This window comes from Methylophilus sp. 3sh_L (assembly GCF_046766015.1).
GTDB lineage: Bacteria > Pseudomonadota > Gammaproteobacteria > Burkholderiales > Methylophilaceae > Methylophilus.
Map to the genome: position 1 here is coordinate 1 of NZ_JBKOUF010000005.1, position 57671 is coordinate 57671.

The 57671-nt window shown below is 51.7% G+C and carries 57 protein-coding genes, 1 tRNA gene and 1 pseudogene (1 of these 59 running past the window's edge); 12 read left to right on the top strand and 47 right to left on the bottom strand.

The features are described from left to right. Positions 1-123 precede the first annotated feature (123 nt). The 11 genes from ACIDF8_RS10450 to ACIDF8_RS10500 form a co-directional block, all read right to left on the bottom strand. Positions 124-200, bottom strand: a tRNA-Met gene (locus ACIDF8_RS10450). 75 nt (positions 201-275) lie between these two features. After that, complete coding sequence (msbA, locus tag ACIDF8_RS10455) at positions 276-2012, bottom strand: lipid A export permease/ATP-binding protein MsbA (RefSeq protein WP_412010558.1); 1737 nt, start codon at positions 2010-2012, stop codon at positions 276-278. 19 nt (positions 2013-2031) lie between these two features. Beyond that, positions 2032-3012 (bottom strand): glycosyltransferase family 9 protein, encoded by a 981-nt coding sequence (locus ACIDF8_RS10460; protein ID WP_412010559.1) that lies wholly within the window; start codon positions 3010-3012, stop codon positions 2032-2034. Positions 3013-3019: 7 nt separating this feature from the next. Further along, positions 3020-4084 (bottom strand): glycosyltransferase, encoded by a 1065-nt coding sequence (locus tag ACIDF8_RS10465; RefSeq protein ID WP_412010560.1) that lies wholly within the window; start codon positions 4082-4084, stop codon positions 3020-3022. Further along, positions 4077-5195 (bottom strand): glycosyltransferase family 9 protein, encoded by a 1119-nt coding sequence (locus ACIDF8_RS10470; RefSeq protein ID WP_412010561.1) that lies wholly within the window; start codon positions 5193-5195, stop codon positions 4077-4079. Before ACIDF8_RS10470 ends, ACIDF8_RS10465 begins: the two co-directional genes overlap by 8 nt. Then, positions 5179-6465, bottom strand: a complete 1287-nt coding sequence (locus ACIDF8_RS10475; protein WP_412010562.1) for an O-antigen ligase family protein — start codon at positions 6463-6465, stop codon at positions 5179-5181. The genes ACIDF8_RS10470 and ACIDF8_RS10475 overlap by 17 nt, the downstream gene beginning before the upstream one ends. Further along, positions 6462-7589, bottom strand: a complete 1128-nt coding sequence (locus ACIDF8_RS10480) for a glycosyltransferase (RefSeq protein ID WP_412010563.1) — start codon at positions 7587-7589, stop codon at positions 6462-6464. Before ACIDF8_RS10480 ends, ACIDF8_RS10475 begins: the two co-directional genes overlap by 4 nt. 16 nt (positions 7590-7605) lie before the next feature. Further along, the gene (locus tag ACIDF8_RS10485; protein ID WP_412010564.1) at positions 7606-8571 is read right to left on the bottom strand and encodes a mitochondrial fission ELM1 family protein; all 966 of its coding nucleotides are present in this window, start codon (positions 8569-8571) and stop codon (positions 7606-7608) included. Positions 8572-8688: 117 nt separating this feature from the next. Further along, complete coding sequence (locus ACIDF8_RS10490; protein ID WP_412010565.1) at positions 8689-9459, bottom strand: DUF4197 domain-containing protein; 771 nt, start codon at positions 9457-9459, stop codon at positions 8689-8691. Between the two features lie 98 nt (positions 9460-9557). Continuing rightward, complete coding sequence (locus ACIDF8_RS10495; protein WP_412010566.1) at positions 9558-12059, bottom strand: glycogen/starch/alpha-glucan phosphorylase; 2502 nt, start codon at positions 12057-12059, stop codon at positions 9558-9560. 156 nt (positions 12060-12215) lie between these two features. Next, a complete protein-coding gene (locus tag ACIDF8_RS10500; RefSeq protein WP_412010567.1) occupies positions 12216-13463 on the bottom strand; it encodes an OmpP1/FadL family transporter in 1248 nt (415 codons plus the stop codon). Between the two features lie 313 nt (positions 13464-13776). Here ACIDF8_RS10500 and ACIDF8_RS10505 point away from each other — a divergent pair, with 313 nt between their 5' ends. Beyond that, positions 13777-14136: a hypothetical protein gene (locus ACIDF8_RS10505; RefSeq protein WP_412010729.1), complete on the top strand. Its 360-nt coding sequence runs from the start codon at positions 13777-13779 to the stop codon at positions 14134-14136. A gap of 93 nt (positions 14137-14229) precedes the next feature. On the opposite strand, the pseudogene ACIDF8_RS10510 reads toward ACIDF8_RS10505, so the two are convergent. From ACIDF8_RS10510 to htpG, 3 genes and pseudogenes are all read right to left on the bottom strand, one after another. Then, positions 14230-14412: pseudogene (locus ACIDF8_RS10510) on the bottom strand (HNH endonuclease); the annotation flags it as partial. A 26-nt stretch (positions 14413-14438) separates the two neighbouring features. Beyond that, the gene (locus ACIDF8_RS10515; RefSeq protein ID WP_412010568.1) at positions 14439-14795 is read right to left on the bottom strand and encodes a hypothetical protein; all 357 of its coding nucleotides are present in this window, start codon (positions 14793-14795) and stop codon (positions 14439-14441) included. A gap of 314 nt (positions 14796-15109) precedes the next feature. Then, positions 15110-17005: a molecular chaperone HtpG gene (htpG, locus tag ACIDF8_RS10520; RefSeq protein WP_412010569.1), complete on the bottom strand. Its 1896-nt coding sequence runs from the start codon at positions 17003-17005 to the stop codon at positions 15110-15112. A gap of 268 nt (positions 17006-17273) precedes the next feature. Here htpG and ACIDF8_RS10525 point away from each other — a divergent pair, with 268 nt between their 5' ends. Then, a complete protein-coding gene (locus ACIDF8_RS10525) occupies positions 17274-17906 on the top strand; it encodes a diguanylate cyclase (RefSeq protein WP_412010570.1) in 633 nt (210 codons plus the stop codon). A 630-nt stretch (positions 17907-18536) separates the two neighbouring features. Here ACIDF8_RS10525 and ACIDF8_RS10530 read toward each other — a convergent pair. Further along, positions 18537-19232: a hypothetical protein gene (locus ACIDF8_RS10530; protein WP_412010571.1), complete on the bottom strand. Its 696-nt coding sequence runs from the start codon at positions 19230-19232 to the stop codon at positions 18537-18539. A 180-nt stretch (positions 19233-19412) separates the two neighbouring features. Between ACIDF8_RS10530 and ACIDF8_RS10535 the strand changes: the two genes are divergently transcribed. Together ACIDF8_RS10535 and ppx are read left to right on the top strand one after the other, a co-directional pair. Then, the gene (locus ACIDF8_RS10535; protein WP_412010572.1) at positions 19413-19685 is read left to right on the top strand and encodes a hypothetical protein; all 273 of its coding nucleotides are present in this window, start codon (positions 19413-19415) and stop codon (positions 19683-19685) included. A 28-nt stretch (positions 19686-19713) separates the two neighbouring features. Beyond that, the gene (gene ppx / locus ACIDF8_RS10540; protein ID WP_412010573.1) at positions 19714-21192 is read left to right on the top strand and encodes an exopolyphosphatase; all 1479 of its coding nucleotides are present in this window, start codon (positions 19714-19716) and stop codon (positions 21190-21192) included. 35 nt (positions 21193-21227) lie between these two features. On the opposite strand, the gene ACIDF8_RS10545 is transcribed toward ppx, so the two are convergent. Both ACIDF8_RS10545 and ACIDF8_RS10550 read right to left on the bottom strand, forming a co-directional pair. Then, positions 21228-21473, bottom strand: a complete 246-nt coding sequence (locus tag ACIDF8_RS10545) for a hypothetical protein (protein ID WP_412010574.1) — start codon at positions 21471-21473, stop codon at positions 21228-21230. Positions 21474-21521: 48 nt separating this feature from the next. Further along, positions 21522-22142 (bottom strand): AAA family ATPase, encoded by a 621-nt coding sequence (locus ACIDF8_RS10550; protein ID WP_412010575.1) that lies wholly within the window; start codon positions 22140-22142, stop codon positions 21522-21524. 144 nt (positions 22143-22286) lie between these two features. Here ACIDF8_RS10550 and ACIDF8_RS10555 point away from each other — a divergent pair, with 144 nt between their 5' ends. After that, positions 22287-22769 carry a hypothetical protein gene (locus ACIDF8_RS10555; protein WP_412010576.1) on the top strand — a complete coding sequence of 161 codons (483 nt, stop codon included), beginning with the start codon at positions 22287-22289 and terminating at the stop codon, positions 22767-22769. 83 nt (positions 22770-22852) lie between these two features. On the opposite strand, the gene ACIDF8_RS10560 is transcribed toward ACIDF8_RS10555, so the two are convergent. From ACIDF8_RS10560 to pdxJ, 10 genes are all read right to left on the bottom strand, one after another. Continuing rightward, complete coding sequence (locus ACIDF8_RS10560) at positions 22853-23317, bottom strand: SixA phosphatase family protein (protein WP_412010577.1); 465 nt, start codon at positions 23315-23317, stop codon at positions 22853-22855. A gap of 9 nt (positions 23318-23326) precedes the next feature. After that, positions 23327-25366, bottom strand: a complete 2040-nt coding sequence (gene ppk1 / locus ACIDF8_RS10565; protein WP_412010578.1) for a polyphosphate kinase 1 — start codon at positions 25364-25366, stop codon at positions 23327-23329. 80 nt (positions 25367-25446) lie between these two features. Further along, positions 25447-26991, bottom strand: coding sequence for a cryptochrome/photolyase family protein (locus ACIDF8_RS10570; protein ID WP_412010579.1), 1545 nt, complete (start codon positions 26989-26991; stop codon positions 25447-25449). Further along, positions 26988-27149, bottom strand: coding sequence for a DUF2256 domain-containing protein (locus tag ACIDF8_RS10575; RefSeq protein ID WP_412010580.1), 162 nt, complete (start codon positions 27147-27149; stop codon positions 26988-26990). Before ACIDF8_RS10575 ends, ACIDF8_RS10570 begins: the two co-directional genes overlap by 4 nt. Next, positions 27146-27976: a triose-phosphate isomerase gene (tpiA, locus tag ACIDF8_RS10580; protein ID WP_412010581.1), complete on the bottom strand. Its 831-nt coding sequence runs from the start codon at positions 27974-27976 to the stop codon at positions 27146-27148. The genes ACIDF8_RS10575 and tpiA (ACIDF8_RS10580) overlap by 4 nt, the downstream gene beginning before the upstream one ends. An 86-nt stretch (positions 27977-28062) precedes the next feature. Then, a complete protein-coding gene (fba, locus tag ACIDF8_RS10585) occupies positions 28063-29097 on the bottom strand; it encodes a class II fructose-bisphosphate aldolase (RefSeq protein WP_412010582.1) in 1035 nt (344 codons plus the stop codon). Positions 29098-29125: 28 nt separating this feature from the next. Next, positions 29126-30106 carry a class 1 fructose-bisphosphatase gene (locus ACIDF8_RS10590; protein WP_412010583.1) on the bottom strand — a complete coding sequence of 327 codons (981 nt, stop codon included), beginning with the start codon at positions 30104-30106 and terminating at the stop codon, positions 29126-29128. Positions 30107-30345: 239 nt separating this feature from the next. Then, entirely contained in the window at positions 30346-31134 is a 789-nt protein-coding gene (locus tag ACIDF8_RS10595; RefSeq protein WP_412010584.1) for a tRNA threonylcarbamoyladenosine dehydratase, read from the bottom strand. Between the two features lie 5 nt (positions 31135-31139). Beyond that, complete coding sequence (gene acpS, locus ACIDF8_RS10600; RefSeq protein WP_412010585.1) at positions 31140-31520, bottom strand: holo-ACP synthase; 381 nt, start codon at positions 31518-31520, stop codon at positions 31140-31142. 29 nt (positions 31521-31549) lie between these two features. Then, on the bottom strand, positions 31550-32278 hold the full coding sequence (gene pdxJ, locus ACIDF8_RS10605; RefSeq protein WP_412010586.1) for a pyridoxine 5'-phosphate synthase: 729 nt from the start codon (positions 32276-32278) through the stop codon (positions 31550-31552). A 270-nt stretch (positions 32279-32548) separates the two neighbouring features. Between pdxJ and ACIDF8_RS10610 the strand changes: the two genes are divergently transcribed. Next, positions 32549-34198, top strand: coding sequence for a hypothetical protein (locus tag ACIDF8_RS10610; protein WP_412010587.1), 1650 nt, complete (start codon positions 32549-32551; stop codon positions 34196-34198). 89 nt (positions 34199-34287) lie between these two features. After that, on the top strand, positions 34288-34776 hold the full coding sequence (locus tag ACIDF8_RS10615) for a PEP-CTERM sorting domain-containing protein (protein WP_412010588.1): 489 nt from the start codon (positions 34288-34290) through the stop codon (positions 34774-34776). Positions 34777-34948: 172 nt separating this feature from the next. Here ACIDF8_RS10615 and recO read toward each other — a convergent pair whose 3' ends face one another. The 10 genes from recO to rpoE all read right to left on the bottom strand — a co-directional run bounded on the left by recO (position 34949) and on the right by rpoE (position 44489). Then, entirely contained in the window at positions 34949-35701 is a 753-nt protein-coding gene (recO, locus tag ACIDF8_RS10620; protein ID WP_412010589.1) for a DNA repair protein RecO, read from the bottom strand. 27 nt (positions 35702-35728) lie between these two features. Continuing rightward, positions 35729-36631 carry a GTPase Era gene (gene era / locus ACIDF8_RS10625; protein ID WP_412010590.1) on the bottom strand — a complete coding sequence of 301 codons (903 nt, stop codon included), beginning with the start codon at positions 36629-36631 and terminating at the stop codon, positions 35729-35731. Next, complete coding sequence (gene rnc, locus ACIDF8_RS10630) at positions 36628-37299, bottom strand: ribonuclease III (protein ID WP_412010591.1); 672 nt, start codon at positions 37297-37299, stop codon at positions 36628-36630. The genes era and rnc overlap by 4 nt, the downstream gene beginning before the upstream one ends. Before the next feature lie 22 nt (positions 37300-37321). Then, entirely contained in the window at positions 37322-37675 is a 354-nt protein-coding gene (locus ACIDF8_RS10635) for a DUF4845 domain-containing protein (protein WP_412010592.1), read from the bottom strand. A 48-nt stretch (positions 37676-37723) separates the two neighbouring features. After that, entirely contained in the window at positions 37724-38539 is an 816-nt protein-coding gene (gene lepB, locus ACIDF8_RS10640; protein ID WP_412010593.1) for a signal peptidase I, read from the bottom strand. A 49-nt stretch (positions 38540-38588) separates the two neighbouring features. After that, positions 38589-40388, bottom strand: coding sequence for a translation elongation factor 4 (lepA, locus tag ACIDF8_RS10645; RefSeq protein ID WP_412010594.1), 1800 nt, complete (start codon positions 40386-40388; stop codon positions 38589-38591). Positions 40389-40650: 262 nt separating this feature from the next. After that, entirely contained in the window at positions 40651-42072 is a 1422-nt protein-coding gene (locus ACIDF8_RS10650) for a DegQ family serine endoprotease (RefSeq protein ID WP_412010595.1), read from the bottom strand. Positions 42073-42303: 231 nt separating this feature from the next. Next, positions 42304-43257 (bottom strand): MucB/RseB C-terminal domain-containing protein, encoded by a 954-nt coding sequence (locus tag ACIDF8_RS10655; RefSeq protein ID WP_412010725.1) that lies wholly within the window; start codon positions 43255-43257, stop codon positions 42304-42306. A 38-nt stretch (positions 43258-43295) separates the two neighbouring features. Next, the gene (locus ACIDF8_RS10660) at positions 43296-43760 is read right to left on the bottom strand and encodes a sigma-E factor negative regulatory protein (protein WP_412010596.1); all 465 of its coding nucleotides are present in this window, start codon (positions 43758-43760) and stop codon (positions 43296-43298) included. Positions 43761-43859: 99 nt separating this feature from the next. Further along, positions 43860-44489: an RNA polymerase sigma factor RpoE gene (gene rpoE, locus ACIDF8_RS10665; protein WP_412010597.1), complete on the bottom strand. Its 630-nt coding sequence runs from the start codon at positions 44487-44489 to the stop codon at positions 43860-43862. Positions 44490-44697: 208 nt separating this feature from the next. Between rpoE and nadB the strand changes: the two genes are divergently transcribed. The 3 genes from nadB to ACIDF8_RS10680 are packed head-to-tail and all read left to right on the top strand — an operon-like array spanning position 44698 to position 47331. Further along, positions 44698-46308, top strand: coding sequence for an L-aspartate oxidase (nadB, locus tag ACIDF8_RS10670; protein WP_412010598.1), 1611 nt, complete (start codon positions 44698-44700; stop codon positions 46306-46308). A 3-nt stretch (positions 46309-46311) separates the two neighbouring features. Next, positions 46312-46791 carry a thermonuclease family protein gene (locus tag ACIDF8_RS10675; protein WP_412010599.1) on the top strand — a complete coding sequence of 160 codons (480 nt, stop codon included), beginning with the start codon at positions 46312-46314 and terminating at the stop codon, positions 46789-46791. Positions 46792-46851: 60 nt separating this feature from the next. Beyond that, positions 46852-47331: an FKBP-type peptidyl-prolyl cis-trans isomerase gene (locus ACIDF8_RS10680; RefSeq protein WP_194749471.1), complete on the top strand. Its 480-nt coding sequence runs from the start codon at positions 46852-46854 to the stop codon at positions 47329-47331. A gap of 343 nt (positions 47332-47674) precedes the next feature. Here the strand turns inward: ACIDF8_RS10680 and scpB are convergent, their stop codons facing one another. The 3 genes from scpB to ybeY are packed head-to-tail and all read right to left on the bottom strand — an operon-like array spanning position 47675 to position 49494. After that, positions 47675-48223: an SMC-Scp complex subunit ScpB gene (scpB, locus tag ACIDF8_RS10685; RefSeq protein WP_412010600.1), complete on the bottom strand. Its 549-nt coding sequence runs from the start codon at positions 48221-48223 to the stop codon at positions 47675-47677. Between the two features lies 1 nt (position 48224). Next, positions 48225-49022 (bottom strand): segregation and condensation protein A, encoded by a 798-nt coding sequence (locus ACIDF8_RS10690; protein WP_412010601.1) that lies wholly within the window; start codon positions 49020-49022, stop codon positions 48225-48227. Positions 49023-49059: 37 nt separating this feature from the next. Further along, positions 49060-49494, bottom strand: a complete 435-nt coding sequence (gene ybeY, locus ACIDF8_RS10695) for an rRNA maturation RNase YbeY (protein ID WP_412010602.1) — start codon at positions 49492-49494, stop codon at positions 49060-49062. A 64-nt stretch (positions 49495-49558) separates the two neighbouring features. Between ybeY and tpiA (ACIDF8_RS10700) the strand changes: the two genes are divergently transcribed. Next, on the top strand, positions 49559-50341 hold the full coding sequence (gene tpiA, locus ACIDF8_RS10700; protein ID WP_412010603.1) for a triose-phosphate isomerase: 783 nt from the start codon (positions 49559-49561) through the stop codon (positions 50339-50341). 132 nt (positions 50342-50473) lie between these two features. On the opposite strand, the gene ACIDF8_RS10705 is transcribed toward tpiA (ACIDF8_RS10700), so the two are convergent. The 5 genes from ACIDF8_RS10705 to ACIDF8_RS10725 all read right to left on the bottom strand — a co-directional run bounded on the left by ACIDF8_RS10705 (position 50474) and on the right by ACIDF8_RS10725 (position 55303). After that, a complete protein-coding gene (locus tag ACIDF8_RS10705; RefSeq protein WP_412010604.1) occupies positions 50474-50692 on the bottom strand; it encodes a hypothetical protein in 219 nt (72 codons plus the stop codon). Positions 50693-50909: 217 nt separating this feature from the next. Further along, on the bottom strand, positions 50910-52064 hold the full coding sequence (locus tag ACIDF8_RS10710; RefSeq protein WP_412010605.1) for a JmjC domain-containing protein: 1155 nt from the start codon (positions 52062-52064) through the stop codon (positions 50910-50912). 8 nt (positions 52065-52072) lie between these two features. Beyond that, positions 52073-52816 (bottom strand): hypothetical protein, encoded by a 744-nt coding sequence (locus ACIDF8_RS10715; protein WP_412010606.1) that lies wholly within the window; start codon positions 52814-52816, stop codon positions 52073-52075. Continuing rightward, the gene (gene phoR, locus ACIDF8_RS10720) at positions 52813-54111 is read right to left on the bottom strand and encodes a phosphate regulon sensor histidine kinase PhoR (protein ID WP_412010607.1); all 1299 of its coding nucleotides are present in this window, start codon (positions 54109-54111) and stop codon (positions 52813-52815) included. Before phoR ends, ACIDF8_RS10715 begins: the two co-directional genes overlap by 4 nt. A 97-nt stretch (positions 54112-54208) precedes the next feature. Beyond that, a complete protein-coding gene (locus tag ACIDF8_RS10725) occupies positions 54209-55303 on the bottom strand; it encodes a TIGR03790 family protein (RefSeq protein ID WP_412010726.1) in 1095 nt (364 codons plus the stop codon). Positions 55304-55438: 135 nt separating this feature from the next. On the opposite strand from ACIDF8_RS10725, the gene ACIDF8_RS10730 reads away from it, so the two are divergent. Then, complete coding sequence (locus tag ACIDF8_RS10730) at positions 55439-56131, top strand: SDR family oxidoreductase (RefSeq protein ID WP_412010608.1); 693 nt, start codon at positions 55439-55441, stop codon at positions 56129-56131. 71 nt (positions 56132-56202) lie between these two features. Here the strand turns inward: ACIDF8_RS10730 and ACIDF8_RS10735 are convergent, their stop codons facing one another. Both ACIDF8_RS10735 and ACIDF8_RS10740 read right to left on the bottom strand, forming a co-directional pair. After that, positions 56203-57375, bottom strand: coding sequence for a GNAT family N-acetyltransferase (locus tag ACIDF8_RS10735; RefSeq protein ID WP_412010609.1), 1173 nt, complete (start codon positions 57373-57375; stop codon positions 56203-56205). 106 nt (positions 57376-57481) lie between these two features. Next, positions 57482-57671 carry the 3' end of a hypothetical protein gene (locus tag ACIDF8_RS10740; protein ID WP_412010610.1) on the bottom strand. It continues 440 nt past the right edge of the window, so the window shows 190 of its 630 coding nt (coding positions 441-630); its start codon lies off the right edge, out of view; it ends in the stop codon at positions 57482-57484.

Here is a 57671-nt window from a genome sequence, read left to right on the forward strand (position 1 = left end):
TTTTAAAGAACAGTGCCTCGAAGGCTTTTTAAACTTCGCTTCGTTTCAAGCGAAGCGCGCATTATACAGAGGTTTTTCGTTCGGTCAAGCATTAAATTCATTTATAAAACTTAATTGCTTAGTTGGTTGCGGGAACAGGATTTGAACCTGTGACCTTCGGGTTATGAGCCCGACGAGCTGCCAGACTGCTCCATCCCGCGTCCGAATCGACTTGTAAAACATGTGTTGCGTCGAGAGGTGAGACTATAGCAAACTTTCAAAAACCGTGTCAACAGTTATTTGCTTTTACCATACAGATTGTAGAGCGTTGCATATTTGCCACCCGCCTGCATCAATTGCTCATGCACCCCTTCTTCTACGATACGCCCTTCATCCATCACGATGATTCGGCTGGCATGCTGAATCGTGGAAAGGCGGTGCGCAATCATAATAGTGGTTCTACCTTGCATGAGCTGAGTCAGTGCTGCTTGCACGTTGTGTTCAGATTCATTATCCAAGGCGGAAGTTGCTTCATCCAAAATCAGGATCGGTGCATTCTTGAGCATGGCACGCGCGATCGACAGTCTCTGGCGCTGGCCACCTGATAGCCGCAAGCCTCTGTCTCCGATATGCGTATCCAATTGCTGAGGGAGTTTTTCGATAAACTCCCAGGCATGGGCCGCCTTGGCTGCTGCGATAACAGCTTCTCTGGAGGCGCCCCGCAAACTGCCGTAAGCAATGTTGTGGTAAATACTGTCATTAAACAAGACCGTTTCTTGACTGACAAACGCAAACTGCTGCCTTAGTTCAAGCAACGCCAGTTGCTGGATAGGTAAATCATTAATCAGCAGTCTTCCTTGCTGCACCTCATGAAAACGGGGTAACAAATGCGCGAGCGTAGACTTGCCGCCGCCGGACATCCCAACCAAGGCAACTGTTTCACCCGCATGAATGGTCAGGTTGAGCTCTTTTAACGCGGGACTGTTTGCGTGCGGATACTGAAAAGTGACCTGCTCAAAACGGATTTGACGGATAGGCTCAGCTAAAGCCAACTGACCTTGATTATTTTCGGCAGGGGTATCCAGCACGGCAAACACACTTTGGCAGGCAGCAACCGCAATTTGGACATCCTCATTCACAGAGGCAATCGCTTTCACCGGGCCAATCAACATCAGCAACGCGCCGATAAACGCCGCAAACTCCCCCGCGGTAAACTGGCCGGCGGAATAATAGATCACCATCGACAAGGCAATGGCCGCCAGCATCTCGACAAACATGCTGTTTAGGCCAGAGATGCGCCCCAGCCTGACTGTCATTTGCCTATTCGTGGCGACAATCTGGCTAAAGCGCTCATACTCATATTGCTCACCGCCAAACACCTTGACCACGCGCTGCCCACTCGCAGCCTCTTCGATCACCTGCGTCATGTCAGACATGCTGGCTTGCACTTGGCGACCGGAGTTACGCAACTTGGGCGTCATTTTTTTCAAATTTCTGGCAATCAGCGGCGACAAAAACAAAAATACCAATGTCAGCTTCCAGTCCAGATAGAGCATATAAGAAACAATACCAATGATGGTCAAACTATCGCGCACAGAGGAGATAACGACTTTAGTGACTGCGCTATATAACTGCTCACAGTCAAACGTCATTTTGGTGGTGATGTTGGCAATGGCGTGTTGATCAAAAAAACTGGCAGGGAGTTTAAGCATGTGTGCAAATACCTGATTGCGCACATCCTCGATGACTCTTCGCCCGACAATTCTGATCAGGTAGTTGGAGCCGAATCCCGCCAATGCACGTACCAGCAACAAGCCCCCCAACATCGCAGCCAACGTCAAGCGCGCATAGGTCTGGGTCTGCGTGGTGAATCCTTCATCCGTCACATGCTTGATCGTACTCAGGAACCCGGTGTTACTGGCCGACAAGATCACCAGGCAAACCAAAGCCAGACAAAATGTGGCCCAATAAGGTTTGAGGTAGGCCATAAGCCTGGTCAATTGCGCATAAGCGCTGGGAGTGTGATTAATCATGGTGAAAACGAATGTTTTTTTATGATCGCTGGGCGACCTTTAATGAAAGCGATTGGTGATCGGGTTCGACCTGGGCATTGACAGCGATCTCAGCTAACAAGCCCCGCAAGCGAGCAATCACAGTTTCTACATCAATCCCCAGAATATCCTGTTGTGCATCTTGAATAAAGTGTGCGCGCTGCGACCAAGGCAAGTAACGGACTGGCGAACCGGGGCCAAATAAGGTCAAAGTCGCCAAACCAGCCGCTGCAGCCATGTGCCCGAGCCCCGAATCATTGCCCAGATAGCCATCACACTTTTGCAGCAAGGCAAAAGATTGTGGCAAGGTTAATCGACCACACGCGACCAGCACCGGGAGTTGAGCCAAGGCACTAAAGCGTTGCGCAAGGGCAGTCTCAGCCTGCGACCCTAAAAGCACCACCCCCGAAATCTCCGCAGCCAGTGCATTGGCGACCGCCGCATAGCGTTCGACGGGCCAGACTTTACCTGCAAAGTTTGCCCCGGGCCCGATGGCCAGCCAGCGCCCGTGCCCCAACAGGGGAAAAAGGTCTGCAACCAAGGCATGGTCTTGTGCGCTGGCCCATAAGGTTGCTGGGGGCTGCAGGTTACCTACCAGCGCCTGCACCGCGGCCAGATGCTTTTCTGCCGAGTGCAGATGCATGGTGCTGGCATTGGAGTGTTTTTTAAACACTTGCTTTGCCCGCAGCAAATAAGGCAAAAAGTCCGTGCGCAGATCCACCAGGATGTCATAACGGGTCTTTCTCAACAAACGGATCAATTGCATATATCCTGCCCAGCCTGAGCGTTTGTCGCGCACAAAAATGCGGTCTATATAAGGACAGGACGTAAACAAGGCGGAAGAACGGACATCGCTCACGAGATCGATGCGTGCCTCAGGCATACGCGCATGCAGGGCCTCCATTACCGGCGTGGTCAGGATAGCATCGCCAATGTTGGAAAGCGTAATCATCAGAATACGGGGGTGTACGGGAGTCATCATACTTAACTTAAATACGCCCCAAAGGCAGCCCGAGCTTGATTAACGCCGCGTTTAATTGCTGCTCTAGTTGTGCTGGCGAAAAGTACTGGTTATACAAGGTCCGTGCTGCCAACTTTTTGTCATGCGGCTGATGGGCGCATTGCATGACCGCCTCTGCCAGCGCAGCCGGATTAGCCGCGTCAATTTGCCACAATCCGCTCAATGGCCCGTTGGGCAGCCCTGCAGGATAAGCCGTACTGTTGCGCGTAATGACAGGACGGGCGCAAGCCAAGCCTTGAAATACTTTGTTAGGAATCACCTGAGCCGCCTTTTGCGAGCCGCCAAACACCCCCAGCACGATATCCGCTTGGGCAATCCGGCCAGGCAAGTCCGTATAAGGCAGACTGTCTTCAAAATGCACATTGGCCAGAGCCGCCGCTTGCTGCCTTGCAGCGGGCTTGGTCGGCCCATCCCCCAACAACACCCAACGCAGATGCGACTGGCCTGCTGTCAGCTTGGCCGCTTCAATCACTGTCTCCACACCATGCAGCGCAATAAAGCTGCCATAAAACAAGACTTCTGTGATCATGGGGCGGGTCTTACCCAGAGAAACCGGCGAAAACAGTGGCTGCTCCGCGCCCACATAGACCACACTGGTTTTTTCTGCCGACAAGCCAAAACGCTCAATAAACATCTGCTGTTGCAGCGCCGTATCCAGCAACACCATATCCGCCGCCTGCAAACACGCAGTCTCGGTGTTGAGCAAACGTAGCGCTTGCGGGCTGTGCTCAGCAAATTTGTTCCGCTCATAAACCTGTTTTTGCCAGGCACTGATAAGCGGGTCAAACACTAATGGCACGCCCCGTTTGCGTGCCCAGCGGCTGGCGGCTGCGACATCACGATGCCTGAAACAGGGCACCCACACCAGATCGGGGGTAGGCACGCCGCTTAACTGTGCTTCGATATCCCCCCAGCCACTCCAGTGTGGCCTGAAGTCGATCAACTCGAAACCTAAAGCCTGCAGCAACTGCCGACAAATACGATTGCGGGAATAATTGAGGTCTGAACGCCCCCACCAAATCACTTTAGGCATGCGGGTGCTTCACTTCCGGCAAATACGGGAGCACTTTATCAGGCGTCAACTGACGCATGCAGGAGTGGTGACAGCATTGCTTGGCATAGCAGTTTTTACATGGCACATCGAGCTGCAAGGCGAAAATCTGTGCACCCACCGGTTTCACCCGTAGGGGGTTGGTCGGCCCACAAAGTACCACCATAGGCGTAGCGGTGGTGGCTGCCAAATGCGCAGTGCCGGTATCGTTAGCAACAATATATTGCGCCCGCGCACAAATCGCCGGCACCGCCAGCAAGGGGGTCTGTCCGCATAAATTCACCACCTGCGCAGGATGACGGCTGGCAATCTGCGCACACGCCTCGGCCTCATCTTTTCCACCCAATAACACCACGCGTTCCCCACGGGCAATACAATGCGTCACCAGCGCAGCATACTGTTCGCTGCCCCAGCGCTTGGTCACCATCCCTGCATGGCTACCACATAAAAATACCGCAAAAGGTTGGGACAACAGTCCATGCATCTCTAATAGCTGCTCGGCAGTTGCCTGCGCAGCAGCGCTCACAGCCAACTTCGGCCCTGTGGTCAAAGCTGGAATGCCTGCTGTGATTAAGGTCTGCTGCAAGATTTGAAAACTATGCGCTTGCGGCAATGCATGAATTTGACGGACCGTGTAGGGAAAGCGCGCATGATTGCCCAACAGCCACCTGGGCGCGCGACCACTCAATCGCAACAGGCTCAATAACAGCCGGCTTTTATCATTGGTTTGCAAATCAATGATTAAGTCATACTGCATGGCTGCTACTTCAGCCAGCCACTGCCGGTAAATACGCCAACGCCCTGATTTTTGCTGCAGGTTCATACCCCATACGCGCTCAAACCGGGGATCATCCGCAAACAAAGACTGCCAGGCAGGCAAGGTATTTAAATGCAAGACGGCCTGTGGAAACGCCTGTCGGATATCCTCAATGGCCGCCGTACTCATTACAATGTCACCCATGCCACCCCATTTAATGATGAGGATACGTTTGATCTCCTGACGGGCGGGCAAATCGCAGACTACGGTCTGATCAAGTGGTTCAGCCAGGCAGTCAGCATCAACATAACTTTTCAGGCTAACTTGCTTGTACATCCTGATCCTTTTGCAGACTGGCAATCATTAGACAAGCCAATAGCATGAGCACTGGAAACCACCAAGGCACTAGCATGGGTTGTGTGGTGTTGAGCGGAAAATAAATCACCAGGAGTGGCAAAGCATATGGCCAGGCTTGCTGCTGCAGCGGATTGGCCGCTTGTCTGAACCAGATCACACATAACCCCATGATCGCGACCAGGCCGATGCCACCCACCAAACCGGTTTCGGCCAGCCACTCAACATAAATATTATGGGTATGGGTAGGATGCGTCACAAAAGGGTCATCGCTACGCGTGGCATACTCGGCATAAACCCGTTTGAAGTGATTGCTGCCGACTCCGGTGAGCGGATGAGCCTGCCACATGTGCAGCCCGGTTTCCCACAAATTGAGGCGGTAGCTCAACGCGTGATTCAAACGGTCAAACGTCGACTGCTGTGTATCCGCAATCGCCTGCGTATGCTGCAGTTTATATTTGGCCAGTTGCGGGCTCAACGCACCAGCCAATGCCACAGCCAGCAATGGCACACAAAGTGCTGCTGCCCACACTTTCCAGTTGGGCCGTTGCTGCCACAAGGCCAGTAACAACATCAGCAAAAATATATATAAGTATCCCCTGGCCCCAGAGAGCGTCACCACCACGCCAACGCCAACTACCAGCCCCCATGCCAGCCAGGGGCGCTTGGGCAACCAGTGATAAAACACCAACGGCAACATGGGCAGCATCAGGATCCCCTGGTGCAAGTCATGAAACATGCCGGTAATGCGGCCTTCTGCTGTTTTGGTAATGCCGAGCAGATCAACCCCGCACACATATTGCACCGTGCTATCCAGCATCCACAACAACAGGATGCCCGTCACCCATTGTGCGAACAGCTGGCGATAGCGGGTCACCTGGAATGTCAGCAATAATGGCAACGCCGCAAAATACAGCAGGCTAAACCAGGCAATCGCCACTAAACTGGCTTGTGGGTGTTGTGCCTGCAGGCACGAGAGCCACATCGGCAACCACAACAACAAAAAGACCGCACTCCAGCGACGCACAACAGTCTGGCTGAATATCGCCCTCCCCGACCTAAAGCATAAAAACACGCCCACCATGGCCAGCACAGCGGTAGGCAAACGGGCCCCGCCAGAAAACGGACTCCAGGCGATCATCATCACCGCCAGCAAGGTGCAAGCCCAAGCCAAGCGCGGCGGCATCCGCACCTCAGTGCTGTCTGCCCATCCTGAAGGCCGGGCTTTAAACATTGCGCGTGCAAACATCATGAGTTCACATCCAAAGGATGAGCCATGACATGCTGGTATACCTCCAGCGTTTTCTGTTGCATGTCGGCTAAGGTAAACAGGGTATTTGGGCGAACCGCAGGCCGCTCTTCCAGCCAATTCAGGGTCAGAATCGCCGCTTCTGCAATATTGCCCACTTGCACCGCGCCCTCTGGTAATAGGGCCGCCATTTGCTCTGCCACGCCACCATGGTCATATGCAATCACGGGCACCCCCAGGCTCAATGCCTCCAGGGTGGTGCGTCCAAACGCCTCAGGGGCCAAAGAGAGTGAATAAACAATCTCGGCAATGGCCATGATCTGTTTCACATCTTTGCGGTAACCCGTCAATGTAATGCAATCGTTCAGGCCGGCCAGCGTAATCTGCCGTTGCAAAGTGTCGGCGAATGCCTGCTTGCTTTCATCGACCTCCCCCACCAGCAGGGCATGGATATCTTTATGCTGCCGACGCACTACGCCCACCAGTTCGACAAAGTCCTCCGCCCCTTTCCAGCGCGAGATTCTCGCTGGCAATACCAACAGGCGCTTGCCTTTTGTTTGCGGATAGTCAGCAAACCATTGCTTCTTCCACGCCGCGTCTGGCTGGTAGCCAGGCGCATACTGAGAAGTATCTACCCCCCGGTAAATCAGCGTCATTCTGTGGTCTTGCAGCTGGTAGTGCTTTTGCGCATAAGCTTGTATCGTTTTCGAGATCACAATCACCTGTTCGCCAGCAGTCATGATCCGGCTATACCGGCCAGGCCGATAATAGCCATGCACTGTCGTCACCAGGCGCGGACGCTGCGCACGTGGCATGGTTCTCCAGGCCCAATACACCACCCAGGCCGGAAAACGCGAACGAACATGGACAATATCCACCTGCATTTGCCGCCAAATGCGTTGTAATTTGGGAATCCATAACAAGGTCAGTAATGATTTACGCCCGACCGGACAGGTCAAGTGCGTGCTTCCAGCGGCTTCAAGCTCGGCCACCATACGCCCACCTGCAGACATCACCAATGAGCGGTGCCCTTGTGCGACCAGATAAGCCGCCACCTCCAGGGTGCCGCGCTCCACGCCGCCTGATTGCAAGGCAGGCAGCACTTGTAAAACCGTGAGTTTTCGCAAAAGCAGACTTCAGCAACTAGATTAATCGCGACACCAGCCGACTGGACACAGGACGATTGAAATGGGTCAATAACAAGTCGCAGCAACGGCTGGCCTCATTAAAGCCGAGCACCGGACGCATATATTGGCGATACAAGCCATAAGGGTCATAGCGGGTCACCAGCTGGCGGTCTATCAGTTTTTCGATGCCGCGGCTCACCCGGCTAGCATGCTTGGGAGAAAGGTTAATGATGCCGACGGCGACCTGCGCAGTCAGCGCCTCATATACCATAGAGACAGAATCCTCAGTCACCCAGGCAGCCGTCACGGACGCCAGTTTGGTGGGCAACCAGTCCGGGCTGGTATCTGTCATCGCCACAATTTCGAGATTGGCTAAGCGGACACGCTGCATGGCCGAAATAAAACTGGCCGGCGTCCGCCGCGAGGTCGTCAACACATAATGCTGATCAGGATGCTTGCGTACCAAGTCGTAAACCTGTGCAACCACGCCCAGCTCATCCCATTCAAAATGCTTGCTGGGCCCGCCTATCATGATGAGCACTTGCTCGGTTTGCTGCAGTTTATTGGCAGGCTGGATGTGATTGATGACGCCGCGGGTTTCGATAAAGTTGGCAAACCCACGGTATTGGTCATGCTCGGGGATCAGGCACACATCAAACAGTTCTGCGGGCAAGCTAGGCTGCATCATGCAAACGGTTTTGCCGCCATAGGCACGCTTCGCCGCCAACAGATGCGCATGGGTGGCATGACCAGCGCCAACAATCAGATCAGGAGTTGGCAACGCTTTGCCTACAGGCCATTGCCCAAGCAACCATGACAGCCAGCCATGACCGGCTTCTGCAATGCGGATATCAAACACTTGCACGGCCATTCTAGCCTGCAAGGCTTGCACCAGCCCTTGCGACTGATGCTCATGCCCCGGCTTGCCATCCAGCAAACGCCAAACCACGAATGTATGAGTTGAATGATTTTCTCTGACCATATGCATCACCTGCGATGTCTACGCAGGATAGATGCAGATCATGACGGCTTGATTAAGCCAATATGAATAAATTGTGTCAGCCTATGCGATTAAACACTAGACTGGGGCCATTGCAGATTATTGCGCGGCCGCGCCAAAGACCTTTTTCAGCAGATTGCTGGCTTGCCCCACCGGATCCTGGCGGATCGCGGCTTCTTCCTTGGCAATCATCAGATAAACACCGTCCAATGCTTTTTGTGTCACATACTGGTTGATATTAGCATCTTCTTTTTTAATCAACCCAAACTGGCTGCCCATTTCAGCATACTTGTTATAAGTGTCGGCCAGCTTCACATTGGCAGTGGCCTTTTGCACAATGGGCAAAAACTTGGCCGCCATGTCAGTCGCGGTGGTTTTCTTGAAGTATTGCGTGGCAGCATCTTGCGGTCCAGTCAAAATGCCTTTGGCATCGGTCAGCGACATTTGCTTGACCGAGTTTAACAATAGGGCCTTTGCTTCGGGCACGGCCTGCTCGGCGGCGCGGTTCATTTTAAGCACCAACTCATCTGCCTGGCTGCCCATGCCTATCATGCGCATGCCTTTTTCAATCTTTTTTAACGAATCAGGTAACGGAATCTTGACCTCCTGGTTGCCCATAAAGCCGTCCGTCGCCCCCAGCATGCTGACGGCTTTGCTGGCGCCTTGGCTCAGTGCCAGCTTCAGGCCATCAGCGGTTTCTTTTTCGCTTAACTGGCTCACTGCACCGTTATCACTACGGCCGCTGGTCGAGCTATTTACCTCTTTCTCCACCATGTCGCCCAGCGCTTTTAGGTCCAATGCCTGCGCCTCCATGCCGATGACATGGGTTAGTAATACGGCAGTCAAGATCAGTTTGGCGGTTTTTTTCATGTGGTCAGTTCTCTTAAAAATTGAGCGCAGTGTACCCAGAAAACACAAAGCAAGTCCAGCGGACTTGCTTTGTTGGGGCTTGCGCAAAAGCAGGCGGCTTAAGCTTTAAACGGCTTCACATTCCAGATACGTTCAGCGTATTCACCGATGGTGCGGTCACTGGAAAACTTGGCCATGCGCGCCACGTTTAAAATCGCCATACGGGACCAGGCTTCCTGATCTTGATACAAGGCAGCCACTTTCTCCTGCGCCTCAACATAAGCCGCATAATCAGCCAGTAACAGGTATTGATCCCCTTTGTGCAACAGCGTATCAATAATGGCCTGGTAGCGTGAAGGCTCCTCTACCGAGAAATAACCATTAGCAATCATGTCGATGACCTGTTTGAGCTCACTGTTGCCATGGTAGTAATCCCATGGGTTATAACTGGTGGCTTTCAGCTGCGCGACTTCAGGGGTGGTCAGACCAAAGATAAAGATATTGTCATCGCCCACCTCTTCCATGATCTCCACATTCGCCCCATCCAGCGTGCCTATGGTGAGGGCGCCATTCAGCGCCATTTTCATATTACCGGTGCCACTGGCCTCGGTGCCTGCGGTCGAGATCTGCTCTGAAAGATCCGCGCCCGGGAAGAGGATTTCCGCCGCACTGACTTCATAGTTAGGATAAAACACCACTTTCAACTGGCCTTTGACCGCCGGGTCGTTATTGATCATCACCGCCACATCGTTGATCAGGCGGATGATCTGCTTGGCCAACCAGTAGCCAGGCGCCGCCTTGCCTGCAAAAATGATCACCCGTGGCGTGTGATGGCTGGCATGACCGCTACGAATCCGGTTATACAGCGTGATCACATGCAGCACATTGAGCAACTGGCGCTTGTACTCATGAATACGCTTGATTTGCACGTCAAACAAGGCATCCGCGCTGACCGCAATACCCGTCTTCTGCAAAATCTTGTCGGCCAGGCGCTGCTTATTGGCTTTTTTCACTTCGCGGAACGCTTTTCTAAAGGCGGCATTGTCCGCAAACGGTTCGATCTGCTTGATCAGGCTCAGGTCTTTCTGAAAGCCGGTGCCAATATGCTTGGTCAACAACTCGGTGAGCAACGGGTTGGCCTGGTTCAACCAGCGACGGGGCGTGATGCCATTGGTCACATTGGTGAACTTGCCGGGGTAAATTTTGCTGAAATCAGCAAACAGCGTGGTTTTCAACAACTCGCTATGCAACTCGGCCACGCCATTCACGGTATGGCTGCCCACAATCGCCAAATGCGCCATGCGCACACGGCGGCCGTGGGTTTCGTCGATGATGGACACACGCTGCAACAAGCCGGTATCGCCAGGGAAGTGCTGGTTCACCATTTGCAAGAACTGGTGGTTAATCTCGTAAATGATTTCGAGATGGCGTGGCAACAATTGTCCAAACATCTCTACCGACCAGGTTTCCAAGGCTTCTGGCATCAGGGTATGGTTGGTGTAGGCAAACATTTTGTTGACCAGCTTCCAGGCACGGTCCCACGGCAAATGGTAGTGATCAACCAGCTGGTGCATCATCTCAGCCACCGCAATCGCCGGGTGAGTATCATTCAGCTGGATGGCGACCTTGTCTGGTAGCGTATTCCAGTCAGCGTTGTAGTTGGTAAAGCGGTGCAAAATATCCTGGGTAGAGGCCGAAACAAAGAAATACTGTTGTTTAAGGCGCAGCACCTTGCCAGACTCAGAGGTGTCGTTTGGATACAGCACTTGTGAAATGGTCTCAGCGCCATGACGGCCTTCAACTGATTTTTCGTAGTTGCCTTCATTAAACGACTTCAAATCAAATTCATGCGTGGCCTTGGCCGACCACAAGCGCAGGTTATTCACGGTTTGCGTGCCATAACCAGGCACAGGCACATCATAAGGCATGGCGACCACCGTTTCATGGTCTACCCAGTGGTGCTCGACACCACGCTCAGTATGCACATGCAACACGCGGCCATAAAACTTCACTTCGCAGGTATGCTCAGGCCGCTGGATCTCCCAGATATTCTGGTAGCGCAACCAGTTATCCGGGTTTTCTTTTTGCTGGCCTTTTTCAATGGTTTGCCTAAACATGCCATAGTCGTAACGGATGCCATAGCCGGTGGCCGGAATATCCATGGTCGCCATTGAGTCGACAAAACAGGCGGCCAAGCGCCCCAAGCCACCATTGCCCAACGCCGCATCGGGTTCCATCTCGGCCACGCCTTCAAGCTTCTGGCCAATCTCCTGCAAGCCCTCGCTTAGATCGGGTGCAATGCCCAAATTCAGTGCGGCATTTGACAGCATCCGGCCAATCAAAAACTCCAGGGATAAGTAATAAACGCGCTTGGTATTGGCATCGCGATAAGCATCGCGGGTATTCACCCAGCGGCTCATCAAGTGGTCGCGCACGGTAAACGCAGCCGTTTGGTACCAATCCCGCGCCGTAGCCCAAGAGTTTGATTTACCAATAGAAAAAGTCAGGTGATTACGCAAAGCCTGGGGGATAGGCAATTGCTCTAACAAAAACTCTTCAACTGGTTGCGCAGTTTCGATGGGTGTCTTGGATTTAGGCGTTTTCTTCACATTGGCAGTCATGCATCTTCCCCTTGAGTTTGATTCATAGAATTGCTTTCAGTTAGCAAAAGCAAAAAGCAAGCCTACAGCAAGAATATGTCAGACATAAAAAAAGCCACAAAATTCATGCTGTTGCTTTTGATTATAGCGCCCGTGCTTTGCGGGCAGAGAAGACTTTTACAATTTCCAGGTATAAGCCACGCCCAGTGCATCCTGATACATGCGCAAGTTCGCGTCCCCACCACCAAAGCCAGCGGGGATCGAATTTTGACCGCGTACTGTATTTTCAAAGGCATGCGTATAAGCAAACGAGACTTCCGACGCAGGACTCAATATCCAAGTCGCGCCAATCGACACATGATCCTTCACCACGCCCGGCGCCAGGATATTAAACAGCGTATCGCCCGCTCTAACCGGCTGGTCCACATGGTTATAGCCTGCACGCAAAATCAACGCTGGGCTATATTGATACAACGCACCGATCTTATACACCTTGGCATCCTGCCAGTTAAACCCGGCGCCATTATCGTTACCCAAGCCATTGCTCAAGTTAGATAAAGAGGCGTTACCCACCGCATCTACCTCACTGTAATTGATGCGCTGAAAATCCGCGGCCAAAGTCAGCGTCGGCGTCACTTTCACCGCCAACCCCACGCCATAGGTGGAAGGGATATCAAAGTCACCGTGCTCAGCAAACAGCCCCTTGTACTTATCGAATCGGCTCATATAAGTTCGACTCTGGTAGGTTGCCCCCAGCGTCACGGCATCCGTAATCTCGCCCAGCCAGCCAATATGCACGCCAGCGCCATAAGAATCATCATGCCCGTTATTCGTCAGGTTGGCCGCTGAACTACTCTGATTGCTAAAGTTTTGCAGGCCTTTGGCCTCAAACCGCTGATAGGCCAAGTTCAAAGACACGCCCAGCGTGTGATGTTCATGCACTTTCCAAGTCACAGTCGGCGCCAAAAACACCTGCGCCAAATCCACACCCGTGCGGCGACCATTACTGTTAAACAGCGGAATCCCCTTTTTGTAGTCGGTATTCATGCCGCCATTACCGTAAACACTGACACCCAGCGTGACATCCTCAGAATATTGCGTGTTGTAGCCGAACTCGGGAATAAAAAAATTCTGGCTATCATTGCCTTTGTAAGTCCCATTAGCCCCTGGCGCACCACTGCCTTCAATCTCCGATTCACGCACAGGCCTGAACCAGGTCACGCCCGCATCCACACGACTCCCGACCTTCCCCATGCCCGCCGGGTTAGTTGCAGCTGCCAGCGCATCTTGTGGCAAAGCGATGCCTACCCCACCAACACCTTGAGAGCGAGCACTATAGCCATGCGAAAAATAACCATCGGTCGCCCACGCATTGCCAAACGAAAAAGCGATTGCTACCGGAATAATTTTTGACCACTTATACATCTCAATCCTTCAATAACCTTGTTGGATTGCAATATATCAAGCGTTTAAAATTCCAATAAATAATATATAAAAATATACTTATAACTTAAAAATATAAAAACCCGCGGTGCGGGCTTTTATGAAGGATAGGTTAATTAAAGGATACATTGAGTCAATTTGAGCGGGATTGAACGCGCGTAAACCGAGTTAAACGTATTGTTGGCCCGCATTAGCAGACACTCCGAATAACGCGGAACTCGGGGACTGGCAAACTCTCTGGCGGCGGAGGCAATGCTCGACCCTCTAACGGGACCATCGTAGTAACTCCCGGGAGATGCATAACCGACACCAGTACTCCGTCCTGCTCGACGATTTCAATGGACGCATCTTCAGAGGTTTCCGAAGCGAAAAACTCTTCTGGTGCGGTGCGAAGAATGAACCACCATTGATCGCCTTTGCTTGGCGCTCTGGCAAAGGACCTAGCCTCTCTGACACGGTCGGACGCTGCGACGGGATAGAAATGCTTGCCCAACTGCTCAAGCCCAATCTTCAAGAGCATGCGCGCTACGGCCAATGGCTCAGAGACTTCAGCGACGATACTAAATTGGTTAACCTGCCCCTGCTCAATGAGGCTCCTCAACCGTTGGTCTCGGGGCTCAAGATGGACAACCCCAAGTACTCCGGACGCCTCTAGTTGGCCTAGTTTCGTGCTCATCTGAACGAAACGTCCCTTCTTCGAGGGCACGCCCTGCAAAAGGCGATAGCCGTTGAAGGGAAAGCTCTGCAGCGCTTTAGCCTCGACCTTCTGACCGAAGTATTGGTTGCAGCGATCACAGGTAACTCCGGAGCGGCCAATCGGGGAGCCCTTTCCCCCTAAAGATTCTGGGACGATGTGGGCGACGGACGTGCTCTCGCATCCGAAGCAAAAGATACATGCGATAGAGCTACGCTCGGTCATGATGCATAACATTTCGATTAACCGAGTTGAAGAACTTGTCAGACGCTATAGTTGTAGTACTTTGAAGTCTCGTAATCGTAGACTGATATCGAATTGCCATTGATTGTCCCGCTGAAATGTTTTCCAGTGTCATAGTCGTAACCATCAAAATTGCTGCCATTCAGCTTCAGCTGTACATGCTTGGAATTGTGATAATCGTAAAAGTCTAATGATCCCCCGCCACCAGAAAAATGACTGGAAGTCGTGTAATCGTAGCCATTTAGCGAGCCACCCTTAACACTCGCAGAGATGGTCCGATATCCACTATTCGAATAGTCATAGACGGCAGTAATGTCTTTGTTCAGCGAAGCTGCACCAACTGCTGCAGCTATTCGCGCACGGGTAGTGTCTTTCATCTAATATCCTCGTCAGTCTACCTATTAAGTAGCCATCCCAATTACACTAGGTAATAGAGCGTTAAAATTTTCATTTTTATATAAAATACAATCACTTGATTTAAAAATAGAGAGCGTATTTAACTAGCCAGTTATTGCTTATTTGTTGATAAAATATAATGCCACAGCTGTTAAAAAATCTACTAAAAATTCGTTGTTTTTCTATGCGGGATTGCAGCGTAAGCTTCTATGACGGGACTGGGAATTAATCTTCAATTGCAAAACAAAAAAGCCACCTTTCCGGGTGGCTTTTCTGATGCTTAAAATTCACGAAATTACAAAATCAAGCTATTCATCCGCTTCACAAAACTAGCTGGGTCTTCCAACTGCCCACCTTCTGCCAACAGCGCTTGATCAAACAGCACATGCGCATAATCGGCAAACTTGGCATCATCGCTTTCCGCTTTCAGTTTTTCAACCAGACGGTGGGTCGGGTTAATCTCTAAAATTGGTTTGCTGTCAGGCGCTTTTTGACCGGCGGCTTTGAGGATACGCGCAAGGTTGCCGGACAAATCATGCTCGCCAGCCACCAAACACGCTGGTGAATCAGTCAAGCGGTGCGTCACTTTCACTTCTTTCACGCTCTCGCCCAGCGCGGTTTTAATGCGCTCGACCAGGTCTTTGGCTTGTTCTTCCACCTGTTTTTGCGCTTCTTTGTCGGCTTCGTCTTCCAGCTTGCCGAGGTCTAAGTCACCCTTGGCAATCGACTGCAGTTTTTTGCCTTCAAACTCGGTCAGGCTGCCCAGCAACCACTCATCTACCTTGTCAGACATCAACAACACTTCAATGCCTTTTTTGCGGAAGATTTCCAGGTGTGGCGAGTTCTTCGCTGCGGCAAAGGTATCGGCAGTGATGTAGTAAATTGCCTCTTGCTCGGGCTTCATGCGCTCAATGTAGGCTTTGAGCGAGACATTTTGCTCCTCTGTATCCGCGTGGGTAGAGGCAAAGCGCAACAGGCTGGCGATCTTGTCTTTGTTGGCAAAGTCTTCGCCGGGGCCTTCTTTAAGCACGCGGCCAAACTGTTCCCAGAACTTGGCGTAGTCTTCGGGTTTGTTTTCAGCCAGGTCTTCCAGCAGGCCCAGCACTTTTTTCACGGAGCCGTTTTTAATCGCTTCTACGTCGCGGCTGTCTTGCAGAATTTCGCGCGAGACGTTGAGTGGCAGGTCAGCTGAGTCAATCACGCCGCGCACAAAACGCAGGTATTGCGGCATGAGTTTTTCGGCATCCTCCATGATAAACACGCGCTTCACATACAGCTTGATGCCCTGGCGGCGATCGCGGTCGTATAAATCAAACGGCGCTTTGGCTGGCACATAGAGAAGCGAGATGTATTCTTGCTTACCTTCTACGCGGCTGTGGGTATAGGCCAGCGGATTTTCAAAGTCGTACGAAACGTGTTTGTAAAACTCGTTGTACTCTTCTTCGCTAATGTCGTTTTTGCTGCGTGCCCACAAGGCAGAAGCTTTGTTGACGGTTTCGTCTTCATCGGTGGGGACTTGTTCGCCGTCTTTCCATTCTGATTTTTTCATCACAATCGGCAGGGTGATGTGGTCAGAGTATTTGCGGACGATGGTTTTCAGTTTCCAGTCGTTCAAGAATTCGTCTTCGCCTTCGCGCAGATGCAAAATCACATCGGTGCCGCGACCGGCTTTTTCTGTGGTCTCAATGGTGAAATCGCCTTCACCATGCGACTCCCACTTCACCGCTTCACTCTCGCCCGCGCGGCGGGTAATCAAGGTGACTTTATCGGCAATGATAAAACTGGAGTAAAAACCCACACCAAACTGGCCAATCAGGTTGGCATCTTTGGCTTGGTCGCCGGTCAGGTTCTGGAAGAATTCCTTAGTGCCGGATTTGGCAATGGTACCAATATTGTTGATCACTTCTTCACGGCGCATGCCGATACCATTATCAGAAATGGTCAGCGTGCGGGCTGCTTTATCAAATGAAACTCGAATATTTAACTCGCTGTCATTTTCATACAAAGCAGCATTTGAGATGGCTTCAAAACGCAACTTGTCAGCCGCGTCAGAAGCGTTGGAAATCAATTCGCGCAAGACAATTTCTTTATTGCTATAGAGCGAATGAATCATCAATTGCAGTAATTGTTTGACCTCGGCCTGAAAGCCCATGGTCTGCTTGGATTGCGATTCTGCTGTCGCAGTTGTCATGACAGATCCTCCAAAAACAGGGTTAAACACAAAAATTTAACCCTAGATGGGGAAGCAAAAACCGTTTTTCAAGAGGGGAGATTGTGAAACAGGCGTGGAATGAAGCCAAACCATTATTTAAACCGCTCGGAGTCAAAGAGGTTTCGCCATGAAAGCCCATAAAAAGCTAATTGTTCAAGCAATTAAAACCGATTGATGTGCATGCTTTTTGCTAGGTATTTTGTAACGCAGCATTCTTTGTTCTGATGTCAGGTAAGGAGCGTAGTGTATGAATCTCTTTCACACGTTAATCGAGCAAATGCAGGTCATGAAACTGCCGCTGTATGCAGTCACCTTGACCGCCATCCCACGGGCAGACACGCCGGTATTGCTCATGTTGCATTGGCATGGCTTCCGCAAGCAACCTACCCCGGCCCTCCCCATGCTCAAACCAGTGCTACAGCCTGTACCAGGCTCGGCCTTACAGATCAATGACCGCTGGCGACAGCCTGAAGTCGTCGAAGAGGCGGTGCTGGATGCAGCCTGGCAACTCGGAGCCTGGGACGTACAACGGGAAGAACATCGCGCCTGCACCTGGGTAGGTGCAAGCGAGCAAGAAGCGCTCGCTTGCAAACAAGCCTTTGGCAAATATGATGAGGCGCTCGAAGACGAATTGCTGGTCAGCGATGCCCCAGACCGTGACGAAATGTTGCACCTTGGTGCCAAAGTTGGGTATATACGCTGGCAATTCCGCCCTGTGAATGGCGGTGTCTGGCAATCGACGGCTGAGGATGACACCTTGCTGGAAGATGGAAGAAGGATTCCCCCCTGCCCGATCCGGCCGCTTGCACTGAAAGGGGGCAAATTGAGCAAAACGGCTTATAGATTGGGGCAAATTAACCGGATTATTTTGTTGAAGTAGTTTGTTGAAACCGTTAGCGACACATTAAAAAGATTACTTTCGCCTGTAGGCGAGTTACTTTCTGTTGCTTGCCCCACAGAAAGTAACCAAAGAAGAGGGCACCCAGCCATCACGGCCTACGGCTCCCTTGCGTTGCTCAACAAAGTTGGCGTCCATCGAAACTCGCCTTAGTGGCTTGCGTTTTGTGCAGGCCGCTAGGATGAGTTTCGCGAGCGCTTATGCCTAAGTCCGGCAAAGCAACGGACGAAAGTCCTAAACTGAGTAACGCAGGAAACAAGCGGAAGCTGGGGTGCACTTTCTTTTGGTTACTTTATCTTTGTGCAAGCAAAGAAAAGTGACTCGCCGAAAGGTGAAACAGAACATAACAAATAACCAGCAATCTTATGCGTGTGCATACATACGCACCCTACAACGAAAGCCGAAGAGAAAGGTCAATATCCAGAGAAGTATCTATGAGTACTTCCAACCTATGCAAGTGTGTTCTGTTATTGCAACCAAGCTAACCATTAACCTGGCCTGGATAAAGGCTTCCACCGGAATGATGCCTTATTGCAGAACACTTATTTTTACAAAAGCAAGCCATTACACCGGCGCAGAGCATTAGCATACTCTTCGCCCCTCTGCTAAACCCTACGGTGTCCACCGTACCCCCATCGAAAACCACTCCGTGCCGCTATTACCATTCACCTGCTGCCCAAACGTACCATCAATCTGTAAAACTTCTGGAATCAGTGAATACCGCAGGCCAAACTGATAAAACGGGGCTTGGGTGTGATCGCCAAAGACTTCTGCGACGCCTTTAAACGGTCCAGTCAGTTTGAATTCAGAGCCTATGCCCATATTGAGCTTGTTTCTGGCCTGCTGTTTGTCTCTCAGCATGCCCGCATTCAGATGCACCACCACATCGTCATCACGGAATGAAAACGAAACCGGAATATAAAAGTAGGTATTGCCCAACTGGTTAGGCCCAGGCTGAATATCAGGATGCATGACTTTGCCGGCAGCAAAGCCTATCCCCCAACCATTTGTTTCTAGGGGTTTGAACAGGGTTTTAAACTGGCCCACCCAATCCTCGGTCCGGTAGTCATTGTCCCGGTTATGATAGCTTCCGCCACCGAGGGTAATTTCAAAATTTTCGCCCAGATTGCAGGCTGGCAGCGCCCAGAGCTCCTGGCCACTTTGATAGCTGCGCATCCAGGTTTCAAGTTGGCAGCTATGCGCGTTGGTGAGCCGCGCATCATCGGTGACTAATGGGCGTGCTGCATACGCAGAGGCAGAAAACCCAGCGCAGAGAATAGAGAGGAGAGGAAGGCGTAGCGATTGCATTTTTATTTTGCTTGGCATGTTAAATGCCGGGGATGACAGTTTGATGACAGATGATGCAACCACAGGGCTGCAACGCCAGAGGAAAGCCAACGCCCTTCACAGATTTTTCATATTACTTTCACTGGCCTCTGCCAACATAACAATTTATACTGTTTGCACGATGTGTCTGGGGAGGCAATCATGGCAACTATTGAGGTGACTGAAACCAGTCCGAATTCATTTTCTGTCACTGTGCATGGGGCGCAGACCACCTCACATCAAGTGAATGTCAAACCAGATTATGCCCAGCCATTACTCTCAGCCAGCCAGACTGTTTCAGAGCTGGTGACTGCTTCGTTCAAGTTTTTGCTTGACCGTGAATCGAACACCAGTATTTTGAGAAGCTTTGATTTAAGCGTGATAGAACGCTACTTTCCAGAGTATCCCCAAGCTGTTCAACGCTACCTTAAGTAAACCAAAAATAACCCACCCGTATTAATGCATGCTAAATATTACTCATGACACCCAGCTCGCTGCTGTAGATTTGGGCTCCAACAGTTTTCGTCTTGAAATCGGGCGCGTGGTCGATGGCCAGATTCTACGCGTGGACTATTTGAAAGAAGCCGTCCGCCAGGGCGGCGATCTGGATGAGGACCGCAACCTGAAACCGCAAGCGTTCGAGCGCGGCTTGAAATGCCTGGCCCGCTTTGGTGAGCGCCTGAAAGATTTCCCGGCTGAGCATGTGCGCGCCGTCGCCACCCAAACCTTGCGTGAAGCTGCCAACAGTGAAGATTTCATCCGCCAGGCGCAAAAAGTCCTGGGCTATCCGATTGAGATTATTTCTGGTGTCGAAGAGGCCAGGCTGATTTACCAGGGTGTGAGCCGCATGTTGCCACAATCGGACGAAAAACGGCTGGTGGTGGATATTGGCGGCCGCTCTACCGAGTTTATTCTGGGTCAGCACTTCCGCGCCACGGTGACGGAGTCCTTGCGTCTGGGCTCAGTGGGCTGGTCACAAAAATATTTTGCCGATGGCCAGTTTAGCGAACGGAATTTTGAACGGGCCGAAATTGCTGCCGAGTCTATCATCGACATGATTGCTAACCGCTATACCGGCAAATCAGAGGTGGCCTATGGCGCCTCTGGTACCGTGGGCGCAGTAGCCGATGTTTTGGCCGGTGCGGGATTTGCTGCAGACCGCATTGAGCGTGCGCAGTTGGAGTGGTTGAAACAGACGCTGATCAAAGCCAAAACGCCAGACCGCCTGAATATGGAAGGCCTGAAAGATGATCGCCGTGCAGTGATCGGTGGCGGCTTGGCCGTACTGACAGCGGTTTTTGATACCCTGAAAATTGACACGCTGATGGTGGCTAACGGTGCTTTAAGGCATGGCGTGCTTTATGACATGCTCAACCCAGAGGATGTCACCGAAGATTTGCGCACGGCTTCGATTGCCCGCTTGTGCAAGCAATTTGGCGTGGAGATGGAGCATGCCAACAACGTCAGCAAAATGGCTTTGTATTTTTACGATGCGATGCAGGCCTGTGACACACAGAAACCCCTGCTGCACTGGGCGGCCTTATGCCATGAAATCGGCTGGGCGATTTCGCATACCGATTGCAACAAGCATGGTGCTTATATTCTCGACAACACCGAACTGATGGGTTTTGCGCAAAGTGAGCTGCATACCATTAGCCTGCTGGTGCTGGGGCATCAAGGCAAATTACGTAAACTGGATGCTGACTTTGATAACCAGGATCTGGTCTGTCAGCTGATGGCATTGCGGTTGGCCGTGATCTTTTGCCATTCCCGCCGCATGCCCTCGCTCAAGCACTTGCAGCTTGAACGCCACAAACAGCAATTCATCCTGGCGCTCTCGGCGCAGTGGGCGAGCCAACATCCGCAAACCCACCACCTGCTGGAAGAAGAATGCCTGCTCTGGCAAAAGCTGGGCTGGCAATTAGAGATTCGCCATACATAAAAAACGGGCACTAGGCCCGTTTTTTTTATCACTACTTACTCTTTTTTCTTTTTCTCTTTTTTCTCGTCTTCTTCTCTGAGCTTGGCCACTTTCTCGCGCCACTCTTGCAACTGTTCGTCTTCAATTTCCAGTTGCAAAGCCAGGGCTTCTTCCTGGCTCAGCTTGTCTTTAATAAAGCGCTTGGGCAATTTACCTCCCATGCGGGATAGCACGCGCTCAGCCTCATCGGCGGATAATTGTTTGACTTTATCCAGATACACTGGATTGACCTTGTCTTTCATAGGACTCCCTTTGATTGTCTACTATCCGGTTGTTTAAACAGACCGAATTTAGCTATTTTGCAGAATCCAGTCGGTGACTGGATTCCACTGTGCAATGTCGACCTCTTTCAAGGTATTCGACAATTCAAAAATACTGAGGCCTTCTTCGGCAGCGGTGACATAAATTTGCGAAGCGCGCAGCATGGACAACACAGAAAACCCGGACTCATCCATAAACGCCAGCAGGCGGTCAGCAGACCGCGTACGCGGCATAACACGCATCCCCACCAGGCCAACAAAGGTTTTATGTTTACGGACCGCTTTTTCTTCTGCTAGCAATTGCAAAAAGTCTTGCGTAGCGCCGATATCAAAGGCTGACGGCGCGACCGGCACCAATACTAGGTCTGCTTCAGTCACTGCATCAGAAATTTTTTTGTCCCGCAAACCACCTGGGGCGTCGGTAATGATCCAGTCTGCCTTTTGCAAGGCCGATTTACTGAGATCATCTGCGTTAAAAACAGTGGCGACATGGGTAGGACGACGCGCCAACCAGCCGGTTGATGACTGCTGCCGGTCTATGTCTTCCAACACAATCTTATGGCCCAACTGTGCCAGGTAACCAGCAAGATTAGTGGCCAAAGTGGTTTTACCGCAGCCGCCTTTGGTATTCGCCACTAATACCCTGCGCATCGTTCGCTCCCTGTTTTTAGGTGTTGAATTCTGTCATGAAAACCTGCTGATATAACACCATATCAATATGAAATTTTTATGACAATTGATTTTGATAAAAAACAGTATAAACTGTTTTTTACGGTATTTAATCAGGAGAACTTCATGGCCAGCAAACCAAATAACAAACCATTGACCTCAATCAAACCGGCCACCCCGCCAGCCAAACCGGTATCAACGGCTAAAACCCCTGCTACCAGCAAACCTGCGGCAAAACCTGCTGTACCGGCCACGGCCAAGCCAGCCGCCAAACCAGTGGTAAAAGCAGCTACGCCTGCTAAAAAAACAACTGCTACCCCTGCGATCAAAGTCGTCAATAAAGTCGCAACGCCTGCCAAAGACAAAGCCGATAAAGACAAACCAAAAACCAGCAAAGTCAAAATGGAACGTGACAGTTTCACCATGCCCAAAGAAGAGTATGCGCAAATTGCCATCCTGAAAAAGCGTCTCGAAACCTTGGAGAAACCCGTCAAGAAAAGCGAATTGTTGCGCGCAGGCTTGAAACTGTTGTCTGCCATGGATGATGCCGCATTAAAAGCAGCATTGGCCAGCATCCCAGTGATTAAAACCGGCAGACCCAAAAAATAAACTGGACTCCCCAATTAATCCTTCTACGTTCTCGTGCAGGGGCTGGCACCAGTCCCTGCACTCGCATGACCAATTGCGATACGTTACTTGATCAAGTCCGGGCTTTGTACGCTATATAATTTGTACGGCGGCCCCGATTTGGGTAAGCGCAACCACCAGACGGCCCCTTTTTTGATACTCACCTGCCCTTCAGGCAAGCCTAATGCGTGCGCCACCAGTTCGCCTATCCAGGGCTGATGACCGACCAGCATCATCGATTCAAACGGGCTTTGTGCCAGAAGTTGCAACAAAGGCTCCAGCGGCCGTTCTGGGGCAAGCCGGGTGTCTTCCTGCCAATCCTCCGCCCAATAGGCAACGGTTTCGCGGGTACGCACAGCGGGACTCACCAGCACATAGGTTTGCTTGGGCAAATATTTTTTCAGCCAGGCTGACATTTGCTTGGCTTGCCTGTGTCCTTTGGCTGTCAGCGGCCGCTCCAGGTCAGAGGCACCATGCATCAGCACCTCTGCTTCTGCATGCCGCCACAAGATCAGATTTTTAACTGGCATCACAACCCGCTATAGCGAATGATACTGGCGCAGCAGCAAATTCTGGCAAGACAGCGCCTCGGCACTTTCAGTACGCGCAGCTGGCTGGTATTGCCCCTGCTCCCCGAGTTGCCAGGCATCCAGGTTGTCTTGCAGATAAAGCTGCAGGCTTTCACGATAAATGCGTTGCTGCATCGCCGGATCTTTAATCGGCCAGGCCAACTCTACACGGCGCACCATGTTACGGCTCATCCAGTCTGCACTTGAAAGCCACATGTGCACTTGACCATCCAGCTCAAAGTAAAATACGCGGGAATGCTCGAGCAAGCGCCCGACAATCGAACGCACCCGGATGCGGCCTTTGACAGAAGGCGCATCAACCGGCAAGATGCAGGCGCCACGCACAATCAGATCAATCTCGACCCCAGCGCTGGCAGCTTTCATCAGCGCATTGACCAACGGCACATCGGTCAAGGCATTCATTTTCGCAATCACCTTGGCAGGCTTGCCCAATTTAGCCAGGCGCTGGGCTTTTTCCAGCTGGCGTATCATGCTGTTCTGCAAGGTAAAGGGGGCAACCAGCAGGTGACGCATGGCCGGTATCGGTAGCTCACTGGTCAAATGACGGAATACGGCCTCCATCTCTTTGGTCAGATTGGCATCCGCGGTCAGCATGCTCCAGTCGGTATACAGGCGCGTGGTTTTCGGGTTGTAGTTGCCGGTGGAGAGGTGTCCATACCGGTGGATCACCTTGCCTTCACGGCGCATAATCAGCAGCATCTTGGCATGCGTTTTGAGGCCGACCACACCGTACACGACCTGCGCACCGACAGACTCCAGGGCTTCCGCCCAGTTGATATTGGCCTCTTCGTCAAAACGTGCCTTGAGCTCAACCACGACCAGCACTTCTTTGCCACGCCGGACGGCCTCTTGCAGCAGGCGCAGCATCCGTGGGTCTGCCCCGGTACGGTAAATCGTCATGCGGATAGCCAGTACCTGATCATCCTTGACCGCCTCTTCAAGCAGTTGGATCACGACGTCAAAGCTCTCATAAGGCTGATGAATCAGCAAATCTTTTTCACGCATTTGCGTCAGCAGCGAGACATTCTTTTTGATGTGCTGCGGCCAATGTGGCTGGAAGGGCACGAACTTAAGGTGATCGCCTTTGGCCATATCCGGCAATTGAATCAAACGGCCCAAGTTCACCGGCCCATTCACGCGGTACAACGCCAGTGGCGGCAGGTTAAACTGCTTCAACAGAAACTCAGCCAGCGTGTCGTCGCACTCCTGTGTCACTTCAAGACGGACGGCTTCACCATATTGCCGATGCGCCAACTCTTCACGCAGCGCAGTACGCAGGTTGATGACATCATCCTCATCCACCTCCAGGTCACTGTTGCGGGTGACGCGGAACTGGGAAAAGTGCAGGATGCTGGCGCCGTCAAACAACACCTCCAGATTGGAGCGGATAATACTGGTCAGCGAGACAAAGCACTGCTCACCCTTGCTAATCGATGGCGGTAATTGCACCAGGCGTGGCACTACGCGTGGCGCGCGGACGATCGCAATTTTCTCTTCGCCATCCACGGCAATGCGCACAATAAAATTAAGTGATTTATTCGCCACTTGCGGGAAGGGATGGGACGGATCTAACGACACCGGCATCAAGAACGGCAACACCTCGCGTTTGAAGTAGTTCGCCACCCAAGTGGTTTGCTCTGGCGTCCTGACACCGCCAGACACCAGATGCACGCGCTCCTTTGCCAGCGCCGGCATCAGGGCATCATTAAACAGCTGGTATTGCTGGGCAACCAATGCATGCGCCAGGGTCGCCACTTGCTCACAAGTAGAAGCCGTCACCGGGCCGCTGGTGACGCCTTGCTGGTAGGCTTCCATCTGCAAAGGCATGCGTACTTCAAAAAACTCATCGAGATTATTGGAGACGATACACAAGAAGCGCAAACGCTCCAGCAGCGGATAGTCCTCCCGCTGAGCCAGAGACAACACTCTGGCATTAAAACTTAAAATACTCTGGTCTCTGTCTAACAGGGCGGGCGTGTTATTTTTCATGGCGGATATTGTATCGGCTGCAATGCTTTCAATTGTGACAGTTTTATGAAATTACATCTTTGTTGCGGATTGGCTGCGTCTTACAACTGTTCTATGTGTTGCAAGCGCAGCTGTGCCGCTGCAGTAATCTCCTGTTTTTCGTCCGCAGATAATTTTGCCACATGTTTCACCATCAAACTGGTCCGTGGATTGCGCGCAAACAATGCTTCATGCTTAATTAAAAAAGCCCAATACAAAGTGGTGAATGGGCAAGCTTGCGCCCCCGTTTTTTGCTTGGGATCATACTGGCACCCCTGGCAATAATTGCTCATGCGCTGGATATAGGCGCCACTGGCCACATAAGGCTTGCTGGTAAAACGGCCGCCATTGGCAAACAGGGCCATACCGGCCACATTAGGCAGTTCCACCCACTCCACCGCATCCACATATACGGCCAGGAACCAGTCCGCGACTTGTTGCGGTGACAGTTCGGCCAGGGTGGCAAACAATCCGATTACCATCAGGCGCTGAATGTGATGCGCATAGCCAAACTGCAAGGTCTGCCCTATGGACTGCGATAAACACTGCATGCCGGTTTTTCCGGTCCAGAACCAGGCAGGCAAATTGCCCTGATGGTTGAAATAATTTGCTTGCTTGAGCGCAGGCATTTCCAACCAGTACATGCCGCGGATAAACTCACGCCAGCCAAGAATCTGGCGGATAAATCCTTCCACACTGGCCAAGGGCGCCCGCCCCTGCCGGTAAGCCTGCTCAGCGGCGGCAATGACTTCCCGCGGATTGAGCAACTTGAGGTTTAACGCAGAGGCCAGCAGTGAATGCCACAAGTATGGCGCGTCTTGCCACATCGCATCTTGATATGGACCAAATTGGGCCAGCTTTTCTGCAACAAAATGGTCAAGAAATGTGAGTGCTTGCTCACGCGTCACCGGCCATTGAAACGACTCCAAGCAACCGGGATGATCAGGAAACAGTTGATTCACCAAAATCATCACTGCCTGGGTGATGGCATCTGGTGAAAACGCTGGTGGCGGACGCAAGCCTTGCGGACCCAGCTTGCCCAAGGACTGACGGTTGTCCTGGTCATAGTTCCAGTCACCGCCCTCTGGCGCATCGCCCGCCATCAGAATCTGGTATTTTTTGCGCATGCTGCGGTAAAAAAACTCCATACGCAAAGAAGTATTTTTTTCGCTATATTTATCCGCCCAGCGCTGAAACTGGTCTTTGCTGCACATAAAGTGCGTGTCTTGCAGCACCTGCAAGGGCGTTGCGCACTGCTCAGCCATGGCCTGCAATTGCTGCCAGACGCGCCAGTCACCAGGCTCGCAGAGTTTGATGGCTAAGGGACGGTGCCGCTGCACCATGGCGTGCAGCACTGCGGGTAAATCCGCATAAGGATGGCTATCCAGTGCAAAATAAGTGAGGGGAAACTGCTGCGCGCGCAGAGTCTCGGCAAAATGCCGCATAGCAGAAAGAAACAAAGTGATGCGCTGCCGATGCGACCAGACATGGCTGGACTCCTGCCGCACTTCTGCCATGACGATATGGTCTTGAGCGGCATCAAACGCTTGCAAGGCGGGATTATCCAGCGTGAGCTGGTCGCCGAGAATGATGACCAAGTGCCTCATGGCTGCGCAGGATGAGGCATGCGGCGGCAACGCTCAGAACAATATTTGACCTGTTCCCAGTTTTTGGCCCACGCCTTACGCCAGGTCATGGGTTTGCCACATTGCTGGCAAAGCTTGCTGGGCAGATTTTTCTTGTTGCCTTTAAAGTCCGGGGTCATGCCTCAAAGACTGGGACGGCGGCCATTGGTTCCTGAAAAACCTTTTTTTGCTGATAGCAGCGGCTGGCGATTTTACAGATCTCAATAAAGTCTTCGGCTACCAGCGCCGCACGCCCCAGCAAACCGCCATCGATATCCGGCATGCTTAGCAGGCTGTGGGCATTTTGCGGCGTCATGCTGCCACCATACACAATCCGGATTTGATCCGCAAAATCGCGGTCCCGCTCGGCAATCATCATGCGGATAAACGCATGCATGCGTTGTGCCTGGTCAGGGCTGGCATGCTCGCCTGTGCCGATGGCCCATACAGGCTCATAGGCAATCACCATATTGAATTTTTTCGCCAGCGCAAACGCTTCATCATCCAGGCCATACACCACATTGAGCATCTGGTTACGCACAATCAGCTCGGCCATGTCGCCATCGCGTTCATCCAGGGTTTCACCGACACAAAAAATCGGCGTGAGACCTGCATGCAAGGCATTGAGCATGCGCTTGGTAGCGACCTGGTTGCTTTCCAGTTTAAGGGCGCGGCGCTCGGAGTGGCCAATGATGGTATAGCTGCAACCAAACTCGGCCACCATTTTGGCGGATATACACGAAGTAAAGGCGCCCTCTGTGTACTGGCTGACATTTTGCGCGCCCCAGGCAATGGAAGAATCCTGCAATAAGGCTTGCGCCTGAAATAAGTAAACATAGGGCAAACAGACCGCAGCATCCACGCCTAGCAAATCGTGCAGCTCCTGTTTGAGGCGGTTAAGCAATCCTTGATTTTCAAGGAGTCCACCGTGTAGTTTCCAGTTACCAACCACTAACTTTTGTCGCATGATAATTCCTTTATTCATGCCCCCTCTTGCCGATTGTTGATTGACTCAACTTCTCTTTTTGTTTTGACGCTGTTTTTGCCAGACGTCTAATAAATCGCGGCCATTTTCTCCAGCGAAATCACCTTGATCTTACTGGCTTGGCCAGCGCTGCCAAACGCTTCAAAGCGTTCTTTACATAAATGCTGGGCCGCCGTAATAGCTTCTTTGAAATATTTGCGCGGATCAAACTCCTCAGGGTGTTCTGCCATGTGCGCCCGGATCGCGGCCGTCATGGCCAGGCGGATATCGGTATCAATATTCACCTTGCGCACGCCGCTTTTAATACCTTCTACAATTTGAGACACCGGCACGCCATAGGTTTCCTTGATATTGCCCCCATATTGGCGGATTTGCTCCAGTAAAGATTGTGGCACACTGGATGAGCCATGCATGACCAGATGGGTATTCGGGATCTTGGCGTGAATCTCCTGGATGCGCTTAATTGACAAGGTGTCGGCTGAAGGCGGGCGTGTAAACTTGTAGGCGCCATGGCTGGTACCAATGGCAATCGCCAGCGCATCGACTTTGGTCGCTTCGACAAACGCAGCCGCCTCATCCGGGTCGGTCAGCAATTGCGACTCATCCAGCTTACCTTCGGCACCGACGCCATCTTCTTCGCCCGCCATGCCCGTTTCCAGCGAACCCAATACACCCAGCTCACCTTCTACCGAGACCCCTACCGCGTGTGCAAACTCCACCACCCGCCGGGTCATCTCAACGTTGTACTCATAGCTGGCTGGTGTTTTGCCGTCTTCTTTCAGCGAGCCATCCATCATCACGCTGGAAAAACCACTGCGGATCGCCATCTGGCAGACCTTAGGCGAGGCGCCATGGTCCTGGTGCATACAGACAGGAATATGCGGATACTGCTCAATCGCTGCCTCCACCATTTTGCGCAAGAAAGACTCCCCTGCATAACCGCGGGCACCGGCAGACGCCTGCAAAATCACCGGGCTATCCACCTCATCTGCGGCCTTCATGATGGAGAGAATTTGCTCCATATTGTTGATATTGAAGGCTGGCAAGCCATAACTGTGTTCAGCTGCGTGGTCCAATAATTGTCTGAGCGAAATTAATGCCATGTGTCACACTCCTTAATTCGGTAGCCTGCTAATGTTGCATATCCTGCAAATGATAGTCATGCAAACGTTGTATTTCCTGCTTGGCGCCTAATAACACCGGCACCCGTTGATGGCAACTGCTGGGCTGTATCGCCAACACAGGCTGCTCGCCATCAATGCTCTCGCCGCCGGCCTGCGTCACCAGCAAGCTCATCGGGTTGGCTTCATAGAGCAATCTTAACCGCCCGGCCCTGACAGGTTGCTTACGGTCATGCGGATAGAGAAACACGCCGCCCCGGCTCAAAATCCGGTGTACATCCATCACCATGCTGGCACACCAGCGCATATTGAAGTCGCGTCCACGCGGGCCGTCGGCCCCTTGCAAGCATTCATTGATATAGCGCTGCATCGCCGGGGCCCAATAGCGCTGATTACTGGCATTGATGGCAAACTCTGACGTCTCCTCGGCAATTTGTACCGTTTGCTGGGTCAGCATAAACGTATTGCTGTCATGATCCAGCGTAAACACATGTGTGCCTTGACCAAGCGTCAATACCATCAACGTGGCAGGCCCATACATCAAATACGCCGCGGCACGCTGATCCTGGCCGGGCTGTAAAAAGGCCTGCTCGCCTAACGTTGCGAGGCCAATATTGGGCAACACCGAAAAAATACTCCCGACCACGCCATTAATGGCCAAGTTAGACGAACCATCCAGTGGATCCATGCTGACCAGAAATGGTGCATCCAATGTCTCAAACAGCACGGGATGATCCTCTTCTTCAGACAGGACGCCCGCCACCACCGCAGAGGCACGCAATTGCGCAATCGCCAATTCGTGACTGCGGATATCAAGCTTCATCTGCGTTTCGCCCTGCACATTGGTGCTGGTCATTTTTTCGGTCACGCCCTGTAGCGCGCCTTGGCGGATCAGGGCGGCAATCTCAATACCAGCCTGGGCTAGGTGCCAGACCAACACATTCAGGCCGTGGTTCACAGAAACTTTTTTTAAGAATACCTCTAATTGCATGGCAGTGACCTTTGAAAGGTTAAATTGGGTGAGGCCATATCACACTGTAACATTGACAGCCCTCATTGAAATCAGGAGGACACGTAAAAAACCACGTATTTAATCCTGCACAGGCAATAAGAATTGCATGCAATGTTTATGCCTGCTGTTTGGGTAGACGTCACCACCCACACAATGTTCCAACAAATGCATGACAAAAATAGGATGGCGAGACCAGGAAGAATAGCCTCAGCCCAGAGTTAGTGTTCAGATAAAAGCTGTTGTATCGCTTGTTGCGCGGCTATAAAACCCGCACTGGCAGTGACACAGATGCTGGACCCATACCCTGCACAATGCAACCCCGTGAGGCCGGTGGCCGGGGTCTCGCAGGCCTCCTGCGGCCGCTCGACTGGCTCATCTGAATACACCGCCAGGATGCCAAACCGGGCGGATTTCTTGTGATCGGACGCTTTGGGAAAGCCATGATCACGCCGCAATTGATTGCGCACTTTAGACAACATGCGGTCGCCCTGCACATGCGCCAGATCCGCCAGACGCAACCGTGTCGCATCCAGCTTACCGCCTGCACTGCCCACCATCACCAACGGCAAGGCCTGCTGCTTGCAGTACGCCGCCAGCGCGATTTTAGCCTTGGTGTCATCCATGCAGTCAACAACCAGGTCTGGCTGCCCCGCCAGCATGTGTGCGAGATTTTCAGGCGTCACAAAATCCTCAATCTCATTGACGACACATAAGGGATTAATTTCAGTAATCCGCTCACGCATGGCCGTCACCTTGGCCTTACCCAGCGTGCCTTCCAGCGCATGAATCTGGCGGTTCATGTTTGACTCGGCAACATTATCCAGATCCACCAGCGTTAACTGCCCAACGGCATTGCGTGCCAACGCCTCTACTGCCCACGAGCCGACGCCACCGATGCCGATCACCAATATGTGGGCTTGCTGCAAACGGGCCAAACCCTGCTCGCCATACAGGCGGCGTACGCCGGAGAAACGGCGTTCCATATCCAAAGATGCGTCCGCGTCCATAACTACTAGCTCGTCTCTAGCACCACATACGCCAGCGCCAGATTTTTTTCATCACTGATGCTGATATGCGACTGATGAATATGATGCTGTTTGAGAAATACCTGTAACGCTGGTGACAACTGCAATAGCGGTCGCCCTAATGCATCATGCGTCACGGCAATATTGTGAAAACTCACTTCGCCACGGATACCGGTACCGATCGCTTTGGCAAAGGCCTCTTTAGCCGCAAAACGCTTGGCCAGAAAGCGGGCCTTGAGCTGGCTGGCCTCATAATCAGGCCACTCTACCTCTGCCAGAATACGCTTGGCAAAGGCGTCACCAAACTGGTCAAGCGAAGACTGTATCCGCTCGACCTCAACAATGTCCGTGCCTATGCCATAAATCATCGCCACTCCTCAGCTACCCTGCCATCCGATTACCTGGGCGCAAACTCTTTCATCAGAGATTTCATTTCACTGACCGCATGATCCCAGCCCACAAATAAAGCATGCGCCACAATGGCGTGTCCGATATTCAGCTCTTCAAACCCTGGCAGGCGCGCAATATGATGCACATTGTGATAATGCAGGCCATGCCCTGCGTTGACCACCAAACCGGCGGCCTTGGCATGTTTGAGGGCTGTGGCAATTTTGTCCAGCTCTGCCAGTTGTGCTTTTTCAGTTTCCGCATCGGCAAAGGTGCCGGTATGCAGCTCAATCACTGGCGCGCCCATCTTGGCTGCAGCATCAATCTGCGCCAGATCTGGTGCGATAAACAAGGAGACGCGGATGCCTTGGTCAGACAGCTTTTTAACCGCGTGTTCCACTTTCGCATAGTGGGTCAATACATCCAACCCGCCTTCGGTCGTGCGCTCTTCACGCCGTTCAGGCACCAGGCAAACATCCTGTGGCTTGACCTGGATCGCGATATCAATCATCTCGCTGGTCACCGCGCACTCCAGATTCATTTTGGTTTGCAAGAGTGGCCGCAAGGCAAAAATATCTGCATCCTGCATATGGCGTCTATCCTCGCGCAAATGCAGCGTAATGCTGTCAGCGCCCGATTGCTCGGCACGTAATGCGGCCTGAACCACACTGGGGTATTTGGTGCCACGCGCCTGACGGATGGTGGCCACGTGATCAATGTTGACGCCTAGTTTTAACATAGTTGACTGATAAGAGAACGGACAAAGCCCTATTTTACCTGTTGACCGAGTAAAACCATACCATTAAGCGTTGCCATCAGCCATGAATCTCCAGGAGCGGCCTGTGCAGATCACCAGCAGATAGAACCACAATACATGCCTAGACCGCTGTCACGCGAATATATCGCCGCTGTCATCACAGGTTAATCCGCGTCCATCATCATGCCCGCGTAGTAAACACTTTCGAAACTACCATGCCCCTGCCGGGGATGTTAATTAAGCGGGATTATTGTGAATAAATCAAAAGTATTTAAATCAACGGCCATGGTGGCCGCTGTGGCAGGCCTGTCCTTCGGTGCCGTGTCGTTAGTTTCAGGTCTGGAAGTCAAGCCCATGCCAGCGCCTACAGAAGGCAAAGGTTCCTGGATGGCAGGCGACCTGCATACCCATACCGTGGAGTCGGATGACTCCCGTACGACACAGACCCTGGACTTTCTGCTAGACAAGGCGCTGGGCACTTACAAACTGGACTGGATGATCCTGAGCAATCACTTACGCTCTTCCAAATATGATCAGAATGGCAACTTGCTGGCCAAACCCGTGCCCTTTGCCTATGCGATGGAGTCGATTGAGATTCCGCATGTGAAAGACATGCAAGCAGGTGGCACTTATGCAGACAAAATGATCCTGTCGGCAGCGGAGTGGGATATGCCTACCCATGATCATGCCAACGTTGTGATGTTCCAGAATGAATCCACGCTGGAGACGTCTACCGATGGCGCCAAAGAATTCCAGTACCTGTTTACGACCTTGTCTGAATCGTTGTTTAACCCGCAAGATGTCGCGGCCTGGAAAAACAGGAATGGTACTGTGCGCCCGAACCAAACCGGCGCAGATGCCTTGTCCGCGATTGCCTGGTTGAAAACACACTATCCAACTACCAGCTTTGCAACAATCAACCACCCTTCACGTAATCCGAATAAATATACGATCAAGGACTTTCGTCAAATGAATGACTTGGCCCCGGATATCGTGTTTATGATTGAAGGCATGGTGGGTAACCAGATGGAACCAGACCGTGGCGGCTACACTTCTGCCTATATTGACGCCAACCTGCCTAACCGTACCTATGGTGGCGTGGACGCCGTGGTCGCTAAAGTCGGTGGCGTATGGGATGCGCTGTTAGGTGAAGGGCGTCATGTGTGGAATATTGCCGACTCCGATTCACACTTTAAGATTGATGCAGCCAGCAACAGCAGTGGCTATTATCCAGGCGAATACGCCAAGAACTATGTCTGGATGCCAGAGAGCGGTAAAGGCACTGCCACCGGTTTAATCGCCAGCTTGCGTGAAGGTCGCATGTTCGGTGTGTTTGGTGACTTGATTAATGCGCTGGATTTCCGCGTCGTAGGCTCCACTGGCACAGCATTTATGGGCCAGGAAATCAAAGTCGGCGCGGGTGAAAAAGTCAAACTGACGATCCGCTTCAAGAGCCCAGACCTTAACAACTATCTGAAGCCGGTGGATGGCAATACACTCGCCAATATGAAGCCTGTAGTGAATCATGTGGATTTGATTGTCGGTGATGTCACGGCAAAAGCCAGCCCGGATTCTGCGGCTTACAACGTCGCCACCAATCCATCTACGCATGTACTCAAGCGCTTTACCGCCGCTGACTGGAAGGTCGGTAAAGATGGGTTTGCCTCAATCACCATCCAGCTGGTCGCCAACAAAAACCAGTACTACAGATTACGCGGCACCAACCTGGCCGTTGATGCACCAGGGTTCAGCTACAACGGCGAACCGCTGGCAGACCAGAAAACCTGGGTACTGAATAATCAGGGCGGCGTGGATAACAATGGCCGTGTCAACGCGATTAACGACCGCAACTACAGCAGCCTCTGGTTTTACTCCAACCCGGTGTTCGTTTCAGTCCGTTAACCGGCAAGAGGAGGTGCAGGTGTCAACTGCGCCTCCTCAAAATGAACGCTTACGCAGCATTTGATTGACTTAATTTTTTAGGATTTATGATGCAATTCATTAAATTTTTGGTAGTAGTACTGGCGCTGACCTTTGCAGGCAGCAATCTGGCGTTGGCCGATTATCGTTACAATATTGTTGCTGTCGACGATGTCAATGGCGACCCGACCTTCTCTGGCAGCATGACCACCAGTGCGCCGTTCTCATTAAACTACAACTTCAGCGTGCTGGATTTTGTACTTAATGACCCATTGGACAATGTTATTTATCGCACCAGCGACTCCAGCATTAGCATAGACAAACAGGGCTTTACGTTTGCAGCCAATAACGGCGCGTCGACCTTTGTCCTAACGCTGTATCCTGATAATAGCTATTTCTCTGAATTCACTGCGCAAGGACTCTCCACGGTCAGCAATTCGGGCTATTTCAGCTTTGTTCAGCAAGCAGCTGCCGTCCCTGAGCCAGAAACTAACGCCCTGCTGTTGGCTGGCTTGGCGGTATTTGGCTTGCTGGCACGTCGCCAACAGAAAGCCGCTTAAATTCAACCCGGCCTTGTGAGAGGCATCAAGCGAGGCCGAATCTAGCGGTGCCAGTCAGCTGATGGCTGGACACCAAGCCGGAAATCAAGCCAAGGTGAGTGCTGATCTATCACTCACCTTGCAGCCCCCGAGATCATTCCCAGTTGGACGCGAGATCGCGCCAACGACGGACTCAGAACCCTTGTAAATCCACCAGCAATTGCCGCGTATGCAAGGGCTTCTCCCCCAGATAGTGCTGTAGCAAATAACGCATGAGCTGCTTGCTTTGGGCCTGGGTGACCGCCTCACTGTAGTCACCACGTGCCATCTGTAGCAGCGTATTCCCCAGAATCAGTAGGCCGTTTTTAGTGGCAGACGGATCACACGCGCCATAATCGGCCTCAAAACGATAGGTGCTGTCGGCATGGATCATTTCGCCGTGTTCATCATGCGTGAGTGGTACCGCGTAGCCAAGTTCTTGCAGCATTTTGAGCTCAAACTTGCGCATGACCATGGCGAGCTGGGTGGCATCTACCGGCATCGGCAACGCAGAGAGAACCTGGATGGTTTGCGCGTAATATTCAAATAGCTGCACATGGGCATCATCGCGTGGCAGCAGCCGCAACAGCAACTCATTCATGTAAAACCCGCACATGAGCGCATCGCCTCTGAGCAGGGTGAGGCCAGTCATCCACTCCAGGTCATGCAGGGTTTTGAGTTCGTTTTTGCCTGACCAGGTCCCTGCCAGCTGCTGGAAAGATTGCAACATGCCGCGCATGGCAGAAAGCGGGCGGCGTGCGCCTTTAGCGACAGCAGCAATGCGGCCCAGGTCGCGGCTGAACATTTCGACGACCAGGCTGGTTTCTTTAAAAGGATAGGTGTGAAGGATAAAGACCGGTTGCAGGCTTTGTTTGTGGCTGCCTGAATCAGGTGACTTGACTGCCATGTATGGAGGCCAGTTGCAACCGCCTGGCTAGAAACCCAGGCTCTTTAATGCGCGGGCATCATCTGCCCAGCCGCCCTTAACCTTGACCCAGGTTTCGAGATAGACTTTAGAGCCAAACAGCTTTTCCATATCCTGGCGCGCTTCGGTTGAAATCTGTTTTAATTTCTCACCGCCCTTGCCGATGATCATGGGCTTCTGGCTTTCTTTATCGACAATAATGGCCGCAAAAATCCGGCGCAGGTTTTTCACCGTTTCAAATTTTTCAATTTCCACAGTCACCGAGTAAGGGACTTCATCCCCCAGCAGGCGGAACACTTTTTCGCGGACCAGCTCGGCCGCCAAAAAGCGCTCGTTCTTATCGGTCAGTTCATCTTCGGCGTAGATGGCGGGTTGCTCGGGCAAATGCTCGCGGATGGCCGCCAGCAACTCATCCAGGTAAAGATTCTTTTTGGCACTGACCGGGATAATGCCAGCAAACTCAAACAACAAATCAAAGTCCTGGATCAAGGGCAACAAATTCCCTTTATCGCCCATCAGGTCAGCCTTGTTAACGACCAGCAGCACCGGTTTATTTTTAGGCAACAGCTTAAGTACTAGCTCATCCGCCTCGCCCAGCTTCATCGGCTCGATCACAAACAACACGACGTCCACTTCGGTCAGCACCTGGGTGACGGTCTTATTGAGGGACTTATTGAGCGCATTGATATGCTTTTGCTGGAACCCTGGCGTATCGACAAACAGGAATTGCGTATCTTCGGTGGTATGAATGCCCAGCAAGCGGTGACGGGTGGTTTGCGCCTTACGCGAGGTAATCGCTAGTTTCATGCCCAAAATGTGGTTGAGCAAGGTCGACTTGCCCACATTGGGACGGCCTACAATGGCAATGGTGCCACAACGGAAATTGTCTGCGGCTGTTGTCTGTTCTGTCATGATTGTATGCTGTCCATGGCCAATTGGGCCGCTTGTTGCTCTGCCACGCGGCGGCTAGTGCCTACGCCAGTGGTCGTTAGTTTGAGCTTCTTAATAAAACATTGCACGGTAAACGTCTGCGCATGCGCTTCACCTTCAATGGAGACCACTTGGTACTCTGGTAAATCCATTTTTTTGCTTTGCAGGTATTCTTGTAATTGCGATTTGGCGTCTTTATCAATCGACTTAGGATCGATGGTTTGCAGTTTCTCGCGGTATAGCAAAGCAACGACTTGCTGGGCCGCATCAAAACCACCATCCAGATACACCGCACCCACGATGGCTTCCAGCGCATCCGCCAGGATAGAAGGCCGGCGCCAACCGGCACTCTTAAGCTCGCCCTCGCCCAGCTTGAGGGCATCGCCCAAATTCAGGCTGGTGGCTATTTCTGCCAGGCTGGCTTCTTTAACCAGTTTGGCCCTTAAGCGGCTTAAGTCGCCTTCAGGCAGGTGCGGAAACAAATTGAACAGCTGATGCGCAATAATAAAGTTTAAGACACTGTCACCTAGAAATTCCAGCCGCTCATTATTGATGGCCGAAAAGCTGCGGTGCGTCAGGGCTTGCTGTAGCAAATCCGGTTGCGAAAACGTATAGCCGATTCTGGTTTGTAAGACTGGGAGTGCGCTCATCTAATCACTATCACCCTAAGCCCTAAGGTTTGCTGACCGCATCAAAATCAATCAACAATGACATGGTCTCGGTCAACGGGATCTTTTTCTGGTAGCGCATGGCCACGGCTCCACTACTGATTTCAAGATCACGGCTGGAAACGTCTTTAATGCTATCGACCTCCATCTGACGGTCAAAGGCTGTACGCATCTGTTGTTCACTTTGCAGCATAGGATCATGCGCAATGCGGTTGATGGTGGATTGAATCGAGAAATATTCCATATAAGCAGGCAAGGCTTTTAACGCCACCAGGCCTAAAATGCCAAACGCGGTCAGGACCAGCAAAAAACCGATAAAACCGATGCCGTGTTGATCAGAAATCTTTGCGTCTTTCATGCATGCTTCCCTCAAGTAAGATGCTTCTCGCCACGGTTGTCCGCGCGATTAGCCAATACTTTGCCCGATACGGCGCCATTGGTCAAAATTAAACCAAATGAAGAAGGCCTTGCCGACCAGGTGCTTTTCAGCAACAAAGCCCCAAACTCGGCTGTCAGAGCTGTTATCGCGGTTATCGCCCATGGCAAAGTATTCGCCTTCAGGCACGGTAACCGTTTCACCTTGCATCAGGCGGTCGCCCAGGCTACCCGCACCATACTGGTTCATGATGTCATGAATCAGCACGTCATGCTTTACGTCACCCAATTGCTCGCTCAACCGTGAAGCGGTGACATCGACCGCACGCGCATTACCGCTTTCGTCATTCACGCTCAGCGCATACTGGTAAGGTGCAATAAAGTCCAGACTAATGACTTTGCCATTAATCGTCAATTGCTTGTCGCGATACTGGATTTTGTCACCCGGCAGGCCGACGACGCGCTTGATGTAGTCAATCGATGGGTCTGGCGGATAATGGAACACAAAGACATCGCCGCGCTGTGGCTTACCCATGGGATAAAACACATTATTGAGAATAGGCACGCGCAGGCCATAGGTGAATTTATTGACCAGTATATAATCCCCCGCCAACAGCGTCGGCATCATGGAGCCGGAAGGAATCTTGAATGGCTCAACGATAAATGAACGGACGGTAAATACCAGCAAAATCACCGGGAAAAAGCTTTTACTGTATTCCACGTACCAAGGGTCAGCGACCTCGCCGATGGCACCGGCCTGGCGTTGTTTGCGTAGCACCAGGATGTCGAGTAACCAGATCGCACCTGAGACCAGCAAAATGACCAACATAAAAATTGCAAAATACATGCTTGTTTCCTGAGTAAACATCATCACCGTGGGTGATGATAGATCGTGATTATTTATCTTCTACGCGCAAGATGGCCAGGAAGGCTTCTTGTGGAATCTCCACGTTGCCGACTTGCTTCATACGCTTTTTACCTTCTTTTTGTTTTTCCAGCAACTTGCGCTTACGCGTGATATCGCCACCATAACATTTGGCCAACACGTTTTTACGCATGGCTTTGACGGTTTCACGGGCAATAATATTGGCGCCGATCGAGGCCTGGATAGCAATATCAAACATCTGCCGCGGAATCAACTCACGCATTTTAGCCACCAGTTCGCGGCCACGGTAAATGCTGTTGGCCCGGTGCACAATCAGGCTCAATGCATCCACACGCTCACCGTTCACCATAATATCCAGCTTGACCAGGTCAGCCGCACGGAACTCGAGGAACTCGTAATCCATAGACGCATAACCACGCGAAACCGATTTGAGTTTATCAAAGAAATCGAGCACCACCTCATTCAGCGGCATCTCATAGCTCAGCATCACCTGGCGGCCCATATATTGCATATTGCGCTGCACACCGCGCTTGTTGTTACACAAGGTCATCACCGGCCCCACATAATCCTGCGGCATCAACAGGTTGACCACAATCATCGGCTCACGGATTTCTTCAATGCGTGAAGGCTCTGGCAAGCGTGATGGGTTTTCGATTTGTATGACGTCGCCGCTTTTGAGCAACAGCTCATAAATCACGGTTGGCGCGGTCGTAATCAGGTCCATATCGTACTCACGCTCCAGGCGCTCTTGTACGATTTCCATATGCAGCAAGCCGAGGAATCCACAACGGAAACCAAAGCCCAATGCCGTAGAGTTTTCCGGCTCGAACTGCAAGCTGGAGTCGTTCAGGCTTAACTTTTCCAGCGCGGTACGCAATGACTCAAACTGGTTGGACTCGACCGGGTACAAGCCGGCAAACACTTGCGGTTTGACCTCTTTAAACCCCGGCAATGGCTCGGCGGCAGACTTACCAGCCCCAGCCAGGGTCACCGTATCGCCGACCTTGGCCGCAGCCAGCTCTTTAATCCCGGCAATAATAAAACCTACCTCACCGGCACTCAGTTGCGGGCGCTGTAGCGATTTAGGCGTGAACACGCCCACCTGCTCACACAGGTATTCGGCACCAGTCGCCATCAGGCGGATTTTCTCCTTGGCGCGCAGCACACCATCCACCACACGCACCAGCATGACCACGCCCACATAGTTATCAAACCAGGCGTCGATCACCAGCGCTTTCAATGGCGCATTGACGTCGCCTTTGGGGGGCGGCACTTTGGCAACCACTTCCTCCAGCACATCACGCACACCTTCGCCAGTTTTGGCTGAGCAACGTACCGCATCAGTCGCATCCACCCCAATCACATCTTCGATTTCCTGCGACACGCGCACAGGATCCGCCGAGGGCAAGTCGATCTTGTTCAGGACGGGGGTCACTTCTACACCCAGATCAATCGCGGTATAACAGTTAGCCACGCTTTGTGCTTCAACACCTTGTGAAGCATCCACCACCAGCAAAGCACCTTCGCAGGCTGATAAAGAGCGGCTCACTTCATAGCTGAAGTCGACGTGCCCAGGCGTATCAATCAGGTTTAGGAAATAGGTTTCGCCGTTATTGGCTTTGTATTGCAAGGCAGCGGTTTGTGCTTTGATGGTAATGCCGCGTTCACGCTCGATATCCATGCTATCAAGCACTTGCGCTTCCATCTCACGGGCTTCGAGGCCACCACACAACTGGATAATGCGGTCAGCCAAGGTAGATTTGCCGTGATCAATGTGGGCAATAATCGAAAAATTACGAATATTTTTCATGTTCTGTTATGCGTTATTTACAAGCAAGAAAGGCGCTTGAAGCGCCTTTCAAATCGTGCGTATTTTACAGCAAATGTATGAATATCAGTGATTTATTTTACCTGCCTGCACAATCCTCCACGCGCTTTAAGCACGCAGATTCCTGCAATAAAATCCGCCCGCATGATGGGTATAAAACACAACTTCTGTGGTGGAAAACTCCTGCGCTAAACACAAAAAGACAGGTCACCCTGTCTTTTTGTTTACTGCAACCACCCGCCTCTTACTTTACTTTAATTGGCACATACAGCGTGCTTTCAGCGCGCTGCACCAGCACGGCAATCGTTTTGCCACTTGGGACAGCATTAATTTGCTTATTAAAGGTATCCACACTTTGGCTTTCATTATTATTCAGGCCAAGGATCACATCCCCACGGCGGATACCAGCCTGAGCAGCCGCACCCACACTTTCGATCACCAGCAAGCCGTTCTTGCCATTGAGCTTTTTCTTCTGCTGCGGGGTTAACTCACGCAAAGTCAAACCAATTTTATTGGACTCAGACTTTGCCGGCTCTTTGCTTGTTGCGGCAGCCTCAGTTTGCTCACTTGGCATTTCACCTACGCCTAATTGCAAGGTTTTATTATTCCCTTTCCGCAGGATTTCGACTGGCACGACTTTACCAGGCTTGGTGGCGGCCACCACACGCGGCAAATCACTCGAAACCGCAATCGGCTTACCATCAAACTTGAGAATAATGTCACCGACTTCCAAGCCCCCTTTATCAGCTGGACTGTTTTTCTCCACGCCGGCAATTAAGGCACCACTGGTTTGCTTGAGGCCAAATGACTCAGCCAGATCCTTGGTCACCTCTTGAATACCTATGCCTAACCAACCGCGTGAAATTCGGCCATTCGCTTTGAGCTGGTTGGAGATATCAATCGCAACATCAATCGGAATACTGAATGACAAGCCCATGGAGCCGCCATTCTTGCTGTAAATTTGCGAGTTGATACCGACCACCTCACCGCGCAAGTTAAACAGCGGCCCACCCGAGTTACCTGGATTGATCGCCACATCCGTTTGGATGAATGGTACGTAGTTTTCTTGCGGCAGGGCACGGCCCTTGGCACTGACAATGCCCGCCGTCATCGTATTCTCCAGGCCAAAAGGTGAGCCAATCGCGGCCACCCATTCACCGACCTTGAGCGCATTTGGGTCGCCCACCGTGACCTTAGGCAAGCCTGTCGCTTCAATCTTGATCAACGCCACGTCAGTCCGCTTGTCGGCGCCAATAATCTTGGCTTTAAACTCACGCTTGTCATAGAGCTTGACCAAGACTTCATCGGCCTCGTTCACAACATGCGCGTTGGTTAAAATATAACCATCACTACTGATGATAAACCCTGAGCCCAAAGACTGGGTTTTATAATCCTGCCCGCCTTCCTGACCAGGCATGCCGGGCATCCCAGGAATACCGAAGCGGCGCAAAAACTCTTGTAAGTTCTCATCGTTTGGCATGCCAGGGAACCCAATGGCACCGCCACCATGTACCACTGACGTAATACTGATATTGACTACCGCTGGCCCTTGTTTTTCGGCCAACTCCGTAAAATCTGGCAAATCCTTGGCCTGGACAGACATCACCGGCTGCGTCAAAGTCACAGCACAGGCGAACATGAAGCCAGAAATCCATCGTCTCATCATGATTATTCCTATCATTTAATGATTATAAAAAGAGTCGTTGATTGACCACGCCTTTAGCGAGGGCGTGGTGTGTGCTACTTAAAGCAAATGGTGCCATTGCCTGAAATTACAAGCGCCAACGGACAAAAAGCAGAAAAAACGGCACCCTCTAGCACATTGGGGATCGATATTAACGTTGAAATATTGCGGCATGATTTCAAAAATTCTTAAGGAACCACGCATTCACAATATTTATTTTTTGAAGGTCACTTGCTGCGCAATTTGCTCTACAGTTTGTGCAGGCACTTCGCCCACCACGACCAGTTGGTAGCCATTCAGGACATGGGCGTAAACATTGGTTGAGCCCATACTCTTCTTACCGACCCGCGGCTGCATGCCTTTCACCATAGGCTCAACAAACAAGGAGACTGAAGCGAGGCCATCAGAAAAAATTAATTGCTGGACGGGCGCCGAACGGCCAGGCACCTTAAGGCTAATCTGGTCTACTTTTTTATAGCCCGTGGGCAAGTTAGGCACCACAAGGTTATCTTCAACATGGGTCAACTCAGTGGTGTCGTCCATGACATAAGGCTTGGTCGCATCAATCTTGGGCTGAAACCAATCCAGATCTTTGGTATGCAGCATGGAAACCTGGTTAAAACCGATTTGCTCCAATGTATGCCCTTGCATGTCCAGCATGCTCATTTTGAGCAGCAAGCCATATTCTGTATCAGACCAGATGCGATACTGATAGCGCAGGTTGTCATTTGGCACCATGTCTATCACTTGCGCCAAGCGGCCTGCAATACGCTCCTGGCCAACATACTTAAGCTTATAATTTTGCTTGAGTGGAAACAGCTGGGTCGGCAGCATCGCCGGGAACAGATTTTGTCCGCGGCGTTTTTCAATCACAACCTTGTCATTTTTGGCGTTAAAAATGACTATATCATCGCCTTCACTAAAGACTTCACGCGGCCGACCATCCAGCACAACGTTGCGCGTGAATTCGCGGCCACCTTCATAAATGTGGGTAATTTGAACCGAACGGATCATGGAGCCATTGTGATACACAAACAGCCCCTGATAATTGAGCTCCCTGGCAGCAGAAGCCGTTTTTTGCATGGTTGACCATAGATCTTCTTCAGCAACGGCTACCTGCTGAAATACAAACAGGCAGGCCATCGAAGCAACAATCCGCCCAAACATACCAGTCACCACAACCAATTGATTAATCAAGGAAATATTTACTCGCCAGCCGTATAAGCAACGTTTTGTGTGTAGTAAGTGACACTGGTCGGCGCATAGTTATGATGTGCCATCACATATTGCTCGGTATCATTATCGGCAATTTGTGCAGGCGTGCCCATTTCTGGCTGATCAAGCACAAACATCCCGACAAAAAAAGCGGCTGCCACAGAAGCAGCAATAGACCAGGTGTATTTATTAAAACGGGGGCGGATATGCGTCACTTTATCAGCGTTTGCAATTGCCTGCGGCGCCAGGATAGTTGGCTCGTTATCCAGCTCAGCCATGATACGGCTTGTCATGTCAGATTGCATCCAGGCCTCATCGCGCATCACATCACGGATGATGTGGTAATCACGCCAGGCTTGCGCCACCTCTCCGGTGGATTTGGCTGCAAAAAAAATATGCTCACAGCGCTCAACATCGACCTCACCGTCGACCAAGGCAGATAATTGCTGCTTCATAATAACCCCAAATCAATCAATGTTTTTATGTTAGCATTTAACAAAAAATTTGTCATAACACCTACACACCCAATCAAGTTTTTATAACGAATCATGCCACTACCAGCGTTTATGCTGTGGCGTATCCAACAACGGCCGCAATTTGGCTGCAATGGTTTCGCGTGCACGGAAAATGCGTGAACGAACCGTACCAATCGGGCATTGCATCACGCTGGCAATGTCCTCGTAACTCAATCCTTCAAGCTCGCGCAAGGTAATCGCCGTGCGCAACTCTTCTGGCAAGGCGGCAATGGCATCATTAACGGTTTGCGCAATTTCCTTGGTCATCAGAGACGTTTCTGGCGTCTCCAGAGTACGCATATCGTCACCTTCTTCGAAATTTTCTACATCTTCAATTTCGACATCCTGCATCACCTGCGGCTTACGGCCCATGGAAACCAGGTAATTCTTGGCCGTATTAATGCCAATCCTGTATAGCCAGGTGTAAAAAGCACTGTCACCACGGAAGCTGTGCAGTGCACGGTAAGCCTTAATAAAAGACTCTTGCACCACGTCTTCTACTTCCGCCTGGTCACGGATCATGCGCGACAACAAACGACCCAACTTGCGATGGTATTTTTCCACCAGCATCCCAAAGGCACGTTTGTCGCCTTGCTGAGCCCGTTCAACCAACATTTGGTCAAACTCTTTGTTCTCTTGCTGTTTGGCGTTCGCCGCCTGAACAGTCATATCGCGATGACTCCCTTGGGTAATTTTATGATTGGGAGTAGTATACGCTTTTGTGTTATTTTCGACGAACCCAGTGCGCGTTAACGCCTCTAAATTTGCTGTGTGTAACATCGTCTCATCCCTTAATATTGTTTGCAGTTGCAACACGCAATGCAGACTTTAATATGACTAGCCCCCTCTGCAAAAGTTCCGTTGACCGCTCCAGCTTATGAACAAAGTGTTTGATGTTTTGATTATTGGCAGCGGACTCGCTGGACAATCACTCGCGTTACGCCTTGCAGATGACTACCGGGTCTGCATCCTGAGCAAACGCGAACTCGCCATGAGTGCCAGCAATTGGGCGCAAGGGGGGATTGCCGCCGTACTGAATAGCGAAGACTCGGTAGAAGCCCATATTAAAGATACGCTGGATGCGGGTGCAGGCTTGTGCGACAGCGAGGTGACACGCATGGTCGTCACCAATGGCCGCGACAGCATAGACTGGCTATTGCAGCAAGGGGTGAATTTTACGCGCGAGGCCCAAGATGACCGCCTGCACCTCACCCGCGAGGGAGGGCACAGTCACCGTCGCGTGGTCCATGTCGCAGATGCCACCGGCCAAGCCGTGCAAACCACCCTGACAGACCGTGTACGCGCCCACCCAAACATTACCATTCTCGAACACCACATTGCGGTGGACCTGATTACCACCCATAAGTTGTTTAAACAAACCGAGAATGACGGCCCTAACCGCTGCCTGGGGGCGTATGTACTGAATAACCAGACCGGTAAGGTCATCACGCTGTCGGCACAATACACTGTTGCGGCCACCGGCGGCGCGGGCAAAGTCTACCTTTACACCACGAACCCGGACATCAGTACTGGCGACGGAATTGCCATGGCCTGGCGGGCAGGTTGCCGCGTCGCCAACCTGGAGTTTGTGCAGTTTCATCCGACGTGTCTTTATCACCCGCATGCCAAATCTTTTTTAATTTCTGAAGTGCTGCGTGGAGAAGGTGGTTTATTGTTACTGCCTGACGGTACGCGTTTCATGCCCTGGCACGACGAACGTGCTGAACTCGCCCCGCGCGATGTGGTGGCACGTGCGATTGACTTCGAGATGAAAAAGCGTGGGCTGGATTGTGTTTATCTGGACATCAGCCACAAGCCCCTGGCGTTCATTCAATCCCACTTTCCTAACATTTACCAGCGCTGTCTGCAGTTGGGGATAGATATCAGTAAACAACCAATCCCCGTGGTGCCGGCAGCGCACTACACCTGTGGCGGGGTGATGACCGACATTCATGGCCGCACTGACATTGACTGCCTGTATGCCATCGGCGAAACCGCCTGCACAGGCTTGCATGGGGCTAACCGGTTAGCTAGCAATTCCTTGCTGGAATGCCTGGCCTTTAGCCGCAGCTGCGCTGAAGACATCCGGGCACTAGGCCAGCAACCCACCATTTCGCTGCCAGACTGGGACGAAAGCCGCGTCACCGACGCCGATGAAGAAGTGCTCATCACCCACACCTGGGATGAACTACGGCGGTTCATGTGGAACTACGTTGGTATTGTACGCACCACCAAACGCCTAAGCCGTGCCCTCCATCGGATTCATATGTTGCGGGATGAAGTGCATGAGTTTTACAGTAACTTTAAAGTTAGTCACGACTTGATTGAGTTGCGCAACCTTTTACAGGTGGCTGAGCTGATTGTACGCAGCGCCATTGAACGCCATGAAAGCCGCGGCCTGCATTACAGCAAAGATTACCCTGACCTGCTGCCGGAAGCGATCCCTACCGTGCTGACGCCAGACAATTACACCAGCCTGCTTGATTAGCCTATGGCAAAGCATCTCCTTGTCAGCGGCACACTGCTGGCACTGTGCTCGCCCCTGATGGCCACGCCTGTGCTGGAAAAAGTGATTGATGGCGATACGGTGCAGATTCAGGATCAGGATCGCCATTACCGCTTACGCTTGCTGGATATTGATGCACCCGAATTACATCAAGCCTTTGGCAAGCATTCCCGCCGAACCTTGATGCAACTGTGTGCCAACAAAACAGTTTCGATAACGACCCAAGGGCTGGATCCCTATGGCAGACAGCTGGGGTATCTCTATTGCGATGGCACAGAAGCAAACCAGTCACAGATCGCGCCAGGCATGGCCTGGTTTAATGACCGTTACTCCAAACGCACGGCATTACAGACCCTGCAGCGACAAGCGCAAGCACAAGGCCTGGGTCTGTGGCAATCAGCGCACCCCATGCCACCCTGGCAATGGCGTAAATTATACGGCCAACATTATCGTCATCAAGACTGACACTGGCACCACAATATCCTTTAGAATATTGTTTTATCAGCGAACTTTAGGATGCAAGACATGCAAGTAGCAATGAACACCGTGGTCTCCATGACCTATAAACTGCAAAATAGTGATGGCGACATTCTGGAAGAAAGCCAGGAGCCGGTGGCCTACCTGCACGGCGGTTATGACAATATTTTCCCTAAAGTGGAAGAAGCCATGCACGGCAAAAATGTTGGCGACAAGGTAGAGGTGAGCCTGGACCCAGAAGATGCTTTCGGTGAATACGACGACAACCTGGTGCAAATTGAACCGGCCAGCGCCTTCCCAAGCAAAGATCTGAAAGTAGGCATGCAATTTGAAGGTGAAGACGAAACCGGCGACGTGATCCTCTACACCATCACCGATATTGCCGATGGTAAAGTCGTCGTGGATGGCAACCACCCCTGGGCTGGCCAACGCCTGCTGTTTACCGCCACGATCGCAAGCGTACGCTCTGCCAATCAAGAAGAAATCGAGCACCAGCATGTGCATGGTGCAGGTGGCCATCACCATTAATGCACCGGCCAGCAAGGCTGGCAGTGTTGACTCCCAGCTGGCGCAGCCCTGCGCCAGCATCCACCCCATCCAGAGTAAGGCTAGCCCCTCTCCTGAGGTACTGATTAGCAAATTTCAAAGCGTCTTTTGTGATCTCAGCAAACAATAAGACCTCACCCTTCTCAACTGACAAAATCCCACCAGCCGGGCCTAAAAAACATCACTATGGATGTTGACCGCCACGCGGCCCAATAGCGGCAAGCACATCCCCGGCATAAAACCGGGCATCCGTTAGCGTGCTTAACTTTGATCTAGGGCTTACGGAAAAATCAGGATTGAACGTGGCAATGCAGGATTACAAGCCTTATTCTTGCGGCATGTCGACCTGGGCCAAGACTTCAAAAGGTGGCAACTCAGCCAGCGAACGCAAATTCAAGTCATCGAGAAAATGTTTGGTCGTCGCATATAACGATGGCCTCCCCGGCACTTCACGCTGACCAACGATATCAATCCAATCCCGCTCTTGCAATTGACGGATGACATTCGGGTTCACGGCCACCCCGCGGATTTGCTCAATATCGCCGCGCGTCACCGGTTGACGGTAGGCAATAATCGCCAGCGTCTCCATCACGGCCCGTGAATACTTTGGCTGACGCTCGGGATTGAGGCGCGCCAGATATTCGCTATATTTAGCCTTGGCCTGAAAGCGGTAACCGCTGGCGACTTGTACCAGGTCCAGCGTTTTATCCAACCAGTCAGCTTTAAGCTCATCCAGTAACATGCGTAACGTGGCGCGTTCCATGCGTCCGGCAAATAATTTGAGCAAGTCATCGAGTGAAAGCGGCTGCGGCGAGGTCAGTAAAGCGGCTTCCAGCACCTGCTTCATTTCGGCGACGTTGTCTGGGGTATGCATATTACACCTCCCGGCCTGAGCTGTTCGCTTGCAGATAAATCGTGCCAAAGGCTTCCTGCTGCGTGATCAAAATCAGCCCTTCTTTCGCCAGTTCGAGCATTGCCAGAAAATTGACCACCAGCTTAGGCACGCCCTCAGCTTCAATATCAAACAGTTCGTCAAACCGCAACACCGGCGTCACAGATAACCGCCGCAATAATAGACTCATGTGCTCACGCACCGACAACTCCGCCCGCCCCAACTTGTGATGCTGGTTAAGCTTGGCACGCTTAAGCACATTCCGCCAGGCATCCACCAAGTCGTCCAGACTCACTTCAGGCGGTTTAACCAAAGAGACACGCTCGTAATAAGCCGCAGCCACCTCAATGTCCACACCGACTTTGGGCATGTCCTCCAGCCGCTGGGCCGCTTGCTTGATCGCCTCGTACTCTATCAACCGTTTAACCAATTCCGCGCGGGGATCCTCTTCTTCCTCAACGTCGGGCGGTTTGGGCAGCAACATGCGGGATTTGATTTCGATCAGCATCGCAGACATAAGCAAATATTCAGCCGCCAACTCCAGATTAATGGCTTTCATCTTTTCCACATAATCCATATATTGCGTGGTGAGTTGGGCCATCGGGATATCAAGAATATCCAGATTATGCTTACGGATCAGATACAGCAATAAATCCAGCGGGCCCTCAAAGGTTTCAAGATAAACCTCTAAGGCATCCGGCGGGATATACAAATCTTGCGGCAGCGACGAAAGTAGCTCACCCTTGATTTTGACTTGACTGCTAGTGGCTGAGAGTTCCATACAAAGATTGTAACGGCTTGTGTATTACGCTTAAAGCTTATTCAGCATAAGGGTTGGGAAAGCCTAATTTTTGCATAATGGCGATCTCCATTGCCTCCATCAAGGACGCCTGTGCCTCAACCTCGTGATCGTAGCCATGCATGTGCAACACGCCATGGACCGTCATATGTGCATAATGTGCCAGCAGCGGCTTGCCCTGCTCTTGCGCCTCACGCGCAATCACAGGTGCACAAATAACGATATCCCCCATCAAATAAGGCTCCTCGGCTAACGGAAAAGTGAGCACATTGGTCGCATAATCCTTGCCGCGGTAACTCGCATTCAGTTGCCGGCCATCGTCTGCATCGACAATGCGGATGGTCAGGCTGGTGTCCACCCGCAAGCTGGCGCGGATCCAGCGCTTGAACTGCGACAAGCTTGGCACATTTGTAGCATCGGTTGCCACTTGTAATGAAAAATCGAGTTGAGGCATAGCATCAAGTTTTAGGTACAATATCCGACATTATAGAAAGAAAACCCTTAAAGGAAATGGTGTGATGACAAATCGCCCCAAGCTGGTCGTTGCCAACCGCAAAATGAACGGCAGCTTGCCAGACAATGCCCAATTCATGCAAAGCGTATTGCAGCAGACGCGCCATCACCGAGCGCGTTATGCGGTCTGCCCGCCACATCCCTACTTGCACCAGGCACAACAACTTTTGCAAAATAGCCACATTGCCTGGGGCGGGCAAAACATGAGCCGCTATGAGCGTGGCGCCTATACCGGCTCAGTTTCACCGCTCATGCTTAAGGAATTCGGTTGTAGCTATGTGATCATCGGTCACTCCGAACGCCGCTTGCGTGGCCATGAAAGTGACGAAACCTGTGGTGAGCGCTTTGAAGCTGCACTGAAGGCTGGCTTGACTCCGATCTTGTGTATGGGCGAGACGCTGGAAGAATACGAACTTGGCGAAACCGACCTCGTCGTTGTGCGCCAGTTGAATCCAGTGATTGCCCATGTTGGCATTCAGGCACTGGCTAAAGGCGTCATTGCCTATGAACCCATCTGGGCCATTGGCACCGGTAAAGCGGCCAGCCCCCAGCATGCTCAGGCCATTCTGTCTTTTATCCGTGGCCACATTGGCCTATTGGACGAGCAGGTGGCTGAAGAGATTACCTTGTTATACGGCGGCAGTGTTAATCCAAGTAACGCAGCACAGTTGATGAGCATGCCGGATGTCGACGGCGGACTGGTCGGCGGCGCATCATTGGTGGTAGAGGACTTCATTCAAATCTGCCAGATTGCCAACGAGCTGTCTTCCCTCAAGTCTGCTGCGTAAAACAGTCTGCTTCGTAAAAAACCGTAATTACGCAAGCCTACAATTAAAACTAACTACCTTCGCAACCAATAAAAAAGCCGACTTTCGTCGGCTTTTCTACATCCAAGTAAAACCAGATTACGGATGTCTGGATTACTTAGCTTCTTCAGCAGGAGCAGCTTCAGCAGGCGCAGCTTCAGCAGGAGCAGCTTCGGCTGGTGCAGCTTCAGCAGGAGCTTCAGCAGCAGGAGCTTCAGCAGCTGGGGCTTCAGCAGCAGGAGCTTCAGCAGCAGGAGCTTCTTCAGCTGGTTTTTCACCACAAGCAGTCAAAGCCAAAGCCAACAATGCAGCCAACAATGCAGAACGTGTCATCTTTATTTCCTTAGTATGTATGAGCAAAAAATTATGTACGGGCAACGCTGCAGATTGCAGAATCAACCGAGTAAAAAAATTGTATCAGCAATTGATTAAAAAAAGAACGAAAAACCAGTGAAAAAGAAAGGATTTTTTTGTGTCAGAACAACAACTCTGTGTTTTTTTCACAAAAAAAACCGCAAAATCCTTTGCCACCAATACAAACTCAACAGAATTAATCAGGAAAATGCAGGTATCCAGCCAAGTAAACGCCGTGCAACCACGGCAGTAAAGCCTGAATGGCAGCCGTTTGGCAATCTAGCGCTGTCAGTACGCGTTGATTGGCGAGTTTGTTCAGCAAGTCTCCCGCGGCTGCAGGCAGGTTCACCGCCTCCCCATTGATAAAGTATTGGCCTTGCCAATGCAGCATTTGCGTCTGTAAATCCATCGCTAAACCGGATTGCTGGGCACGTTGCAAAAACTTCTCAGCACCCAATTTGCGGTTAGGTGAGAACATCACATAGGCCTTAGGTTCTGAAAAATACTTTGCCAGAAACGGCCCCAATTGCTCCGGCTGCCAGGGTAAACGGCGCAACATCTCAGCGACGTTATTCACCATCTGCGCATCAATCGCAGCGGCATCCTGAACCGGTTGCAGTCCGGGATCCCGGTATAACTCATCAGGCATTGATTCCTGGCGGCAAGCTTCCAAGAACTCAATCGCCAACTCACGCGCGGCTGGAGACCTGAAGCCTATCGAATAGGTCATACAATCATCATCTTCGGCAATGCCCCAATGCGCGACATTCGGCGGCAGATAGAGCATGTCCCCAGGGGCTAACACCCACTCTTGCTCACATTCAAAGTGCGACAAAATACGCAATGGCGCATCGGCAATCAATCTCAAGTCTGTTTGCTGGCTGATACGCCAGCGGCGGTGACCCGCGCCTTGTAACAAAAAGACATCGTAGCTGTCGATGTGGGGCCCGACGCCACCGCCAGCAGGCGCGTAACTGACCATGACATCATCCAGCCTGGCATTGGGGACAAAATTAAACTGCGACAACAAGGCTTGCGCCTCTGGTAACACATGATTCACCCCTTGCACCAGCAAAGTCCAGTGGCGCTCTGGCAAACTGGTGAAGTCTTCGTCGTCGAAGGGGCCTTGCCTGACCTGCCAGCCCTCACCCTGCTGCATCCGCTCCGGATCAAACTGGATCAGCCTGGCTGGCACCTCGGCCTCACAGGCCAGCCCCGCCAGCTCGCTTGGGCTCAGCAATCCCTCAAAACCTGGCATTGCCCCGCGGATCAATAATGGTTTTTTTTGCCAATAGTCGGCCATGAATTGCGCGGGGCTGAGTCCGTTAAGTAAGGTCAAGGCTTGATGCATGATAAAGATTATCTAAAAGGAAGAAAGGGCGCGGTGGTGATGCTTTGCGTCAACCGCGAGACAAAACGCTGCGACTTTTCAGCCAGCGTCAAAGCCAGTAAATCGGTGCGGGCGACCAGCTTGCTAAACTCGCGCTCAAAGCTCAGGTTCTGCACTTCACCTGGCTGGCTATTGGTCAGCAACAACAGCTCACCTTGCGGATTTTTAGCATTTGATAGCTTCCACATGGCAATTTCAATGTTCCTGGCCGCATTGTATAAATTTTGCGGCTCTATGCTATCCAACAAGAAAAAAGTCGACTGGCCACCATGGGCGCGGAACAGCATGGATTGTATCCCCACCACTAGTGCCAGCACACGGTCACCACTATATTGCGGATTCAAGGCCAACTTGATTGCGGCAGTATCCTGCGCATGCCCCAAGGCCTCCAGTTGCCAGCCATGCAGATCGGCCTGCTCGAAGACATACGTCGCAATCTGTTCTGGCGAGCCCAGACCAGATTTTTGAGCCTCGCCGGGGTTACGTTTATACAGCTTGAGCATTAACAAACGCAAGGTACTGACATTTTCGGCATATTCGATATCGGCCAGACGGTCCAGGTCTGTTTTTACCAGTTGATGCAGCGCATTACGATCTTGCCGGACGGGCACCGGCCGCCCATTCGGGGAATCAATATATCCGGTTCGTGGCGAACTCGCACAAGCAGTCAGCAATACAAGCAATATCAAACTGCTGCAGCCGACACGGCTCATGCAGGCAAGATCCTTTGCGCAGGAAACACGATACGGAAACAGCTGCCCTGCCCAGGCTCGCTCTCTACCAGCAGGCTGGCCTGATGATGATGCAAAATGTGTTTCACAATCGACAAGCCCAAGCCGGTGCCGCCTGTATCACGGCTACGTCCGCTATCCGCGCGGTAAAAACGTTCGGTAAGTCTGGGTAAATGATGCGATTCGATCCCAATGCCATTATCTTGCACAGTAAAGACAACCTCTTCTCCGCGCATTTGCCAGTAAATATCAATCTTGCCTTGTGGCGGGGTATATCGCACCGCATTACTGGTCAGGTTACTCATGGCACTCATCAGCTCATTATAACTGCCTAGCAGATTGACCTTGGTGTCCATATGCAAGGTGACCGTATGTTGCCCTTGGCTAAGTGCCTCTGCATCGCGATGTAATTGCTGCAGCATGGCGTGCATGTCAATCTCAACTTCATCCTTGAGCGTGACATTATTCTCCAGGCGCGACAAAGTCAGCAGGTCCTCAATAATGCGGCGCATCCGGGTGGTTTGCACCTGCATCATGTCAAAATAAGGTTGGATATCAGGTGAAACCTCGCCCTGCATATCGCTAATGGTTTCCAGAAAACCACCAATCACCGTCAGGGGCGTACGCAACTCATGTGAGACATTGGCAATAAAATCGCGCCGCATCACCTCGGTTTTCTCAATCGCCGAGACATCGCGGCAGATCAACAGGCGCTGCTTGCTGGCAAAGGGGATAATCTGCAACTCCAGCGTCACATCGGGCGTCCGCCAGGACTTGAGCTTAAGTGGCTCGCTATATTCTTCTGCTTGCAGATATTCGACGAACTCGGCCTGGCGTAACAAATAATAAATCGGTTGATTTTCATCATGGTGGCGCTTGAGCCCCAGGCGTTGCACAGCGGGTTCATTAAACCACTCGATTTCGTTACGGTTATTCAGCACCACCACGCCATCCGGCAATGCACTGGTCGCATGCCGTAACCGCTCCAATGTACTGCTCAACTGGCTCTGGCTACGCGAATGACGGCGCATTTCATGGTAAAGATTGGCAAAAATGTCTTCCCAGATACCTTTGCCATTCGGGATAAAATTGAGACTGGGTTTAAGTGCCCACTGATAGAGCCGGTGTATCCAATATAAATGCCCGGCCAGATAAGCCAGTACGCCAGACAAATAAGCTAACCATGCGACATGCGCATTTGTGAACCAGCCGAGCAACAGGCAGCAAAAAGCCCAAAACAACAAACTCCAGAATGCTTTTAAACGAATATCTTGCACAAGCCAATCTCAACGGATAGATGGCAGCGATTATACGATACATCCCTGCCGGCACAATGACAGGAAAATGACGTCAGCGCAGGCGCACTGACCATGGTCATTCCTCCGCCACCGGGACACTTCTGGCAAATGGCTTGGCCAGGGGTTCGCCTATAAACACCCCCTGCATCGGCCATTTAACGCTTTTCCAATAAGCTTCAATCAGCGTCTCTCCTGCCAAATAGTGGCCAATTAATACCTGCGGATTGGGAAACTTTTGCCAATAATTACAAGGTTCGGACACCGTACCGTAACTGCCTGTCACACCAGCATCCAGCCAGCGCGTAGCCGGCATCTGCGGATTGTAGTTACCCAGAATCCCGCCATTTGAGGTGAGATGGTCAGCAATGGCACCTGGCAAATAGCTATTGGTCAGCATGTAATCTACTGACTTTTGCCCGGTGAAATAAAACATCACCGCCGATTGCTTTTCTATCGCCTCTTCATTCAAGGTATGCAAGGTCAGTTTTTTGGATTTCACCGTCATGCCATCTTGGGGGAAAAACGGTTCACGCGGCTTGGAGCGTGCTGCATCCTGGGTCTTGAGGAAGAATCCATTGGCATCATTTAAACTGAATTCACTCATCACACCACGGTCTATGAGCGCCTTGGCCGCAGCCACGCTGGTGATGGGCAATAACATGGACAAACGCAGATGGTGATCCGCCCAGGGCCGTAACGAAGAACTGTTAAAGTAAGGGCTATCGCGTCCCGGGTCGCAGGTCTTGCGGCATTGATTGATATCCAGGCCGAGTGTCAGCGCACTGGTAAGGCTGTTACATTGCACCGCAAATGGTGTCCGCCACACCAGCAACAACACTTGCTGATTGGTCAGCTTGCTTTCCAGTTGCGCTTTGAGCGACTCAAACTCAGGGACAGTCAAGGCATCCTTAAAATGCCTGGGCAGTTCCACACCAATAAGATTTTCGGCGGGCACTTGCCGGGCTTGCACGTAGTAACGGGCGACCTCTTCACTTTGCGCATCATTGAGGTTATACACCACGGCCACGTCCTCTGGCTTGAGCAATGAAGGCCGTAATGGGATTTGCTTGCTTAGGTCTACTGCGCCGGCAATACCACTCACCAGGACGCCCATCATCAAAAACAGGCAAGTGCATAACACCGCCTTTGAGTTCAGCGACCACTGTTTCACTAACTTCAACTCAATACTCCATTTTCAACTCAACACGCCATTGCGATTGCAAAGAGACTACGCCAGGCATTTCAACCCGCGTAGAATGTCATCATAACGTAAATTCAACCACTGCATGAAAGCGAGGTTCACGCCATGAATACGCAAACCATTTTAATCACAGGTGCCAATCGCGGCATCGGCCTGGAGTACGCCAAGCAATATGCTGAAAACGGTCAACAAGTCTATGTGACGGTGCGGGACCCTGCCCAAGCCACAGCCTTACAAGTACTGGCAAGCCGGCATAGCAACCTGCATGTGCTCGCGCTGGATGTCGCAGATGTGGCTGCGATTAAAGCGCTGGCGAGTCAGCTCTCTTCCCTAACCATAGACATTCTGATCAGCAATGCAGGCACCTATCCCGAGAGTGCATTTGGCCGTACCGACGCCCAAGCATGGTTGCACGCATTCCAGGTCAACACCATGAGCACCTACTATCTGGCCGAGGCTTTTTTACCGCAGTTGCGTAGGGCCCCACAAGCAAAACTGATTGCCATGACCAGCAAAATGGGCAGCATAGACGACAATGGCAGCGGCGGCGAATACATTTACCGCAGCAGCAAAACCGCGTTGAATATGGTGGTCAAAAGCCTGTCGATAGACCTGAGTGAATTTAATATTGTCGTCGCTGCCTTGCATCCTGGCTGGGTGCGGACAGACATGGGCGGCCCCCATGGACTGATTGATACTGAAACCAGCGTCAGCGGCTTGCGACGAGTCATAGACCAACTAAACACGGCACAATCTGGCCAGTTTATTGCCTATGATGGCAAAGTGATTCCGTGGTAAACAAATTCCGTGGTAAAAATAACTCCATGCTAAAAGCAACTCCATGGCAGGCGTGCGGTGCCTAGCCAACCTCAAGGCAGCGAAGCAGGCGCCTCTGCCATGGCTTTATAAGGGCTACGCTCTTCCAGCTCATTCACATATTGCTGCATGCCCTCCGCCTCCCGGCTTAGAAAGCGTGCCACGCTCTGGTGGAAATCTGGGTGACTCAGCCAGTGGTAAGAGCAGGTAGGATAAGGCTCAAATCCACGCGCGAGTTTATGCTCGCCTTGGGCGCCACCTTCAAAATAGCGAATATGCTCACGAATACAGAATTGCTGTGGCTGGTAATAGCACAACTCAAAATGCAGGCAGGAAATATCGCGTAAACTACCCCAGTAACGTCCATACAAGGTCTCTTCGCCGCGTATGCACAAACTGGCCGCAATCGCCTCACCTTGCTGCGAGGCGATAAACAGCTGCAAGCATTGCGGCAAGCGCTGCTGCAATTGCTCAAAAAAAGCCAGCGTCAGATAAGGCGAACTACGGTGCCGGTAATAGGTATGGCAATAGCATTGGTAGAACAAGGCCAAATCCTGTGCAGTCATGTCTTGGCCACGCACAACACGGCAAGTCACGCCCTGCTGCGCCACTTTCTGGCGCTCTTGGCGGATTTTCTTGCGCTTATCCCGACTCAAAGCAGCCATAAATGCCTCCCAATCGGCATATCCGGCGTTTTCCCAGCGGAACTGCACGCCCTCACGCCTGAGCCATCCTTGCTGTCCACAAAAACTGGCTGAACGTGCATCAGGAAATAATACATGCGCCCCAGACAGAGTATGCGCCTCACAAAAGGCCTGTAATTGACTGAGCATGGCTGCAGCAACCATGTCAGGCATTTCCAACTCAGGAGCCAACAACAGGCGCGGACCAGTCACCGGTGAAAAAGGGATTGCAGAAATGAGTTTGGGATAATATTGACCGCCTGCTTGCTCATAGGCATCTGCCCAGGACCAGTCAAAGACATATTCACCGTAAGAGTGGGTTTTGAGGTAACAAGGCATGGCCGCCACCAGTTGCCCTTGGTGAAACACCACTAAATGATAGGGTGTCCAGCCCGTCTGTGCATCCACGCACGCAGTCTGTTCAAACGCCTGCAAAAAACGGTAATCCAGCAGGGGATGATTCCCTGCCAAGCGTTGCCAGTCGGCAGAGGCAATCTCTTGCAAGCCTCGGCACCAGGAAAAAGACAATTGAGCTTGCGCCATTCAAGACCGTCCTGAATCAGCCTGCAAGCAAGCCAAGCCAGGGTTTGCTTGCACCTGTTTGACACGCCGGAACGCTCAGTGGCATGTGCATGGTTTGAAGGGGGGATTAACTGGGACGTTTGCGTATAACCGAAACGTCTTTACCACTGGAATTGACGGGACTATTGGCTGGAATCACAGCCGGGTTTGGTTTGGATTTGTTTCTGGATTTGGCATCAGGATCAGAGTCGCTGACGATATTTTGCTGACTTTCCATTCTGGCTTCAGTGCGGGCTTCTGCCTCGCGTTGGCGCTCG

Coding starts and splice junctions, on each gene's coding strand:
- msbA (WP_412010558.1), bottom strand. CDS start 2,012: ATGATTAATCACACTCCCAGCGCTTATGCGCAATTGACCAGGCTTATG.
- ACIDF8_RS10460 (WP_412010559.1), bottom strand. CDS start 3,012: ATGATGACTCCCGTACACCCCCGTATTCTGATGATTACGCTTTCCAAC.
- ACIDF8_RS10465 (WP_412010560.1), bottom strand. CDS start 4,084: ATGCCTAAAGTGATTTGGTGGGGGCGTTCAGACCTCAATTATTCCCGC.
- ACIDF8_RS10470 (WP_412010561.1), bottom strand. CDS start 5,195: ATGTACAAGCAAGTTAGCCTGAAAAGTTATGTTGATGCTGACTGCCTG.
- ACIDF8_RS10475 (WP_412010562.1), bottom strand. CDS start 6,465: ATGATGTTTGCACGCGCAATGTTTAAAGCCCGGCCTTCAGGATGGGCA.
- ACIDF8_RS10485 (WP_412010564.1), bottom strand. CDS start 8,571: ATGGTCAGAGAAAATCATTCAACTCATACATTCGTGGTTTGGCGTTTG.
- ACIDF8_RS10490 (WP_412010565.1), bottom strand. CDS start 9,459: ATGAAAAAAACCGCCAAACTGATCTTGACTGCCGTATTACTAACCCAT.
- ACIDF8_RS10495 (WP_412010566.1), bottom strand. CDS start 12,059: ATGACTGCCAATGTGAAGAAAACGCCTAAATCCAAGACACCCATCGAA.
- ACIDF8_RS10500 (WP_412010567.1), bottom strand. CDS start 13,463: ATGTATAAGTGGTCAAAAATTATTCCGGTAGCAATCGCTTTTTCGTTT.
- ACIDF8_RS10505 (WP_412010729.1), top strand. CDS start 13,777: ATGCATAACCGACACCAGTACTCCGTCCTGCTCGACGATTTCAATGGA.
- ACIDF8_RS10515 (WP_412010568.1), bottom strand. CDS start 14,795: ATGAAAGACACTACCCGTGCGCGAATAGCTGCAGCAGTTGGTGCAGCT.
- htpG (WP_412010569.1), bottom strand. CDS start 17,005: ATGACAACTGCGACAGCAGAATCGCAATCCAAGCAGACCATGGGCTTT.
- ACIDF8_RS10525 (WP_412010570.1), top strand. CDS start 17,274: ATGAATCTCTTTCACACGTTAATCGAGCAAATGCAGGTCATGAAACTG.
- ACIDF8_RS10530 (WP_412010571.1), bottom strand. CDS start 19,232: ATGCAATCGCTACGCCTTCCTCTCCTCTCTATTCTCTGCGCTGGGTTT.
- ACIDF8_RS10535 (WP_412010572.1), top strand. CDS start 19,413: ATGGCAACTATTGAGGTGACTGAAACCAGTCCGAATTCATTTTCTGTC.
- ppx (WP_412010573.1), top strand. CDS start 19,714: ATGCTAAATATTACTCATGACACCCAGCTCGCTGCTGTAGATTTGGGC.
- ACIDF8_RS10545 (WP_412010574.1), bottom strand. CDS start 21,473: ATGAAAGACAAGGTCAATCCAGTGTATCTGGATAAAGTCAAACAATTA.
- ACIDF8_RS10550 (WP_412010575.1), bottom strand. CDS start 22,142: ATGCGCAGGGTATTAGTGGCGAATACCAAAGGCGGCTGCGGTAAAACC.
- ACIDF8_RS10555 (WP_412010576.1), top strand. CDS start 22,287: ATGGCCAGCAAACCAAATAACAAACCATTGACCTCAATCAAACCGGCC.
- ACIDF8_RS10560 (WP_412010577.1), bottom strand. CDS start 23,317: ATGCCAGTTAAAAATCTGATCTTGTGGCGGCATGCAGAAGCAGAGGTG.
- ppk1 (WP_412010578.1), bottom strand. CDS start 25,366: ATGAAAAATAACACGCCCGCCCTGTTAGACAGAGACCAGAGTATTTTA.
- ACIDF8_RS10570 (WP_412010579.1), bottom strand. CDS start 26,991: ATGAGGCACTTGGTCATCATTCTCGGCGACCAGCTCACGCTGGATAAT.
- ACIDF8_RS10575 (WP_412010580.1), bottom strand. CDS start 27,149: ATGACCCCGGACTTTAAAGGCAACAAGAAAAATCTGCCCAGCAAGCTT.
- tpiA (WP_412010581.1), bottom strand. CDS start 27,976: ATGCGACAAAAGTTAGTGGTTGGTAACTGGAAACTACACGGTGGACTC.
- fba (WP_412010582.1), bottom strand. CDS start 29,097: ATGGCATTAATTTCGCTCAGACAATTATTGGACCACGCAGCTGAACAC.
- ACIDF8_RS10590 (WP_412010583.1), bottom strand. CDS start 30,106: ATGCAATTAGAGGTATTCTTAAAAAAAGTTTCTGTGAACCACGGCCTG.
- ACIDF8_RS10595 (WP_412010584.1), bottom strand. CDS start 31,134: ATGGACGCGGACGCATCTTTGGATATGGAACGCCGTTTCTCCGGCGTA.
- acpS (WP_412010585.1), bottom strand. CDS start 31,520: ATGATTTATGGCATAGGCACGGACATTGTTGAGGTCGAGCGGATACAG.
- pdxJ (WP_412010586.1), bottom strand. CDS start 32,278: ATGTTAAAACTAGGCGTCAACATTGATCACGTGGCCACCATCCGTCAG.
- ACIDF8_RS10615 (WP_412010588.1), top strand. CDS start 34,288: ATGCAATTCATTAAATTTTTGGTAGTAGTACTGGCGCTGACCTTTGCA.
- recO (WP_412010589.1), bottom strand. CDS start 35,701: ATGGCAGTCAAGTCACCTGATTCAGGCAGCCACAAACAAAGCCTGCAA.
- era (WP_412010590.1), bottom strand. CDS start 36,631: ATGACAGAACAGACAACAGCCGCAGACAATTTCCGTTGTGGCACCATT.
- rnc (WP_412010591.1), bottom strand. CDS start 37,299: ATGAGCGCACTCCCAGTCTTACAAACCAGAATCGGCTATACGTTTTCG.
- ACIDF8_RS10635 (WP_412010592.1), bottom strand. CDS start 37,675: ATGAAAGACGCAAAGATTTCTGATCAACACGGCATCGGTTTTATCGGT.
- lepB (WP_412010593.1), bottom strand. CDS start 38,539: ATGTATTTTGCAATTTTTATGTTGGTCATTTTGCTGGTCTCAGGTGCG.
- lepA (WP_412010594.1), bottom strand. CDS start 40,388: ATGAAAAATATTCGTAATTTTTCGATTATTGCCCACATTGATCACGGC.
- ACIDF8_RS10650 (WP_412010595.1), bottom strand. CDS start 42,072: ATGATGAGACGATGGATTTCTGGCTTCATGTTCGCCTGTGCTGTGACT.
- ACIDF8_RS10655 (WP_412010725.1), bottom strand. CDS start 43,257: ATGTTTGGGCGGATTGTTGCTTCGATGGCCTGCCTGTTTGTATTTCAG.
- ACIDF8_RS10660 (WP_412010596.1), bottom strand. CDS start 43,760: ATGAAGCAGCAATTATCTGCCTTGGTCGACGGTGAGGTCGATGTTGAG.
- rpoE (WP_412010597.1), bottom strand. CDS start 44,489: ATGACTGTTCAGGCGGCGAACGCCAAACAGCAAGAGAACAAAGAGTTT.
- nadB (WP_412010598.1), top strand. CDS start 44,698: ATGAACAAAGTGTTTGATGTTTTGATTATTGGCAGCGGACTCGCTGGA.
- ACIDF8_RS10675 (WP_412010599.1), top strand. CDS start 46,312: ATGGCAAAGCATCTCCTTGTCAGCGGCACACTGCTGGCACTGTGCTCG.
- ACIDF8_RS10680 (WP_194749471.1), top strand. CDS start 46,852: ATGCAAGTAGCAATGAACACCGTGGTCTCCATGACCTATAAACTGCAA.
- scpB (WP_412010600.1), bottom strand. CDS start 48,223: ATGCATACCCCAGACAACGTCGCCGAAATGAAGCAGGTGCTGGAAGCC.
- ACIDF8_RS10690 (WP_412010601.1), bottom strand. CDS start 49,022: ATGGAACTCTCAGCCACTAGCAGTCAAGTCAAAATCAAGGGTGAGCTA.
- ybeY (WP_412010602.1), bottom strand. CDS start 49,494: ATGCCTCAACTCGATTTTTCATTACAAGTGGCAACCGATGCTACAAAT.
- tpiA (WP_412010603.1), top strand. CDS start 49,559: ATGACAAATCGCCCCAAGCTGGTCGTTGCCAACCGCAAAATGAACGGC.
- ACIDF8_RS10705 (WP_412010604.1), bottom strand. CDS start 50,692: ATGACACGTTCTGCATTGTTGGCTGCATTGTTGGCTTTGGCTTTGACT.
- ACIDF8_RS10710 (WP_412010605.1), bottom strand. CDS start 52,064: ATGCATCAAGCCTTGACCTTACTTAACGGACTCAGCCCCGCGCAATTC.
- ACIDF8_RS10715 (WP_412010606.1), bottom strand. CDS start 52,816: ATGAGCCGTGTCGGCTGCAGCAGTTTGATATTGCTTGTATTGCTGACT.
- ACIDF8_RS10730 (WP_412010608.1), top strand. CDS start 55,439: ATGAATACGCAAACCATTTTAATCACAGGTGCCAATCGCGGCATCGGC.
- ACIDF8_RS10735 (WP_412010609.1), bottom strand. CDS start 57,375: ATGGCGCAAGCTCAATTGTCTTTTTCCTGGTGCCGAGGCTTGCAAGAG.